This window comes from Achromobacter sp. UMC71 (assembly GCF_014170305.1).
In the GTDB taxonomy this organism is placed as follows: Bacteria; Pseudomonadota; Gammaproteobacteria; order Burkholderiales; family Burkholderiaceae_B; genus Achromobacter.
This window is the reverse complement of the sequence record NZ_LZZT01000044.1, coordinates 1-54326: the sequence shown is the minus strand read 5'-3', so window position 1 is coordinate 54326 and position 54326 is coordinate 1. Positions and strand designations below refer to the sequence as shown.

General features: G+C 68.4%; 57 protein-coding genes (1 of these 57 running past the window's edge). 18 read left to right on the top strand and 39 right to left on the bottom strand.

The features are described from left to right. From A9974_RS20930 to A9974_RS20920, 3 genes are all read left to right on the top strand, one after another. Window positions 1-288: the 3' portion of a sigma-70 family RNA polymerase sigma factor gene (locus tag A9974_RS20930; protein ID WP_183006091.1), read on the top strand. Its footprint begins 234 nt before the window's first position; the window shows 288 of its 522 coding nt (coding positions 235-522); its start codon lies off the left edge, out of view; its stop codon occupies window positions 286-288. Further along, the gene (locus A9974_RS20925; RefSeq protein ID WP_183006090.1) at window positions 285-1238 is read left to right on the top strand and encodes a FecR domain-containing protein; all 954 of its coding nucleotides are present in this window, start codon (window positions 285-287) and stop codon (window positions 1236-1238) included. The genes A9974_RS20930 and A9974_RS20925 overlap by 4 nt, the downstream gene beginning before the upstream one ends. 135 nt (window positions 1239-1373) lie before the next feature. Continuing rightward, window positions 1374-3836: a TonB-dependent receptor gene (locus A9974_RS20920; RefSeq protein WP_183006089.1), complete on the top strand. Its 2463-nt coding sequence runs from the start codon at window positions 1374-1376 to the stop codon at window positions 3834-3836. 31 nt (window positions 3837-3867) lie between these two features. On the opposite strand, the gene A9974_RS20915 is transcribed toward A9974_RS20920, so the two are convergent. The 3 genes from A9974_RS20915 to acnA are packed head-to-tail and all read right to left on the bottom strand — an operon-like array spanning window position 3868 to window position 8534. After that, the gene (locus A9974_RS20915) at window positions 3868-4953 is read right to left on the bottom strand and encodes a lactonase family protein (RefSeq protein WP_370539666.1); all 1086 of its coding nucleotides are present in this window, start codon (window positions 4951-4953) and stop codon (window positions 3868-3870) included. Between the two features lie 19 nt (window positions 4954-4972). Next, the gene (locus A9974_RS20910) at window positions 4973-5869 is read right to left on the bottom strand and encodes a GntR family transcriptional regulator (protein ID WP_183006088.1); all 897 of its coding nucleotides are present in this window, start codon (window positions 5867-5869) and stop codon (window positions 4973-4975) included. A gap of 25 nt (window positions 5870-5894) precedes the next feature. Continuing rightward, a complete protein-coding gene (acnA, locus tag A9974_RS20905) occupies window positions 5895-8534 on the bottom strand; it encodes an aconitate hydratase AcnA (RefSeq protein WP_183006087.1) in 2640 nt (879 codons plus the stop codon). 86 nt (window positions 8535-8620) lie between these two features. On the opposite strand from acnA, the gene A9974_RS20900 reads away from it, so the two are divergent. Next, window positions 8621-9628 carry a tripartite tricarboxylate transporter substrate binding protein gene (locus A9974_RS20900; protein WP_183006086.1) on the top strand — a complete coding sequence of 336 codons (1008 nt, stop codon included), beginning with the start codon at window positions 8621-8623 and terminating at the stop codon, window positions 9626-9628. On the opposite strand, the gene A9974_RS20895 is transcribed toward A9974_RS20900, so the two are convergent. Continuing rightward, window positions 9612-10271, bottom strand: a complete 660-nt coding sequence (locus A9974_RS20895; protein ID WP_183006085.1) for a 2OG-Fe(II) oxygenase — start codon at window positions 10269-10271, stop codon at window positions 9612-9614. The genes A9974_RS20900 and A9974_RS20895 overlap by 17 nt on opposite strands. Then, complete coding sequence (locus A9974_RS20890; protein WP_183006084.1) at window positions 10268-11011, bottom strand: DNA-3-methyladenine glycosylase; 744 nt, start codon at window positions 11009-11011, stop codon at window positions 10268-10270. Before A9974_RS20890 ends, A9974_RS20895 begins: the two co-directional genes overlap by 4 nt. Window positions 11012-11147: 136 nt before the next feature. Between A9974_RS20890 and A9974_RS20885 the strand changes: the two genes are divergently transcribed. Continuing rightward, entirely contained in the window at window positions 11148-11837 is a 690-nt protein-coding gene (locus tag A9974_RS20885; RefSeq protein ID WP_183006083.1) for an HAD family phosphatase, read from the top strand. 88 nt (window positions 11838-11925) lie between these two features. Here A9974_RS20885 and A9974_RS20880 read toward each other — a convergent pair whose 3' ends face one another. After that, a complete protein-coding gene (locus A9974_RS20880; protein ID WP_183006082.1) occupies window positions 11926-12699 on the bottom strand; it encodes an SDR family oxidoreductase in 774 nt (257 codons plus the stop codon). 185 nt (window positions 12700-12884) lie between these two features. On the opposite strand from A9974_RS20880, the gene A9974_RS20875 reads away from it, so the two are divergent. Beyond that, window positions 12885-13421, top strand: coding sequence for an MgtC/SapB family protein (locus A9974_RS20875; RefSeq protein WP_183006081.1), 537 nt, complete (start codon window positions 12885-12887; stop codon window positions 13419-13421). Here A9974_RS20875 and A9974_RS20870 read toward each other — a convergent pair. The 5 genes from A9974_RS20870 to A9974_RS20850 all read right to left on the bottom strand — a co-directional run bounded on the left by A9974_RS20870 (window position 13418) and on the right by A9974_RS20850 (window position 17213). After that, window positions 13418-13786 carry a cupin domain-containing protein gene (locus A9974_RS20870; protein ID WP_183006080.1) on the bottom strand — a complete coding sequence of 123 codons (369 nt, stop codon included), beginning with the start codon at window positions 13784-13786 and terminating at the stop codon, window positions 13418-13420. The two genes, A9974_RS20875 and A9974_RS20870, sit on opposite strands and share 4 nt — an antisense overlap. A gap of 153 nt (window positions 13787-13939) precedes the next feature. Beyond that, entirely contained in the window at window positions 13940-14746 is an 807-nt protein-coding gene (locus A9974_RS20865; RefSeq protein ID WP_183006079.1) for an AraC family transcriptional regulator, read from the bottom strand. A 9-nt stretch (window positions 14747-14755) separates the two neighbouring features. Beyond that, window positions 14756-15139, bottom strand: coding sequence for a VOC family protein (locus A9974_RS20860; protein WP_183006078.1), 384 nt, complete (start codon window positions 15137-15139; stop codon window positions 14756-14758). Between the two features lie 95 nt (window positions 15140-15234). Beyond that, window positions 15235-16227: a formylglycine-generating enzyme family protein gene (locus A9974_RS20855; RefSeq protein ID WP_183006077.1), complete on the bottom strand. Its 993-nt coding sequence runs from the start codon at window positions 16225-16227 to the stop codon at window positions 15235-15237. Between the two features lie 116 nt (window positions 16228-16343). Further along, window positions 16344-17213 carry an AraC family transcriptional regulator gene (locus A9974_RS20850; RefSeq protein WP_183006076.1) on the bottom strand — a complete coding sequence of 290 codons (870 nt, stop codon included), beginning with the start codon at window positions 17211-17213 and terminating at the stop codon, window positions 16344-16346. 125 nt (window positions 17214-17338) lie between these two features. Between A9974_RS20850 and A9974_RS20845 the strand changes: the two genes are divergently transcribed. Then, complete coding sequence (locus tag A9974_RS20845; RefSeq protein WP_183006075.1) at window positions 17339-17881, top strand: carboxymuconolactone decarboxylase family protein; 543 nt, start codon at window positions 17339-17341, stop codon at window positions 17879-17881. A 36-nt stretch (window positions 17882-17917) separates the two neighbouring features. Here A9974_RS20845 and alkB read toward each other — a convergent pair whose 3' ends face one another. From alkB to A9974_RS20830, 3 genes are all read right to left on the bottom strand, one after another. Continuing rightward, window positions 17918-18577, bottom strand: a complete 660-nt coding sequence (alkB, locus tag A9974_RS20840; RefSeq protein WP_183006114.1) for a DNA oxidative demethylase AlkB — start codon at window positions 18575-18577, stop codon at window positions 17918-17920. 1 nt (window position 18578) lies between these two features. Then, on the bottom strand, window positions 18579-19274 hold the full coding sequence (locus tag A9974_RS20835) for a 2OG-Fe(II) oxygenase (protein ID WP_183006074.1): 696 nt from the start codon (window positions 19272-19274) through the stop codon (window positions 18579-18581). A 94-nt stretch (window positions 19275-19368) separates the two neighbouring features. Further along, window positions 19369-20910: a phospholipase D family protein gene (locus tag A9974_RS20830; RefSeq protein WP_183006073.1), complete on the bottom strand. Its 1542-nt coding sequence runs from the start codon at window positions 20908-20910 to the stop codon at window positions 19369-19371. Between the two features lie 91 nt (window positions 20911-21001). Here A9974_RS20830 and A9974_RS20825 point away from each other — a divergent pair, with 91 nt between their 5' ends. After that, window positions 21002-21589, top strand: a complete 588-nt coding sequence (locus A9974_RS20825; protein ID WP_183006072.1) for a helix-turn-helix domain-containing protein — start codon at window positions 21002-21004, stop codon at window positions 21587-21589. 9 nt (window positions 21590-21598) lie between these two features. Then, on the top strand, window positions 21599-22135 hold the full coding sequence (locus tag A9974_RS20820; protein WP_183006071.1) for a GNAT family N-acetyltransferase: 537 nt from the start codon (window positions 21599-21601) through the stop codon (window positions 22133-22135). A 67-nt stretch (window positions 22136-22202) separates the two neighbouring features. Here the strand turns inward: A9974_RS20820 and A9974_RS20815 are convergent, their stop codons facing one another. Further along, the gene (locus tag A9974_RS20815) at window positions 22203-22535 is read right to left on the bottom strand and encodes a hypothetical protein (protein ID WP_183006070.1); all 333 of its coding nucleotides are present in this window, start codon (window positions 22533-22535) and stop codon (window positions 22203-22205) included. Window positions 22536-22725: 190 nt separating this feature from the next. Next, the gene (locus A9974_RS20810; protein ID WP_183006069.1) at window positions 22726-23628 is read right to left on the bottom strand and encodes an alpha/beta fold hydrolase; all 903 of its coding nucleotides are present in this window, start codon (window positions 23626-23628) and stop codon (window positions 22726-22728) included. A gap of 113 nt (window positions 23629-23741) precedes the next feature. On the opposite strand from A9974_RS20810, the gene A9974_RS20805 reads away from it, so the two are divergent. From A9974_RS20805 to A9974_RS20795, 3 genes are all read left to right on the top strand, one after another. Then, complete coding sequence (locus A9974_RS20805; RefSeq protein ID WP_183006068.1) at window positions 23742-24629, top strand: LysR family transcriptional regulator; 888 nt, start codon at window positions 23742-23744, stop codon at window positions 24627-24629. A 145-nt stretch (window positions 24630-24774) separates the two neighbouring features. Beyond that, a complete protein-coding gene (locus A9974_RS20800) occupies window positions 24775-24930 on the top strand; it encodes a hypothetical protein (protein ID WP_183006067.1) in 156 nt (51 codons plus the stop codon). A 215-nt stretch (window positions 24931-25145) separates the two neighbouring features. Then, complete coding sequence (locus tag A9974_RS20795) at window positions 25146-26006, top strand: SDR family oxidoreductase (RefSeq protein ID WP_183006066.1); 861 nt, start codon at window positions 25146-25148, stop codon at window positions 26004-26006. 19 nt (window positions 26007-26025) lie between these two features. Here the strand turns inward: A9974_RS20795 and A9974_RS20790 are convergent, their stop codons facing one another. Together A9974_RS20790 and A9974_RS20785 are read right to left on the bottom strand one after the other, a co-directional pair. Continuing rightward, complete coding sequence (locus A9974_RS20790; protein WP_183006065.1) at window positions 26026-26796, bottom strand: sulfite exporter TauE/SafE family protein; 771 nt, start codon at window positions 26794-26796, stop codon at window positions 26026-26028. Continuing rightward, window positions 26793-27209 carry a sel1 repeat family protein gene (locus A9974_RS20785; RefSeq protein ID WP_255468265.1) on the bottom strand — a complete coding sequence of 139 codons (417 nt, stop codon included), beginning with the start codon at window positions 27207-27209 and terminating at the stop codon, window positions 26793-26795. The genes A9974_RS20790 and A9974_RS20785 overlap by 4 nt, the downstream gene beginning before the upstream one ends. A 123-nt stretch (window positions 27210-27332) precedes the next feature. Between A9974_RS20785 and A9974_RS20780 the strand changes: the two genes are divergently transcribed. After that, a complete protein-coding gene (locus A9974_RS20780; RefSeq protein WP_183006064.1) occupies window positions 27333-28223 on the top strand; it encodes a LysR substrate-binding domain-containing protein in 891 nt (296 codons plus the stop codon). 34 nt (window positions 28224-28257) lie between these two features. Here the strand turns inward: A9974_RS20780 and A9974_RS20775 are convergent, their stop codons facing one another. After that, window positions 28258-29610 carry an MATE family efflux transporter gene (locus A9974_RS20775; protein ID WP_183006112.1) on the bottom strand — a complete coding sequence of 451 codons (1353 nt, stop codon included), beginning with the start codon at window positions 29608-29610 and terminating at the stop codon, window positions 28258-28260. 233 nt (window positions 29611-29843) lie between these two features. Between A9974_RS20775 and A9974_RS20770 the strand changes: the two genes are divergently transcribed. Next, on the top strand, window positions 29844-30320 hold the full coding sequence (locus A9974_RS20770) for a MarR family winged helix-turn-helix transcriptional regulator (protein ID WP_183006063.1): 477 nt from the start codon (window positions 29844-29846) through the stop codon (window positions 30318-30320). Between the two features lie 7 nt (window positions 30321-30327). Here A9974_RS20770 and A9974_RS20765 read toward each other — a convergent pair whose 3' ends face one another. From A9974_RS20765 to A9974_RS20740, 6 genes are all read right to left on the bottom strand, one after another. Beyond that, window positions 30328-31068 carry a B3/4 domain-containing protein gene (locus A9974_RS20765; protein WP_183006062.1) on the bottom strand — a complete coding sequence of 247 codons (741 nt, stop codon included), beginning with the start codon at window positions 31066-31068 and terminating at the stop codon, window positions 30328-30330. Window positions 31069-31071: 3 nt separating this feature from the next. Then, window positions 31072-31962: a DMT family transporter gene (locus A9974_RS20760; protein ID WP_183006061.1), complete on the bottom strand. Its 891-nt coding sequence runs from the start codon at window positions 31960-31962 to the stop codon at window positions 31072-31074. Window positions 31963-32106: 144 nt separating this feature from the next. Next, the gene (locus A9974_RS20755; RefSeq protein ID WP_183006060.1) at window positions 32107-32901 is read right to left on the bottom strand and encodes an AraC family transcriptional regulator; all 795 of its coding nucleotides are present in this window, start codon (window positions 32899-32901) and stop codon (window positions 32107-32109) included. Window positions 32902-33027: 126 nt separating this feature from the next. Beyond that, complete coding sequence (locus A9974_RS20750) at window positions 33028-33525, bottom strand: hypothetical protein (RefSeq protein WP_183006059.1); 498 nt, start codon at window positions 33523-33525, stop codon at window positions 33028-33030. Continuing rightward, window positions 33522-34052, bottom strand: coding sequence for a hypothetical protein (locus A9974_RS20745; RefSeq protein WP_370539665.1), 531 nt, complete (start codon window positions 34050-34052; stop codon window positions 33522-33524). Before A9974_RS20745 ends, A9974_RS20750 begins: the two co-directional genes overlap by 4 nt. 131 nt (window positions 34053-34183) lie before the next feature. After that, window positions 34184-35146 carry a LysR substrate-binding domain-containing protein gene (locus A9974_RS20740; RefSeq protein ID WP_183006058.1) on the bottom strand — a complete coding sequence of 321 codons (963 nt, stop codon included), beginning with the start codon at window positions 35144-35146 and terminating at the stop codon, window positions 34184-34186. Window positions 35147-35252: 106 nt separating this feature from the next. On the opposite strand from A9974_RS20740, the gene A9974_RS20735 reads away from it, so the two are divergent. After that, window positions 35253-37547 (top strand): NADP-dependent malic enzyme, encoded by a 2295-nt coding sequence (locus A9974_RS20735; RefSeq protein ID WP_183006057.1) that lies wholly within the window; start codon window positions 35253-35255, stop codon window positions 37545-37547. Window positions 37548-37683: 136 nt separating this feature from the next. Here A9974_RS20735 and A9974_RS20730 read toward each other — a convergent pair whose 3' ends face one another. The 3 genes from A9974_RS20730 to A9974_RS20720 all read right to left on the bottom strand — a co-directional run bounded on the left by A9974_RS20730 (window position 37684) and on the right by A9974_RS20720 (window position 39313). Beyond that, on the bottom strand, window positions 37684-38061 hold the full coding sequence (locus A9974_RS20730; protein WP_183006056.1) for a hypothetical protein: 378 nt from the start codon (window positions 38059-38061) through the stop codon (window positions 37684-37686). Window positions 38062-38305: 244 nt separating this feature from the next. Next, entirely contained in the window at window positions 38306-38665 is a 360-nt protein-coding gene (locus A9974_RS20725; RefSeq protein WP_183006055.1) for a DUF4148 domain-containing protein, read from the bottom strand. A gap of 294 nt (window positions 38666-38959) precedes the next feature. Further along, window positions 38960-39313: a DUF4148 domain-containing protein gene (locus A9974_RS20720; protein WP_183006054.1), complete on the bottom strand. Its 354-nt coding sequence runs from the start codon at window positions 39311-39313 to the stop codon at window positions 38960-38962. Window positions 39314-39528: 215 nt separating this feature from the next. On the opposite strand from A9974_RS20720, the gene A9974_RS20715 reads away from it, so the two are divergent. Continuing rightward, entirely contained in the window at window positions 39529-40347 is an 819-nt protein-coding gene (locus A9974_RS20715) for a class I SAM-dependent methyltransferase (RefSeq protein ID WP_183006053.1), read from the top strand. A gap of 61 nt (window positions 40348-40408) precedes the next feature. Here A9974_RS20715 and A9974_RS20710 read toward each other — a convergent pair whose 3' ends face one another. Further along, a complete protein-coding gene (locus A9974_RS20710) occupies window positions 40409-40624 on the bottom strand; it encodes a SlyX family protein (protein WP_183006052.1) in 216 nt (71 codons plus the stop codon). Between the two features lie 78 nt (window positions 40625-40702). Here A9974_RS20710 and A9974_RS20705 point away from each other — a divergent pair, with 78 nt between their 5' ends. Beyond that, window positions 40703-42787, top strand: coding sequence for a TonB-dependent receptor (locus A9974_RS20705; RefSeq protein ID WP_183006110.1), 2085 nt, complete (start codon window positions 40703-40705; stop codon window positions 42785-42787). A gap of 10 nt (window positions 42788-42797) precedes the next feature. Here A9974_RS20705 and A9974_RS20700 read toward each other — a convergent pair whose 3' ends face one another. Then, the gene (locus A9974_RS20700; RefSeq protein ID WP_183006051.1) at window positions 42798-43412 is read right to left on the bottom strand and encodes a nitrogen fixation protein NifQ; all 615 of its coding nucleotides are present in this window, start codon (window positions 43410-43412) and stop codon (window positions 42798-42800) included. A gap of 186 nt (window positions 43413-43598) precedes the next feature. On the opposite strand from A9974_RS20700, the gene A9974_RS20695 reads away from it, so the two are divergent. Continuing rightward, window positions 43599-46109, top strand: coding sequence for an ankyrin repeat domain-containing protein (locus A9974_RS20695; protein WP_255468262.1), 2511 nt, complete (start codon window positions 43599-43601; stop codon window positions 46107-46109). A 153-nt stretch (window positions 46110-46262) separates the two neighbouring features. Here A9974_RS20695 and cyoD read toward each other — a convergent pair whose 3' ends face one another. The 9 genes from cyoD to A9974_RS20650 all read right to left on the bottom strand — a co-directional run bounded on the left by cyoD (window position 46263) and on the right by A9974_RS20650 (window position 54182). Further along, window positions 46263-46613 (bottom strand): cytochrome o ubiquinol oxidase subunit IV, encoded by a 351-nt coding sequence (gene cyoD / locus A9974_RS20690; RefSeq protein WP_183006050.1) that lies wholly within the window; start codon window positions 46611-46613, stop codon window positions 46263-46265. Then, window positions 46613-47227, bottom strand: coding sequence for a cytochrome o ubiquinol oxidase subunit III (gene cyoC, locus A9974_RS20685; RefSeq protein WP_183006049.1), 615 nt, complete (start codon window positions 47225-47227; stop codon window positions 46613-46615). Before cyoC ends, cyoD begins: the two co-directional genes overlap by 1 nt. A gap of 3 nt (window positions 47228-47230) precedes the next feature. Continuing rightward, complete coding sequence (cyoB, locus tag A9974_RS20680; RefSeq protein ID WP_183006048.1) at window positions 47231-49207, bottom strand: cytochrome o ubiquinol oxidase subunit I; 1977 nt, start codon at window positions 49205-49207, stop codon at window positions 47231-47233. Window positions 49208-49209: 2 nt separating this feature from the next. Continuing rightward, window positions 49210-50118, bottom strand: a complete 909-nt coding sequence (cyoA, locus tag A9974_RS20675; protein WP_183006047.1) for a ubiquinol oxidase subunit II — start codon at window positions 50116-50118, stop codon at window positions 49210-49212. A gap of 258 nt (window positions 50119-50376) precedes the next feature. Beyond that, window positions 50377-50931, bottom strand: a complete 555-nt coding sequence (locus A9974_RS20670) for a response regulator transcription factor (protein WP_369797704.1) — start codon at window positions 50929-50931, stop codon at window positions 50377-50379. A gap of 1 nt (window position 50932) precedes the next feature. Next, window positions 50933-52135, bottom strand: coding sequence for a HAMP domain-containing histidine kinase (locus A9974_RS20665; RefSeq protein ID WP_183006046.1), 1203 nt, complete (start codon window positions 52133-52135; stop codon window positions 50933-50935). A 269-nt stretch (window positions 52136-52404) separates the two neighbouring features. Then, on the bottom strand, window positions 52405-52788 hold the full coding sequence (locus tag A9974_RS20660; RefSeq protein ID WP_183006045.1) for a DUF4148 domain-containing protein: 384 nt from the start codon (window positions 52786-52788) through the stop codon (window positions 52405-52407). A 249-nt stretch (window positions 52789-53037) separates the two neighbouring features. Next, window positions 53038-53532, bottom strand: a complete 495-nt coding sequence (locus A9974_RS20655) for a copper chaperone PCu(A)C (protein ID WP_183006044.1) — start codon at window positions 53530-53532, stop codon at window positions 53038-53040. 29 nt (window positions 53533-53561) lie between these two features. Then, complete coding sequence (locus A9974_RS20650; RefSeq protein WP_183006043.1) at window positions 53562-54182, bottom strand: SCO family protein; 621 nt, start codon at window positions 54180-54182, stop codon at window positions 53562-53564. Window positions 54183-54326: the final 144 nt, after the last annotated feature.

The window sequence follows — 54326 nt, the reverse complement described above, 5'->3', positions numbered from 1 at the left end:
CGCCGCGCGCTGGAGGACGCCTATCAGGCCGCCGCCGCGCGGTTGCCCGAGCGCGAGACGCCATCGCCGGAAGTGCGCGCGCTGATCCTGGAAACCCTGTACGCCATCGATGCCACCTTGCGCACGCTCCCCGCCAAGACGCGCGCGATCTTCCTGGCCTCGCAGTTCGATGGCCTGGGCTATGCGGAAATCGCGCAGGCGCAGCGTGTGTCGCTGGCCACGGTCAAGCGGCACATGCAAAAGGCGCTGACCGCCTGCCTGGTCGCCTACCACGCGAGCGCGGCGTGACGGCCGTGCCGGACCGCGCCATCCTGGAAGAGGCCGCCGGCTGGCTGGTGCGGTTCCAATCCGAAACCCTGTCGGCGTCGGATCATGCGGCCTTTGAACGCTGGCGCGGCCGCAGCGCGGCGCATGCCGCGGCCTGGGCCCGCGCGCAGGACATGCTGCGCAGTTTCGGGCAAGTGCCGCCCGCCGTGGGCGCGCAGGCGCTGCGCGGCATGGACCAACCTGGCCGGCGCCAGGTCTTGCGCACGATGGCGGGGCTGGTGGCGCTGGGCCCGGCCGCGTGGCTGGCCTGGCGTGAATTGCCGTGGCGCGAATGGGCCGCGGACGCGCGCACGGCCACGGGTGAGCAGCGCCGCATGCAGTTGGCCGATGGCACGCAACTGCTGTTGAACACTGCGACGGCGGTGGACATCCAGTACACCGCGGTTCAGCGCGTTATCTGGCTGCGTGCGGGCGAGATCCTGTTGACCACTGGCAAGGACCCGTCGCCCCTTCATCGGCCCTTCATCGTGCGCACGGCGCAGGGCACGGTGCAGGCGTTGGGTACGCGTTTCCTGGTGCGCGACGAGGGCGCCAGCGTACGCGTGGCGGTGTTCGACGGCGCGGTGGATATCGCGCCCGCCGGGGGCGGCGCGCACCGCGTGCTGCACGTCCATGAGCAGGCGGTGTTCGACGCCGGACAGATCGGGCCGGTCGCCAACGCGGACCCGGCGCTGGGGTCCTGGGAGCATGGCATGCTGGCCGCGGCCAACTGGCGGTTGGCCGATCTGGTAGACGAACTGGGCCGCTACCGGCGCGGGATCCTGCGCTGCGATCCCACCGTCGCGGATTTGCGCGTGTCCGGGGCGTTTCCGCTGCGCGACACCGATGCAAGCCTGCGTCTGCTGGAAAAGACGCTGTCCGTGCGGGTCAGCCGGGTCACGCCGTATTGGGTCAGCGTCACGGCGCGCTGAGCGTCCGGGGCGCGCCCATCTGGCCGTTACAAATTAATCGCCGTTCTCCTGACACTTTTTCTGCCTTCGTCCGGTGTACCGGGTGAATGATCGCGGCGTGTCCGCGATGCCCAGCCCCTAACGAAGGATCGTCACATGGTTTCGCCAAGCTTGCCCGCCTTGCCCGTTCGCCGCGCCCTGGCGGCGTCCTTGCCCGTGGGGGGCGCGGTCAGGGCCGTCAGCCTGGGGGTTGCGCTGCTGTTCGCGACGTCGCTTGCGCCGTCCGTCAAGGCGGCGGAAACGGCCAGCGCCACGGCCGGCAAGGTCTACGCCATCGGCGCGGGTCCGTTGGGTGACGTGCTGGCCCAGTTTGCCGCCGCGGCCGGCGTGCCGCTGTCGTTCGATCCGGCCCTGCTAGCCGGGCAGCGCAGCGGCGGCCTGAATGGCGTCTATACCGTGCGCGACGGCTTTGCGCGGCTGCTCGCCGGGTCCGGCTACGCCTTGGCCGAGCAGGGCGGCGGCGCCTACTCGCTGCGCAAGCTGCCGGCGGCCGAGGGCGGCGTGACGACATTGCCGGCGGTGACTGTGGCGGCCGCAGGCGTCAGCCCGTCGGCCTTGCCCGTCGAGTATGCCGGCGGCCAGGTGGCGCGGGGCGGCCGGCTCGGCCTGCTGGGCAACCAAGACGTGATGGACTCGCCCTTCAGCGTGACCCACTACACCTCGGACCTGCTCGCCAACCGCCAGGCGGTAACGCTGGCCGACGCCCTGAACGTGGATTCCTCGGTGCGCTTTACCGGCCAGATCGGCGGCGTGACGGATTCGTTCTACATCCGCGGCTTTCCCATCGGCGAAGGCAACCTGGGCGAGATTGCGTTCGACGGGGTCTATGGCGTGGCGCCCAATTACCACGTGTTCACCGACTACATCGAGCGGGTCGAAGTGTTGAAAGGGCCGGCGGCGCTGCTGTACGGCATGTCGCCCAACAGCGGCGTGGGCGGTGTGATCAACATGGTGCCCAAGCGCGCGCTGGCCGAGGACCTGACGCGCCTGTCGGCGGATTACATGGGCTCATCCCAGTTCGGCGGCCGGGTGGACCTGAGCCGGCGCTTCGGCAACGACGGCGAATGGGGCTTGCGGGTCAACGCCATGCACCGGCAGGGCGATACGCCTCTGGACAACCTGCATTCGCGCACCGACATCGGCGCGCTGTCGCTGGACTACCAGGGCACCCGCTTGCGCGCCTCGCTGGACGTGCTGATGCAGAACGAAAAGGTCGACGCGCCGACGCGGCCGTTCCTGGTGGCTTCGGGCCTGCAAGTGCCCACTGCGCCGGATGGCCGCCGCAATGCGACCCAGCCTTGGGGCTGGTGGAAATCCGACGGCCAGTCGGCGCTGCTGCGCGTGGAATACGACGTCAGCGACCGCCTGACCGTGTTTGCCGATGCGGGCGGCTCGGACACCTACATCACCCGCCTGTCGGACCAGACGCCCACCATCGTCAACGCCGCGGGCGATACGCTGGTGACGCCGAACAACTCGAAATTCCAGATCGACCGCAGCACCTACAACGCGGGTCTGCGCGCCAAGCTGGATACCGGCCCGGTGCGCCACGCCATCAGTTTCATGGGCAGCCTGTACAGCGACCGCAACCTGCAAGCCAGCGTGATGGGCAAGCCGCTGTCGTCCAATATCTACCACCCGGTGACCCGCCCCGAGCAGTTCATCCCCGCGCCGGCCAACCTGCCCAAGGTGTCGTCGTCGGACCTGACCGGCTTTGCGCTGGCCGACACGATGAGCATCCTGGACGAGCGCGCGCAATTGACGCTGGGGGTGCGCCAGCAGCGCATCGAGTCGCGCAACTTCAACGCCACGACCGGCGCGCGCACGCTCAGCTACGACGAAAGCGCCACCACGCCGCTGGCCGGTCTGGTGGTCAAGCCCTGGAGCAACGTGTCGCTGTATGCCAACTACATCGAAGGCCTGAGCAAGGGCGACGTGGCGCCGGCCACCGCGTCCAACGCGGGGCAGGTGTTCAAGCCCTACCGGGCCAAGCAGAAGGAAGTCGGCATCAAGGTGGACCTGGACAGCGCGATGCTGACCCTGAGCGCCTTCGAGATCACCAAGCCCAGCGGCCAGTTGACCGGCAACGTCTACGGCGCCGACAGCGAGCAGCGCAACCGCGGCCTGGAACTGAACCTGTCTGGCGAACCCCTGCGCGGCTTGCGCCTGTTGGGCGGAGTGACCTTGCTGGACGCCGAACTGACGCGCACCAACAACCCCGCCACGGTGGGTAACCGGCCCGTCGGCGTGCCGCGCGTGATGGCCAACCTGAGCGCCGAATGGGATACGCCCTGGGTCACGGGCCTGACGGTGACCGGCAGCGTCATCCACACGGGCAAGGAATACGTGAACCAGGCCAACACACAGTCGGTGCCCGCGTGGACCACCTTCGACCTGGGCGCGCGCTATGTCACGCGGGTCCAGGGCAAGGACGTGACCCTGCGCGCCAACGTGGTCAACCTGTTCAACCGCGGCTACTGGTCCGGCGTGGCCTCCTACGGCACGATTTCGCAAGGCGTGCCGCGGACCTTGATGCTGTCGGCGTCGATGGATTTCTGACGTCCCTGCCTGTGTTCGTGCGGGCGCGGGGTCAGGCCAATCTTGGCGCGAACACCATGCACACGGGGCTGCCGATTTTCTGCGTGCCCCCGTCGTGCGCCAGCGTGCCGTCTTCGGGATGCACACGGAAGCGCTCCAGCGTGTCGCTGTCTTCGTTCAGCACGAACAGGAAACGGCCGTCCGGCGCCAGTGTGAAAAAACGCGGCGTCCGGCCATGGGTGGGGGCGTGCTGCACGGCGGCAAGCCTGCCCATGCGCGGGTCGATTTGGAACACGGCGATGCTGTCGTCGCCGCGGTTCGAGGCATACAGGTGGCGGCCGTTGGCATCGATGGCGATGCCCGCGGCGCGGCTGTTGCCGGTATAGGTATCGGGCAGCGACGGCAGCACCTGGAAAGGGCGCAACGCGCCGGCGTCCACGGCATAGGCCGTCACGGTGTTGTCCAGCTCGTTGATGACGTAAGCCCAGCGGCCGGCCGGATGAAACACCGCATGGCGCGGGCCGGCGCCTTCGCGCGCATCGGCGATGCTGGCCGGCGCGTCGTCTACACGGCCGTCCTGCAAAGCATGCAGGAACACGCGGTCCAGGCCCTTGTCCGGCACGATGACGTAGCGGCCGGACGGATCCACCAGGTTGTAGTGCGGCTTGGCATGCGGCTGTTCCTTGCGGTGCGGACCGGGCTCGCCCGCCATGGGTATCTGTTGCGCCACCGGTTCCAGGCTGCCGTCGGCAGCCACGGGCAGCACCGCCAGCGTGCCGCTCAGGTGGTTGGACACCATCAGGTAGCGGCCCGACGGCGCCAGCGCCAGATGCACGGGGTTCTGGCCTTCGCAGGATTGGCAGAGCCAGGGCTCCAGGCGGCCGCTGCGCGGATCGCGCCGCAACGTGCTGACTTCGCGGCGGTCGCCGTGCACGGCGTACAGCACGGGCAGGGACGGGTGCGGCAGCAGGTACGAGGGGTTGACCAGTCCGCCGACGACTTGCGTGGGCGTCAGCGCGCCGGTGCCGGGGGCATAGTCAAAGACGCTGATGCCGTCGCCGCGGGCGTTGCGTTCGCGGGTGGTGCGCGAACCGATATAGACGTGCATGGCCAAGGTCTGTTCCTGAAAGACAAGCAAGGGCCATGCGCCGCAGGCCCTAGGACGTGAGAATGCCGCTGATGCGGGCCAGGTTGTCGAGCGTGCTGCGCAGGTGGCTGGCCAGGGCTTGGGCAGCGTCCTCGTTGCGCTCGTGTTCGAGCAGGTCAAGGATTTCCAGGTGCTGGTCGCAGTGCTGCTTGTAGCGGCTGCGGTCTTGCATCGAGCGGTACGACAGCAGCCGGCGCACACGGTTGACGCGTTTGATGGTGTCGATGAAAAACGGATTGCCCGAGGCCTCGACCAGCGATTCATGGAAACGTACGCCGCGGTCGTGCAACTGGTCGGCGGTGTCGGTGGCAATGCCGCCGTTCAGCAGGTGGTGTTCGGCGGCGCGGCAGCGTTCCAGCACGGCCTTGTCGATGCGAAAGCCCGGCTCCAGCAGGGCGGCGGGCTCCAGCGCCAGGCGCAGGCGGTACGACTGCAGCAGGCTGTCCGGCGTGGTCATCATGGTCGAGAATTCCCAGCCATAGCCGGGGCGCCGCTGCGCCCAGCCTTCCTGCGCCACGCGCGCCAGCAACGCCTGGGTCTGTGCATGGGTCAGCGCGTAGCGGCCGCGCAGCAGCGCTTCGCTGCATTGCATCGGCAGTTCGCCGCGCAGCAGCTCGTCGGCCAGCCGGAAATAGCTCTGCGTGACGATGTCGTCGGCGGCGGGCGGCGCCAGGTCGGTCGGGGCCTGGTCCAGCGCGTCGTAGGCGTGCTGCAGGAAGTAGCCGCGGTTGGGCTTGCGCGCCACGATGCCATGCTGTTCCAGGATGCCCAGCGCGTCGTTGACCGGCGAGCGCGACAGGCGCAGGCGATCGGCCAGCTTCTGCGCCGTCAGGTGGGCGCCGCAGGGCAGGCGGTCTTGGCGGATCAGCTCCAGGATCTTGCTAACGGTGTTGGTCTGCGCGCTCATGGGATAGGCCCGGGTTGCGTGGGCCTCAGTCGCGAGAGCCCGGTTCGGCCGGCGCCTGTCCGTGGGCGCCGAGGGTATCCGCTAGGATAGCGGGAATCACCCCGCCCATACGCAAGAGGCGCAGTTCCAGCTGGGTTTCCACGGCGGCCGTTGCCTGCAGCGCTTCCTCGCTGCCACCGGCGCGCAGCACGCGCACCGGCACGGCCTTGCGTGGCGTCAGGGTGTCCGCCGCGCAATCGATCTCGAGCCGGTCGCCAGGCTGGATCGCCAGGCTGTGCGGCGTGATGCCCGCGGGCAGGCGCAGCGGCAGGATGCCCATGCCGATCAGGTTCGACCGGTGGATGCGCTCAAAGCTCACCGCCAGTACCGCGCGGATGCCCAGCAATCGCTGGCCCTTGGCGGCCCAGTCGCGGGACGAACCGGTGCCGAAGCGTTCGCCGGCCAGCAGCACGACCGCGTCGCCGTCGCGGCGGTAGCGCGCGGCGGCCTCCCAGATCGGTTCAATGCGGCCGCTGGGCACGTGCAGCGTGTGGCCCACGGGCGCGGCGGGGCTGAGCAGATTGACCAGGCTCTTGGCGTAGAACGCGGCCCGCATCATCACTTCCCAATTACCGCGGCGCGAGGCGAAGACGTTCAGGTCGTTGCGGTCGTCGCCTTGCGCGACCAGGAAGTCGGCGATCAGGCTGCCCGGTGGAATGGCGCTGGCGGGTGACAGGTGATCGGTGGTGACGTCGTCGCCCAGCACCAGCAGCGGATAGGCGGCGTAGCGGCCCAACTGGCTGGCCGGGCCGGCCGCGGCGAAGGGCGGGCGCCGCAACGCGGTCGACGCGGGGTCCCAGGGAAAGCGCGGCGTGTCCGGCGATTGCAGCGCCTGCCAGGCCGGGTTGGCGCTGGCGATCTGGAAGGCCTGGCGGAAATCCGCGGCGCGCAGGCCCTGCGCCAGCGCGGCGTCGATCTCGGCATCGCCGGGCCACAGGTCGCGCAAGTGCACGGCGCGGCCGTCCGGCGTTGTCTGCACGGGTTCGCGCGACAGGTCGCGTTCGGCGTCCCCCGCCAGCGCGAAGGCGATGACCAGCGGCGGCGACATCAGAAAACCCAGGTCCAGGTCGGGGTGGATGCGGCCGGTGAAATTGCGGTTGCCGGACAGCACCGCCACCGGGTGGACGGCGCCCGTGGCCATGGCCTGCTGCACCATTGCAGGCAGCGGCCCCGAGTTGCCGATACAGGTGGTGCAGCCGTAGCCCACGATGTCGAAGCCCACCGCGGCCAGGTCGTCCAGCAGGCCGGCGCGCGCCAGGTAATCGGCGGCGGCGGGCGAGCCCGGGCCCAGGGATGTCTTGACCCAGGCGGGCACCGTCAGCCCCGCGCGGCGGGCCTTGCGCGCCAGCAGGCCGGCGGCGATCAGCAGGCGCGGGTCCGACGTGTTGGTGCAACTGGTGATGGCGGCAATGGCGATGGCGTGGCGCGGCAGCGCCGATGCGGCCTTGGGCGTGAAGGCCAGGCGCGCCAGGATCTCGCGGGTCTGGCTGTACGGATGCAGGTCCTGCGGCCGCTTGGGGCCGGCCACGTGCATCTGCACGCGGTCCAGCGCGATCTCGATGACGCGGGTGTAGCGCGGGCTGGCCGCCGGATCCAGGGCGATGCCGGCGCTGGCGGCATAGGCGCCGACGCGGGCGATATGGGCCTCGTCGCGGCCGGTCTGGCGCAGGTAGTCCAGCGTGGCGCCGTCGATCGGAAAATAGCCGGTGGTGGCGCCGTACTCGGGCGCCATGTTGGCGACCACGCAACGGCTGCCGGCCGACAGCGTGGCCACGCCGGGGCCGAAGAACTCGACGAACTCGCCCGACACCTGGATGGCGCGCAGGCGCTGGGTCACGGTCAGCGCCAGGTCCGTGGCGGTGACGCCGGACGCCAGCGCGCCCGTCAGGCGCACGCCGATCACGTCGGGAATGCGCAGCAGGGTGGGCATGCCGAACATCACCGTCTGCGCCTCCAGGCCGCCGACGCCCCAGCCCAGCACGCCGATGCCGTTGATCATGGGCGTGTGGCTGTCGGTGCCGATCATCATGTCCGGGTGCAGCGTACCCGCTTCATGGCACACCACCGTGGCCAGTTGCTCCAGGTTGATGGTGTGCATGATGCCGGTGCCCGGCGGGTGGATGCGCACGTTCGACAGTGCTTTGGAGGCCCAGCGCAGGAAGCGGTAGCGCTCGGCGTTGCGGCGCAATTCCAGCGCCAGGTTCTGCGCCGCCGCGCCGGGTTGCGCGTAGGCCTGCACCGCCAGCGAATGGTCCACCGACACGTCCACCGGCAGCACCGGGTTCAGGGCGCGCGGGTCGACGCCGGCTTCGTCCAGCGCATCGCGCATGGCGGCGATGTCCACCAGCGCAGGCGTGCTGGTGGTGTCGTGCATCAGCACGCGGCCGGGCTGGAACGCGATCTCGGCTTCGCTGGTGCCGTGCGTCAGCCACGCCAGCAGGGCGGCCACGGCCTCGTCGCGCTCGGCGCCCTGCATGTTGCGCAGCGCGTTTTCCAGCAGCAGCCGCAGCACCACCGGCAGGCGGTAGTAGTCTGGACCGACTGTCGCTGCCATGTCGATGTGGGTGTAGGCGACGCCGTCCAGCGTGAAGCCGCTGCGGCGGGGCGAGGGATTGGTGTTTTCCATAGCTGCCAGTTTTGCATATTGCATCTATAAAATGCAATTAAGGAATAACCCGGCCGCCATCGAGCAGGCCATCCAGGAGACAGATCATGACCCACATCCGCACGCTTGCCGCCAGCGCGGCCCTGACCCTGGCCGCGGCGTCGCCGCTGCATGCCGCCGAGCCGGGGGCGGCCGGCGCGTCGGCCTTGGCGGCCGGGCGGCCGATCACCCTGATCGTGCCCTTTGCCGCCGGCGGCGGGGTGGACGGTATGGGCCGTCTGCTGGCTGAACGCCTGCGCGCCGAGCTGCCGCAGGGCGTGGTGGTGGAAAACAAGCCGGGCGCCAGCGGCATGCTGGGCGCGCAGACGGTGGTGCGTTCCGCGCCCGACGGCACCACGCTGCTGCTGGGATCTGCTGGCGAGACCGCCATCAACCCGCTGGTGTTCAAGGGCAAGATGCAGTACCAGCCCGAGCGCGACCTGGCGCCGATCGCGCTGGTGGCACGGGTGCCCAACGTGCTGGTCGCCAACCCGAAGCTGCCCGTGGCCAACGTGCAGGAACTGGTGGCCTACGGCCGCGCCAACCCCGACCGCCTGACCTACGCCACCAGCGGCGTGGGCAATCCGCAGCACTTGAACGGCGAACTGCTGCAATCCCTGGCCGGCATCAAGATGGTCCACGTGCCGTACAAGGGCGCCTCGGCGCAACTGGTCGACGTGGCCGCGGGCAGCGTCGACCTGACGTTCGTGAGCCTGGCCGGCGCGCTGCCGTTCATCAAGAGCGGCAAGGTCAAGCCCTTGGCCGTCACGTCGGCCACCCGCGCCTCGTTCGCGCCCGACATTCCGGCGGTGGCCGAGTACGCGCCGCTGAAGGACTACGCGCTGGAAAACTGGTTCGGCATCTTCGTGCCGGCGGCGACCCCCGCGCCGGTGCGGCAGCAATTGGCCGCGGCCATCGACCGCTGCCTGCGCGACGAAAAGCTGGTCGCCAGCCTGCGTGGACTGGGCGGCGAGGTGCAGCCCATGACGCCGGACGCCTTTCGCGCCTTCATCCAGGCGCAGACCGCCGTGTTCGCCAAGGTGGTGGCGGACGGACACATCACCGCGGAGAATTGAGCGGCAGCTCCAGCCCCAGGCGCACGCCGCCGCGCACGCGGCTGATGGCGTGACGCAAGGTAGCCCGGTAGTCGCCCTGCGCGCCGCGGATGGGCCGGTGCGCGGCCGCGATCAGCGCCGCGTCGCCCAGGCCCAGCGGCAGCACCAGGGGCCGTGACTGCTGGCGCGGGCGTTGCTCGGTCATGACGAATTCGCCGCCGGAAAAATCCTGGCCAGGGTCGGACAGCAGCGCGACCAGCCGCAGCGGAAACGCCGCGTCATCGATCTTGTGCGTCAAGGGATGCGCCTCGTCTTCGCGCAGTCGGTGCAGCAGGGGCGAGTCTGCCAGCGCCAGCGGCAGGCTGGCCGCAACGCGGCCCAGGCGCTGCGACCACGATTGTGCCAACGGCGCCAGCCGCGCGTGCAGCGCCGGCGCCAGGCCATCCAGCGTGCAGGGCAATGCGCCATTCAGATAGCGGCGTTCGCCCTGGTGGGCAAGCGCTTGCGCCTGGCTTGCGGCGGCAGGCGCGTCGAAGGCCGCCGTCAATGCGTGCACCTGCGCCGCGCTGAACAGGGCGGGCAGCGGCGCCCAGCCTTCGGCATCCAGCTGCTGCGCGATCCAGGCCCAGTCGTAGCGCTCCAATGCGCGCGCGGCGGCCGTCATGGCGCGGCCGGGGCCGGCATGGCGGGCATGCGCCACAGATACCAGGTCGCGATGGTGCGGTAGGGGCTGTAGGCTTGGCCGATGGCGCGCATCTGGGCGGGTGACGGCGCCTTGTCCAGGCCCTTCAGCCGGCGGTAGCCTTCGCGCACGCCGTAGTCATCCACCGGCAGGATGTCCACGCGCTCCAGCGTGTAGATCAGCAGCATCTCGACGGTCCAGCGGCCCACGCCGCGCAGCGCCACCAGGCGTTCGATCAGCGCCTCGTCCGTCATTGCCAGCGCTTCGTCGCGGCCGGGGATGACGCCGTCCAGCGCCGCCTGCGCGATGCCGCGGATGGTGGCCAGCTTGGACGCGGAAAAACCGCAGTCGCGCTGGGCCTGCGGGTCGGTGGCGAGCAGCGCGCGCGGCGCCGGGAACACCTGGTTGGGATACAGCGCCAGGAAGCGGCCCAGGATGGCGTCGCCGGCGCGGGCGTGCAGTTGCTGGTAGGCGATGGCGCGCACCAGCGCTTCGTAGGGATCGCGGGCCGGCCGCGATTCGTGGCGGCAGGGGCCGATGGCGGCGACGTGGCGGGCCCAGTCTGCATCCAGCGCGGCCAGGTGCCTGGCCGCGCGTCTGTACAGGGGCGCCGCGACGGCGGGATTCAAGCCGGAGGAGACGGGCGCGGGCGCTGGCCGGGCGGCGGTCTTGCCGGGCTTGGATGCGGCGGCGGGCGCGGAAGTCGATTTGGGTGGCGTCATGGAAGCCGATGCGGCTGAGGGGACCTACAGCATAGCGGCCCGCGCCGCGATCGGCACTCCGAAGCTTGCCATCGCGGGCCGCTGTTGCGGTGCAGTATGCTTGAGGGCTTCCTGGACCCTTTCCCTGCTGCCCGCAATGACTGATTTTCCCTTTGACGCCGTGCTGTTCGATTGCGACGGCGTGCTGGTCGACTCCGAACCCATTACCGCCCGCGTCCTGACCGAGATGCTCAATGAGCTGGGCTGGGCGATCACGTTTGAAGAGGCCACGCGCATCTTCACCGGCAAGGCCGTGCGGGACGAACTGCCCCTGATCCAGTCCAAGACCGGCGTGGCGCTGTCGCCCGACTGGTTCGCGCAATTCCGCGAGCGCCGCAACGCCGCGCTGGATCGCGAGCTGCTGGAAATCCCCGGCGCGCCGGACGCCGTGCGCGCCTTGCACCAGGCGCTGGATGGCCGCATCGCCGTCGCCTCGGGCGCGGACCGCCGCAAGGTGGAATTGCAGCTGGCCAAGATCGGCCTCGCCGAGTGCTTTGGCGAGCGGGTCTTCAGTGGCCACGAAATGCCGCGCAGCAAGCCGCATCCGGACGTGTATCTGGCCGCGGCCAGCGCGCTGGGGGTGGATCCCAAGCGCTGCGCGGTGGTCGAGGATACGGTCACCGGCGCGACCGCCGGCGTGGCGGCGGGCGCCACCGTGTTCGGCTACAGCCCGGATGCCAACGGCCACAGCAGCCCCGAGGCGCTGCGCAACGTGGGCGTGGCGCATGTGTTCACCGACATGAAGCAGCTGCCGGCCCTGCTGGCCGGCTGGGCCGCGGCGCGCTGACGCGCTGACGCGCCGCGCGTCCCGTGGCGGGGCAACCGGCAGGCGCCGGCCCGCCGCGGGCGTGTTTCATCAAGCGCTGACGCCCGCCTCAGCGTGCGTATTGCTCGCCGCCGTCCAGGTCGATGACGGTGCCGCTCAGATAGCCCGCTCGCGGCGAGGCGCCAAACACCACCATGTCTGCGACTTCCTCGGCCTCCATCAGCCGGCCGAAGGGCAGGTCGATCAGGGTTTCCTGCCAGCGCGATTCGTCGCCCCAGCGTGCCTGTGCGCGCTGTTTGGCCAGGGTCAGCACGCGGTCGGTGCGGGTGCGCGACGGGTTCACGCCGAATACGCGCACGCCATGGCGCGGCGCATCGCCGCCCAAGGCGCGGGTGAAGGCGATCAATGACGCATTGGCCGCCGCGCCGCAGATGTAGTCGGCGCGCGGCGCCGAGCCGGCCATGCCGATGATGTTGGCGATGACGCCCGTGCCGGCTGCGCGCATCAACGGATAGTAGTGGCGGGCCAGGGCGATGTAGCCATGCACCTTCAGTTCCCAGCCCGCGCGCCAGCGCTCGTCCTGCACCTGGTCCAATGCGCCGCCCGGCACGGCGCCGGCATTGTTGACGAGGATATCGATCGCGCCAGTCTGCTCCGCCACGCGCACCGCCGCGCCCGGCTGGGCCAGGTCCAGCGCCAGCGTGCGCGCGGGCCGGCCGCTCTGCGCTTGAACGGCCTCGGCCGCCGCCTGCAGCGCCGCGTCGTTGCGCGCCACCAGGATCGGTTCGGCGCCTTCCCGCGCGAAGGCCATGGCGCAGGCCAGCCCGATGCCCTTGGACGCGCCCGTGATCAGCACGCGCTTGCCGTCTAGCTGCAAATCCATCCGAAGCTCCTCGCTGTCGCGTCCGCGGCAATGCGTATCGGGACGCTGTTGAATATCGGCCCGGAGAACCCGGCGCCGTGAACCGCTGTTGTAAACCAGATGCCCGTGGCGGGCCAGCGGCGCTGGCAGGTCCCGGGCCAGGTCTGCTGCTATGCTGCCAGTTACCCTTATCCCGGGAGACGGTGATGTCGGAAGTCTGGCTGGAAATCTGGACCACGTTGCGCAGCGAATTCGCCGACATTCCCGACATCGGCGAAGCGACCCGCATCGTGCTGCGCCTGGGCATGGCCGTCATCCTGGGCGGGCTGCTGGGTTACGAGCGCGAACGCAGCGGCAAGGCGGCGGGCTTGCGCACGCACATGCTGGTGGCGCTGGGCGCGGCGATCTTCGTGCTGGTGCCGCTGCAGAACGGTATGCAGGTCGGCGACCTGAGCCGGGTGCTGCAGGGCGTGATCGCCGGCATCGGCTTCCTGGGCGCGGGCGCCATCATCAAGCTCAGCAACGAACGGGAAATCCGCGGGCTGACCACGTCGGCCAGCATCTGGATGACGGCCGCCATCGGCGTGGCCGCGGGCATGGGTCGCGAGGCCACTGCCGTGGCCAGCACGTTGATGGCGTTGTTCGTGCTGGCGGTGCTGCGCCGGGTCGAGGCCCGCATCGGCGACAAGAGCGGTAAGCGCCTGATCGAACACGACCAGGCCCGTGCGTCCGCCAAGCACTAGATCCAGACGTCGTTGGGGGCGCTGCGTTCGCCGCCCTGGTCGCCCGTGTTGAGGACGCCGCGCGGCTCGATCAGCATGGCATGCACCTCTTGCGCGGCACAGGGCTTGTGTTCCACCCCCTTGGGAATGACGGCCATTTCGCCCTGCCCCAGGTCGATGTGGCCGTCACGCAGTTCGATGCGCAATTGGCCAGCCAGCACGATGAAGGTTTCGTCGGTGTCGGCATGGCTATGCCACACGAATTCACCGTGCAGCTTGACCAGCTTGAACTGGTAGTCGTTCATCTCGGCGATGACCTTGGGCGTCCAGTGTTCGTGGATCAGCGACAGCTTCCGGGCCAGATTGAGGGCGGGGATGGCGGGCATGGGAATTCTCGGCAGAAAAGGAACCCGTGCAGCTTAGGCGCGGGCGCGGGCCGCCGTCTTGTACGTTTGTGCGGATACGGTCGGAGGCGCGGACATCGCGCGGACGCCGTTGCTGTCTCGCTTCGGATGCGGGCGCGCTGTGCCGTCTGGGGGTCAGCGGCGCAACGTGCCGCGCCAGCGCGCGGGCGTCATGCCGAAGGCTTGTGCATGACGGCGCGTCATGTGGCTCTGGTCGGTGAAGCCGGCATCCGCGGCTGCGTCCGCCAGCGAGCGTCCGGCGGCGATCAGGCGGCGCGCCAGGTCCAGGCGGCGCAGCAGGGCATAACGGTAGGGGCTGGTGCCATACAGAGCGCGGAAGTCGCGCGACAGGCTCCAGCGGTCGATGCCGGCGGCCCGCTCCAGGTCGTCCAGCGTGATCGCCTGACCCTGCGTGTCGTGGATGTACTGGCGGGCGCGTTCGCCCGCCGCGTAATCGGGGCGGCGCCGCTCCGGGCGCTGACCGGCGACGGCGCACAGCGCCTGCGCCAGGTCGTACAGCGCGTCCTGCTCGGCCAGCGCCGGCAGGGGCTCGTCGCCTTGCAGCAACGCGGCGCTGGCGGCGCGCAGGCGCGGGTCGTCCGAGATGCCGTCGCGGATGAACGGCAGGGGCCGCCCGCCCAGGATGTCCTGGATCAGCGCCGGCTGCACATAGATCATGCGGTAATGGAAACCCGCCTCGGTGCCGGCCTGGCCGTCATGCGCCTCGTCCGGGTGCAGCACCAGCGTGCCGCCCGGCAGGCTGTGCCGCAGACCGCGGCGGTACTGGAAGCTTTGCACGCCCGCCAGGGTACAGCCGATAGCGTAGGTATCGTGGCGGTGCAGGTCGTAGCCGCGGCCCCCGAAATAGGCTTCGATGCGCTCGACCCTGTCGGCAGGGGCGTGGCGCACGATCCAATCTTGCGAGGCGGCAGGGCTGGGCATGGCGCAGGCTTACTTCAGTTGCACCAGCACGAACTCGTTGCCGTATAGGTCGATGAAGTGCGCGTAGACGGCGCTGCTGTCGTGCACGGGTTCGCGGGTGAAGCGCACGCCGCGCGCGGCAAAGCGGGCGTGGTCGCGGACCACGTCGTCGGTGTAGAACACGCCCACCGGCTGGCCGCCGGTCTGGTCGCCGACGCGGTCGCGCTGTGCCTGGGTCTGGGCCTGCAGCAGCCAGACGCCCACCGACGGTTGCTCCGGCAGCCGCAGATGCACGAAGCGTTGCTGGCCCACAGCCATGTCGACGAACACCTCCATGCCCAGCTTGTCCTGGTAGAAGGAAATGGCGGTGTCGTAATCGTTGACGAGCAGGACGAGACGGCCCAGCGAATGCATGTCAGGACTCTTTTTGTAGTGGTGTGTGCGCCTATGCTAACCGCTATATGCCGGGGGTTGTTGTCATGGTCCGCGGGGCAACGGCCGGGCAGGCGTCAGTTGGCTTCGCGCAACAAGCGGAATCCGACCAGCGGGTAGCGCGTTTCCGGCGTATTCCAGTTGCGATAGGCCGAGCGCACGTACAGCGCCCAGGTGTGCCAGGAGCCGCCGCGGCGCACGCGCACGTTGCCGCTGGCCGGGCCCTGGGGGTCATCTTGGGGCGAGTGCGCGTAATAGTCTTCGCCATACCAATCGGCCACCCATTCCCAGGCGTTGCCATGCATGTCGTACAGGCCGAAGGCGTTGGGCGCATGGCTGGCGACCGGCGCGGTGAACGTGTGGCCGTCGCTGCGCGGCGCGGCAAAGGCCTGCCACTTGGGCCACAGGGGCGCGGCGTCCGCGTCGAAAGTGTTGGCCACGGCGGGCAGGGCGGCCGGGTCGTCGCCGTTCTGGTAGCGGCTGCGGCCGCCGGCCCGGGCCGCGTATTCCCATTCGGCTTCGGTGGGCAGGCGGTAGACGCTTCCTTCTTTCTGGCTAAGCCAGCGCGCAAGAGCGGTGGCGTCGTTCCAGCTGACATTGACCACGGGGTGCTCATCCGTTTGGGCAAAGCCGGGGTTGCGCCACGAGTAGCGTTGGTCGCGCCCCTCGAAGGCGTCGCCGCGCTCGCTCTTGTCGGGATCGTAAGCCGCGTTGTAGCCGTAGCCGCCGGTGCCGTCGGCCTCGGACTCCGGCACATAACCGGACGCTTCGATGAAGCGCCGGAACTGGCCCACCGTGACTTCGGTGCGCTCCAGGTAGAACGGACGTGTGATACGCACGGTGTGGACCGGGGCCTCGTCGAACAGCTGCGTGAAGCGTTCTTTTGGATACTGCGGATAGTCTCGCGCCAGGGCTTCGGACGTTTCGTCGCTGCCCATCTGGAACACGCCGGCCGGCACCTGCACGAAGGTCATGCCCAGCGAGTTCTCGAGCAAGGCGGGGGGCTCGGCGGACCAGGCGGGCGCGGCGGTCAGCGTACAGAGTAATGCCAGGGTGATGGGCAGGCGCATGAGGGGCCAGGTGGGCAGGGAAAGGCCAGATAGTAGGCCCGCCGCCGTGGCGCCGCCAGCCCTGGCGAACCCTCACTCGGTGACTACGCAGGGCGCCGCGGCAACCCAGGCCGGCCTCAACACTCGGACGCCTCGGCCGGGTTGTCCAGCCACGCGCGCGGCGACGCGCCCAGCTTGCGGCTGAAGGCCCGCGACAGGGCCGAGGCATTGGCGTAGCCCAATTCCGCGGCGATGGCCTTGACCGGACGGCCTTCGCGCAGCCGGGCCTGGGCCAGCGCCAGGCGCCAGTCCGCCAGGTAGTCGGCGGGCGGCTGGCCCACCGCGGCCTTGAAAGCGACGGCAAAAGCGCTGCGCGACATGCCGGCCTCGCTGGCCAGTTCCGCCAGGCTCCACGGCGAACCGGGCGCCTGGTGCATGGCAACTAATGCGCGCGCCAGCCGCGGGTCGGCCAGGCCCGCCATCAGGCCGGCCTGGATGCCGGCTTCGGCCGGGTGGTCGATCAGCCAGCGCAGCAGCTGGATCAGCACGACTTCAAATAGTTTGTCGGCCAGCAGCCGCTGACCGCAGCGCACCGACTCGGTCTCCGCGAACAGCAGCGCCAGCGCCTGCTCCAGTCCCTGGACGCGGGCCAGCGGCAGTGCGATCAGCGGGGGCAGGGCGCGTACCAGCGGATTGCGCGCGCCGCCGTCGAAATCCAGCGTTGCGCAGGTGAAGTCGGAGCCATCTTGCGGCGGGTTATGGAAATCGTGCCGCACCGGCCGCGGGTAGAACAGCAAGGTGGGCTCGGCCAGCGCCAGCCGCCGCGGCAGGCCGCTGCCGGGCAGATGCCGCACTTCCATCTGGCCGCGCCGCAGCACGTGCAGGAAACCGCGGCCCGTCTCGGGCGCGAAGCGGGTCAGTCCGCACATCGGGCCGGTGTGGAACAGCCGGGCGCGGGCGCGGAACTGTTCCAGCAGGGCGGACAGGCGATCGACGGACGAGGACATGGCGGGCCAGGACGAATGGGTATGTTTTCTGGACGTAAGGTATCCAATACTACTTCGGATCCCGGAATACTGGTTTTCCGGCAGCAGCCATTCCGGCCTAGCCTCTTAACGCAAAGGAAACCCTCATGTCCCGTATTCCCCTTGTCGATACCTCGTCCGCCCCGGCCGCCAGCCAGGACCTGCTGCGCCAGATCCATGGCGCGTTCGGCGCCACGCCCAACATGTTCCGCGCGGTGGCCAATTCGCCCGCGGCGTTGCGCAGCATGTGGTCCGCGTTCGGCGCCCTGGGCGGCGGCACGCTGCCGGCGCAACTGGGCGAAAAGGTCGCCGTGGCGATCGCCGACAGCAACCATTGCGAATACTGCCTGGCGGCTCATACCGCGCTGGGCCGGAAGGCCGGCGCCACCGCCGAACAGATGAGCGCCGCGCAGGCCGGCCGCGCCGATGATCCGCAGACCGCGGCGGCGCTGGATTTCGCGCTGAAAGTGGTGCGCGGCCGCGGCCAGCTGCGCGATGCGGATATCGCCGCGCTGCGCCAGGCGGGCTTCGACGACGGGCAGATCGTGGAGCTGCTGGCGCACGTGGCGCTGAATCTGTTCACCAACTACGTCAACGTGGCGTTCGAGGTGCCGGTGGACTTTCCGAAGGTGGCGCTGCGCGCGGCCTGACGCCGGCGGCAGGGGCGTGTGGTTCCGGCGTGTGCCTCATCCCGCCCGGCGGAGGGTAATGTTGATCCGCCGGCTCCCCAGCAGCGGATGGGGCCGGTCCTTCAGCGGCAGCACGCCGTGGAATCGCAGCCGGTCCACGCCGCCCCATACGACCACGTCGCCGTGGAACAGCGGCACGCGTTGCGTCTTGTCCGCGCGCTCATGGCCGCCGAACAGGAACACCGCGGGCATGCCCAGCGACACCGAGACGATAGGCGAGCCGTAGTCGCGCTCGTCTTTGTCCTGGTGCAACGACAGGCGCGAGCCCGGCTCGTAGCGATTGACCAGGCAGGCGTCTGGCGCAAAGCCGGGAAAACCGGCCTCGGCGGCGCCGCGCCGCGCCAGGTCGTCGAACACGGCGGGCATGTCCGGCCAGGGTAAGCCGGACAAGGGGTCGTTGCGGTTGTAGCGGTAGCCTTGCGCGTCGGTCGTCCAGCCAAGGCGGCCGCAGTTGGTCAGCGCCACCGACATGGTGTAGCCGCCCGGCGTGACCATGTTGCGAAACGGCGCCTGCGCGGCCACGATTTGCACGCCGGCCAGCAAGGCTGCCGCGTCCGGCAGGGCGTACCCGCGCAGCACTACCGACTGCGCGCCCAATGATTCGCGGCCAGCCTGCGGCGTGTCGTCGCCGCCGAACAGATCCAGGGTCGGTCCCATGTCAGGTCGCGTCATGGAAGATCACTCCCAGCGTATGGCGCCGGCCATCCCGCAGCGCGCTGACGCCGTGGCGCATGGCGACCCGGCGCCAGCCGCGCGCGCCGGCCACGGGGCGCTGGTTGACGGTGAAGACCAGCGCGTCGCCTTGCCGCAGCGGCAGCACTTCGGCGCGTTGGCCGTGGCTGTCGGTTTCGGTCATGACGAATTCGCCGCCCGTGAAATCTTCGCCGGGCCGCGACAGCAGCACCGCCACCTGCAGCGGAAAGACATGTTCGCCGTACAGGTCCTGGTGCAGGCAGTTGTAGTCGCCCGGACCATATTGCAGGATCAGCGGCGTGGGCCGGCGCTGGCCGGCCTGGTGGCAGCGCGCCAGGAACGCCGCGTGGTCATCGGGGTATTGCACCGCGATGCCCATCTGCTGGTTCCAGCGGTTGGCAATCGGCGCCAGCCGCGGATATAGCGCCGTGCGCAGGTTGTGCAGCAGCCGCGGCAGCGGATAGGCGAAATACTTGTATTCGCCGCGGCCGAAGCCATGGCGGCTCATGACGATGCGGCTGCGGTAGCGGCCGTCGTCGTCGTAGGCGGCGGCCAGCGCCTGGCATTGTGCGGGCGTCAGCAGGCCGGCGGCCACGGCATGGCCGCGCGCATCCAGGTCGGCGGCGATACGGGTCCAGTCCAGGGTGTCCAGCTTGCTCATGGCGCTACCGCGAAAAAAAGGAATGGCATCCAGTCTACGTCCAGCGGCCGGACGCGAAACTCCGTAACTTGCGCAGGCCCCGCGCCGGCTTCGGTTACAGCAGCGATTCGATCGGCAACAGCGACACGAACCACACCGAAAAGCGCTTCCAGGCGGTGGTGCCCGGCTCGGTATCGTGGCGAATGGTCTTGCCGTCGCGTTGTTCCAGCCAGTACAGCGCGCCGTTGTCGTCCAGGCACACGCGGTAGGCGGTGCGCGCGATGTCGTTGTCGAAGGCCTCGGCGATGCGGCGCGCCAGCGTCGGGCTGTCGATCACGAAGCCCAACTCGGTGTTCAGCCGCGCAGAGCGCGGATCGAAATTGAACGAGCCGACGAACACGCTACGTCCGTCCACCGCAAAGGTCTTGGCGTGCAGGCTGGAGCCCGAGCTGCCGAAAGGCCCCAGGCTCTTGTTGCGCTCGGCGCCGGCCTGGCGCTTCATTTCGAACAGCTCGACGCCGCCGGCCAGCAGGTCGCGGCGCCGCGAGGCGTAGCCGGAATGCACCACGGCCACGTCGGTGGCTTCCAGCGCATTGGTCAGCACGCGCACCTTGACGCCGCTTTGCGCCAGTTTCACGAAGGCATCGGTGCCGCTGGCCGTGGGCACGAAATAGGGCGAGACCAGTTCCAGGTCCACCTGGGGCGTGCCGACGATGTCGTGCAGCTGATGCGGCAGCATGGCCTCGGGCGGCGCCGTGCCCAGGGTCTTGCGCGGGTCGTCGCTGACCATGCGGGTGCTGGCCCATTCCAGCGCCAATTCGCCGCGCAGCAGTTGCTGGATGAAGGGCAACTGGCGCATGGCCTCGGCGTAGGCGGCGGCCTCGGGCGATTGCTCGACGGTGCGGGCCGACTGCGCCAGCGCGGCCAGTTCGCTGGCGGCGGCGGGTTTCAACAACCGGTCCACCGGATAGGCCGACTCGCTGGCCCAGTACCGGTCGAAGTCGGTCGACACGTCATTGACGGCGGCGCCGATGGCCAGCACGTCCAGGTCGGTGAACAGCACGCCGTTGGCGGCGCCGAAGTATTCATCGCCGATGTTGCGGCCGCCGACGATGGTGGCCTGGTTGTCGGCGGTGAAGGACTTGTTGTGCATGCGCCGGTTCAGGCGGCGAAAGTCGGTCAGGTAGCCGATGAATTTGGGCCAGCGCACCACGAACGGGTTGTACAGCCGCACCTCGATGTTGGGATGGGCGTCCAGCGCCGCCAGCACCTTATCCAAGCCGGCGGTGCCGTTGTCGTCCAGCAGCAGCCGTACCCGCACGCCGCGGTCGGCGGCTTCGTGCAGGGCTTCGAGCAGCATGGTGCCGGTCATGTCGTCGTGCCAGATGTAGTACTGCACGTCCAGGCTGCGCTGGGCCGCGCGCGCCAGCATCATCCGCGCGGCAAAGGCGTCATAGGCATCAGCCAGCGGGTGGATGCCTGATTTGCCGGGGTGCTGCGCGGCAAGCGGCTCGATGGCGCGGCCCAGCGGCGTGTCGCGCGCGGCATCCGGCGTCAGTGCTTGCGAGGCGTTGCGATGGTCCAGGGGCGGCAGGCTGCAGCCCGTCAGGATGCCTAGGCAGAGGACGGTCAGGGAGACGAATCGGGCTGTGTGCATACGCCGTATTGTGCCGAATTGCCGCCGGTCCGGGCGGGCGGAAAGCAGAGGGGGCTTGACGAATTTCCGTATTTGGGAGAAATTCCCATATATGGAAAATTCATCACCCCCCGTCACCCACTCTCCCGACGCCGGCCTGGACCAGCGCCTGGCCGGCCGCTTGAAGGCGCTGCGCCTGTCGCGCGGCTGGTCGCTGGACGAGCTGGCCGGCCGCGCCGGCCTCAGCCGCGCCACGCTGTCGCGGCTGGAGAACGCCGAAGTCAGCCCCACCGCCAATGCGCTGGGCAAGCTGTGCGGCGCCTATGGCCTGACGATGTCGCGCCTGATGCGCATGGTCGAAGACGATTTCACGCCGCTTTTGCCTGCCGCCGCGCAGGCGCTGTGGGTCGACGACAGCACCGGTTTCAAGCGCCGTTCCGTGTCGCCGCCGTCGCAGAAGCTGGCCGGCGAAGTGCTGGCCTGCGAGCTGGCCGCGGACTCGCACATCCGCTATGACCAGTCGCCGCGCGCCGGGCTGGAGCATCACCTGGTGATGCTGGAAGGCGAGCTGTCCATCACCGTCGACGGCCTGTCCTATGCCCTGGCCCCCGGCGACTGCCTGCGTTACCAGCTTTCCGGCGCCAGCGCCTTCGATACCCCGCCGCATCGCGGCGCCCGCTACCTGTTGTTCATCGTCTGAGAGCCCCACATGTCCGTTGCCACGCTTGAATACACCCGACCTTCCGCCACCCAGGCGCGCGACCTCCTGCCCGGCCTGGCCGCGCTGCTGCACGCTTGCGTGCAGGACGGCGCCAGCGTCAGTTTCGTATTGCCCTATTCGCTGGACGACGCCCAGGCCTTCTGGCGCGACAAGGTGCTGCCGTCGCTGACGGCCGGCAAGGCGTCATTGCTGGTGGCCATCCAGGACGGCCAGGTGGCCGGTTCGGTGCAGCTCGATTGCGACACGCCACCCAACCAGCCGCACCGCGCCGAGATCCGCAAGCTGCTGGTGCACCCGGACTTCCGGCGGCGCGGTATCGCGCGGCGCCTGATGCAGGACGCGGAAAGGCTGGCGGTGGAATGTGGCCGCAGCCTGCTCACGCTGGACACCCGCACGGGCGATAGCGCCGAGCCCCTGTACGGCTCGCTGGGCTATGTGACGGTGGGGGTGATACCGGGATTCAGCCGCGATGCGCGCAATCCGTCCAAGGTGGACGGCACGACCATCATGTACAAGAACGTTTAGCGGGGGGGCTGCGCGGCGGCAGGCCCCGGCGCCAGGGGCGGCCTGCCGCCGCCCGGCGCTGCGGGCGTCAGGCCAGCGGCTTGATGCCGACGCTGTAGGGCGGCGCGTTGCCGCGCGCGGCGGCCTTGATCTTCAGCATCGAGCCGCCCGGCGTGAATTCGAATTCCTGGAAGGGCACTTCAAACCACTGGTGAAAACTGGTGCGCGAGAATTCGGGCACCCAGACCTTGGGGCGCTTGGCGTCGCAATGGAATTCCACCAGCGTGCAATCAATGCCCAACGGGCGGGTGTTGCCGATGCGGTAGCTGACGCGCAGGTCGGCGCCTTGGGTGGTGCCGGGGCGCCAGGTCAGACCGACCGATTCCATGAAGTGTTCAATCGCCTCAATGCCGCGATACATAGCTGACTCCGAATGCTGTCGGGCAGAGGCGCCCGAGAAAAAACCGCCGGCAATGCGGCGGGAAACATCCGGGATTATCCGTCATTCGCTGCTTTCCTGCCGGGCGGGCCCGGCGCGGGGCGGTTTGGGCGGGCCGGAGCAGCGGGTTGGAACAGCGGGTTGGAACAGCGGGTTGGAACAGCGGATTGGATCAACGAGCCGCGGGCCAGGCCGCGCAGAACTTCAGGATGGCGTCGGCCACCGCCTGCGGCGCCTCGCGCTGGGGGAAATGGCCCACACCATCCAGCACGCGGCGCTCGTAGCCCGCGCTGAAATAGTGCGCCCGTCCCTCGGACGTGGCCGGCAGGTTGCAGGTGTCGGCGCCGCCGTGCAGCACCAGGGTGGGCACCGCCAGCACCGGCGCGGGCGACAGCCGTGCGGCGTCGTCCGCGTAGGCCGGGTCGCCGGGCTCGAAGTCCCAGCGATGGCGGTACGAATGCAGCACCACGTCGGCCCAGTCCGGGTTGTCGAAGGCGCGCGCGGCCTCGGCGAATTCTGCATCGGTGTACCAGCCGGGCGGCGACCAGGTGTCCCACATGTAGCGGGTGAACGCCAGGGCGTCTTCGCGCACGGCGGCGGCGCCGCGCGGCGTGGCCATGAACCAGTGGTACCAGTAATTGCGCACCTGCGGCAGCGGCAGGGTCTGCGACGGATCGTTGGTGCCGTAGCCCACGGAGAGCAGCGCCAGCTGCGAGGCCACGCCGGGCTGCAGGCCGCAGGCGTTGGACGCGGCGCGCGCGCCCCAGTCGTGGCCGACCAGCAGCGGCCGGTCCAGCCCCAGCGCGGCAATGAAGTCCAGCAGGTCGCGGCCCAGCGCGGCCAGTTCGCCGCTGCGCGGCGTGCCGGCATCCCGAAAACGCGTGGGGCCGAAGCCGCGCAGCGCCGGGCACAGCACGCGGTAGCCGTCGTCCGCCAGGCGCTGCGCCACCGTGCGCCAGCATTCCGGGCTGTCAGGCCAGCCATGCAGCAGCACGGCGGCGCGCGTGCCGGCGGGATTCCATTCCAGGTAGGCGATGTCCAGTCGCGGGGTGCGGATCGTGGCGTAGGGATTCATGGGGCTTGCTTCATTTGCGGGATCGGGACTGTCACGATAGCGGCGCGCATGGTCATGATTGGTGAATAATCGGCGACTATTATCAACAAATCATGTATTGCGGAAATTCACCCATGGACACCCTTGCCGAACCCACCGGCGCCGTGCTGGACCTGACGCTGCTGCGCACCTTCCTGGAAGTCGTGGACAACGGCGGCTTCGCCTTGGCGGCCGACGCCCTGGCGTTGACGCCGTCGGCGGTCAGCGGCCACATCAAGCGCCTGGAAATGGTGGCCGGTTCCGTCCTGCTGGAACGCACCACGCGCAGCTTCGAACTTACCGCCGCGGGTGAAACGCTCTATGCCTATGCCCGCAATATCGTCGACCTGGAGCGCGAGGCGCGTGCCCGGCTGAGCGGCGCGCGCCTGAAGGGACGGCTGCGCATCGGGTCGTCGGAAGACTTCGCCGGCGCCTGGCTGGCCGAGGTGCTGCAGGCCTTTCACCGCGGCCATCCCGAAGCGTCGATCGAACTGAAGGTGGGCGTCACGGCGGACCTGTTGCGCCAGCAAACGCGCGGCAAGCTGGACGTGGTATTCGGCAAGCAATGCGCGCGGATGCAGGACGACGGCGAACTGCTGTGGGAAGAAGAACTGGTTTGGGCCTGGGGCGAAGACAAGCCCTGGAAGCCTGGTCCGCAGGTGCCGCTGGCGGTGTTTCCGGAACCCTGCGTATATCGCGAGGCAGCCATCGGCGCGCTGGGCCGCGCGCGGCGTGCGTGGCTGCCCGCCTTTGAAAGCGCCAGCATGGCGGGCTGCCTGGCGGCAGCGCAAGCAGGGTTCGCGGTGGCGCCGGTGGCGCGCAGCCAGCTTCGGCCGGGCCTGCGCGCGCTGACGCGCGAGGACGGCATGCCGGCGCTGCCCAATGCCCGCTTCTTCGCATTCTTGCGATCCGCTGAACCGGCGGTGCAGGCGCTGGTCGCGGCGGTGCGCCAGACGGGGCAGCGCCGCCGGTTTGCGCGCTGATGCCGCGGGCTTGCGTTGTTTCAATCGCCGCGATTGAGACAAGCAAATGGACGCGCCGCGTTGCCGTCAGCAAGATGAGGCCTATGTCTTCTATAAGACCGGCGCAGCCGCCGCCGGTTCTGGCATATGAATCAAAGGAATCAACATGGCGAATTTCCTGCTTGCATTGGTCACCGCTGAACTCTCCCTTTTTGGCGTAGACGCCGCCGCCGCGTCCGCGCCCGCCGCCGTGGCCGAGGCCCCGCCCGCCGATACCGCGCCGCGTTTCGACAGCGAGCACTATCGCAGCGCGCTGGGCTGAACCTTGCGCCGGCGCGCCGCCGCGTCAGGCCGTCGCGGGGCGATTCTGGCAAGCCTGTAGAAATAGGCAGGTTTCACGCAAGAACGAGCCTGTACGCTTCACCGCGCGATTCTTAATATCCCTTTCACGCTCAGGGTCGATGGATTCCGCGTGAGTCCGTAGACCCAGGCGGGCTGCCGGCGTGTTGCCGGCAGCCGCAAGTAGAGGGAGATCGCATGAACACCGAAAAAATCTGGTTTGTGACGGGCGCATCCAGCGGCCTGGGCCTGGCGCTGGTCGGGATGCTGCTCGATCAGGGGCACAAGGTGGCGGCCACTTCCCACGACGTCGACGCCTTGCTGGACGCGGTGGGGGCCAAGCTCGACGGCCGCTTCCTGCCGCTGGCGGTGGACCTGGCCGATGAACGCAGCGTGCGCCGCGCGGTCGATTCGGTCATCGCCGGTTTCGGCCGCATCGACGTGGTGGTCAACCATGCCGGCTATGGCCTGGCAGGGGCACTGGAAACTTTGTCCGATGCGGAACTGCGCGGCAATTTCGATATCAACGTCTTTAGCGTGCTGAACGTGGTGCGCGCGGTGATGCCGCGCCTGCGGGCGCAACGCGCGGGCCACGTGTTCAACATTTCTTCGATCCTGGGCTTTGACGGCGGCTGCGCCGGCTGGGGCGCCTACAGCGCCACCAAATTCGCGGTCAGCGGCCTGAGCGAGGCGCTGGCGGCCGAGATGGCACCGCACGGCGTGCGCGTGTCGCTGGTCTATCCCGGCGCGCTGCGGGCAGACGCAGGCCAGGCGCAGGCGGGCCATCCCGGGGCGGGCCATCCCGGGGCGGGCGCGGCGCCATCCGCGCTGGGCGATCCGGCCAAGGCAGCGCGTGCCTTGATCCAGGCCGCCGAGGCGCAGTACGCGCCTTTGCATCTGTTCCTGGGCCGCGATGCCTTCGACCAGGCGCGCGGCAAGATCCAGTCGGTGCAGCAGGAGTTGGCGCGGTGGCGCGAGATGTCGGTGTCCATCGGTATTGCCGATGAACGGCGCCTGGTCGATGGACGCCTTGCCGACGAGCGGCGCCTGGCCGCCTGAGGCCTGACGCTGCGGGCGCCTATCCGGCCAGGCCTTCCACCACCTGGTAGGCGCCCAGCAGCGCCAGGCTGATCATGAAGCACAGTTTGAAGGTGCGCGCCGACAGCCGGTCGCGCAGCCATTGGCCCAACGCCATGCCGGCCAGCGCGGGCAGCAGCATCAGCGCCGATGCGCCGGCCGCGCCCGGCGTGTAGCTGCCGGTCAGCCACAGTCCCGCCGCCAGGGCCACGGTGGACACTGAAAACGAAATGCCCATCGCCTGGATCAAGCCGTCCTTGCCCAGGTTCAGCGCCTGCAGGTAGGGCACGGCGGGAATCACGAACACGCCGGTCGCCGCGGTGATGACGCCGGTGATTGCGCCCACCGCCGCGCCCAGCACGCCTTCGTGCCGCGCCGGCACCACGGGCGGCGCGCCGAACAGGCCCCAGGCCGCATACGCCACCAGCGCAAACCCCAGGCATACGCTGGCCCAATGGCCCGCAGGCGCGCCCAGCCACAGCGAGCCGGCAATCGTGCCGACGCAGACGCCGACCTGCATGGCGCCGATGCGGCGCAGCACCCGCATGAAGGTCGGCCATGGCCGCGCCTGCCACAGGTTGGTGATCAGGGACGGCACAATCAACAGCGCCGCGGCCTGCGCCGGCGCCATCACCAGCGCCAGCATGGCCATGGAAATGGTGGGCAGGCCCAGCCCCACCACGCCTTTCACCACGCCGGCAAGGACAAACACGGCCACGGTCGCGGCCAGCAGCGCCGGCGTGCCGCCGGCCAGCCAATCGGTAGGACTCATGCGGCCTCGCAATGCGCGGTCATGGCGTCGCGCGGACGGCCAAACAGGGCGTAGGCGACATCATTGGCGCTGCCGGGGTCTTGTCGCGCGGCGCGCAGCAGCCACTGGCGTCCTTCGCACAGATCGGCCGGTTGCGCCGCGCCGTACAGCGCCGGACCGCCAAGCAACGCGATGCCCAGCATGCGCTGGGCGGGCGCGTGGCCGTCGCGCGCCGCGGCGCGCAGCCAGGTCAGCATGGCGGGGTAGTCGCCCTGGGTCTGGGCTTCCAGCGCCAGCGCGTATTTCTGTACCGCGGAGGTGTAGGCCGGCAGGCTGGCGGGGCCTTCGGCCCGGCCTGAGGAATGCAGTGCCAGGGCCACCAGCAGTACCATCGGCCAGAGCGCCAGCCGTTGTTGCGCGATTGAGTTTTTCATGGGAAATCCCCTTCATCGGTGATGAATGGAGGAATTCTGCGCCTGGCCTGCGGGAAATCCGCATTGGGATCTTGCGTAGCTGGCCTATGGCACAACCTGAGCCTGCCGTGCTACGCTTTTTTCATGCGCTTCGACCTGACCGACCTTCGCCTGTTCCTGAACGTGCAGGAAACCGGCTCCATCACCGCGGGCGCCGCGCGATCGCACATGACACTGGCGTCCGCCAGCGAACGCATCCGCGGCATGGAAGACACGCTGGGCGTGCCGCTGCTGCTGCGCGAACATCGCGGCGTGCAGGCCACGCCCGCCGGCCACACGCTGGTTCACCACGCGCGGCTGGTGCTGGCGCAGATGGACCGCATGCGCGGCGAATTGGACCACTACGGGCAGGGCCTCAAGGGACATGTGCGGGTGCTGTGCAACACCACCGCGCTCAGCGAATACCTGCCGCAGGTGCTGGGCGAATTCCTGAAAGACCACCCGCGCGTGTCGGTCGACCTGGAAGAGCGCACCAGCTTTGAAATCGCCGATGCCCTGCGCGCCGGCACCTGCGACATCGGCGTGCTGGCCGATTCCACCGATCTGCACGGCTTGCAGGTGCTGCGCTTTCGCCATGATCCGCTGGCGCTGGTGGTGCCGGCCGATCATCCGCTGGCCGGGCGCGACACGGTCACGCTGGCCGATGCGGCGGACGAGGAATTCGTCGGCCTGGTCGAGGGCAGTGCGCTGCAGGAACACATCACGCACCAGGCGCGCCGTAGCGGCAAGGTGCTGGCCTACCGCGTGCGCCTGCGCAGCTTCGACGCGGTCTGCCGGATGGTGGGGCAGGGCGTGGGCATCGCGATCATGCCGCGGGTGGCGGCCGTGCGTTATGGCCGCGCGGCCGGCGTACGGCGCGTGGCACTGGTGGACGAGTGGGCCGTGCGCGACCTGGTGCTGTGCGTGCGCGGTGTGCTGCCGGCCTATGCGCAGCAGTTGGTGGCGTACGCGCTGCGCGACGCGCCCAAGGCCTGACGCGCCGGGGGGTGACGATGCGCGAGTCCGCGCGTCAGCGTCGCGCCAGCCCCGGCTTGCGCAGGTGCCCGGGTTCGAACCACGAGCCCGATGCCACCGCTACCAGGATGATCAGCCCGTACACGCACATGGCCAGCGCGGCGATCGCGAAGAACACGGTCAGCGATCCCGTGAAATGCAGGGCCGCGCCGCCCAGGCCCGCGCCGATCAGCAGGCGCAGGAAGCCTGCCCACAGCGGCCATTTCAGGCGCCCGGCGCCTTGCGACGCAAAGTACATGGAAAAGCCCAGCGCAAAGAAGCCGTACAGCGGACCGACGATGCGCAGGTAGGCCGCGCCGGCTTCCAGCATGTGGTCCTGCGCGCCGAACAGCCGCAGCCAGGCGTCGGGAAAGAACGCCGCCGCCAGGCCGATGATCTCGGCCAGCACGAAAGCCATCGCGCCGCCAGTCAGCGCGATGCGCAGCGCCCGTTCGGGCTGGCCGGCGCCGATGTTGGACCCCACCATCGCGACCATCGGCGCGCCCAGGCCGAACGCCAGCGGAATCATCAGGTATTCCAGCCGCACCGCGATGCCATAGCCGGCCACCGCCGCCGTGCCGGCGTAGGCGCCGACCAGTGCGGCCGTCAGCGCCACCAGTCCGTTGGTCAACAGCGGATTGAGCGTGGCCAGCGCGCCGACGCTGAGAATGCTGCGCATCAGGCTCAGGTGCAGGCGGCTGCGCGTCAGCCGCGCCGCGTTGCGGCCGCTCAGGCAGTAGCCGCCCAGCAGCAGCGTGCCCACCGCGTAGTAGGTGACCAGCGCCCAGCCGCCGCCCGCCACGCCCAGCGCGGGGAAGGGGCCCCAGCCGAAGATCAGGCACGGCGACAGCGGCACCAGCAGCAGCGCGCCGCCGCAGATGACCGCGCCCGGCACCAGCATGTTGCCGGTGCCGCGAATGACGCTGGCGAAGGCGTTCATCAGCCACATCAGTACGATGCCGCCGAAGATGACGTTGGAATAGGCCAGCGCCGCGTCCAGCGCCGCGCCCTCGGCGCCCAGCGCCCGGTACAGTTGCGGGCCGAACGCCAGCAGCAGCACGCAGAACACCGCGCCCAGCGCGGCGTTCAGCACCACCGCGTGCAATACCAGCTGGTCGGCTTCCTGCTGCCGGCCGGCGCCCAGCGTGCGCGCCACCGCGGCCGAGATGCCGCCGCCCATCGCACCCTGCGACATGTTCTGCATCAACATCAGCACCGGCACCACCAGCGCCACGCCGGCCAGCACCGGCGTGCCCAGCCGGGCGAGGAACCAGGTTTCGATCAGCCCGGTGGCCGACTGCGCCAGCATCATCAGGATGTTGGGCCACGCCAGCCGGGCCAGCGTGGGGGCGATCGGCGCGTGCAGCATTGCCTGCAGGCGCGCGTTGACGGGGCGGGGGGACGGCGCGGCTGCGGTGGCGGTCATGGTGACGGGAGGGCGGTAGAGGAGCGTGCGGAAAATTTACGTGCATATGCCAATATCTGTCAAGAATCGGCTAGACTCCAATCTCGCGCCGCAGTAGCGTAATGGGCTTGGCCGCCTCGGCCGCCGCCGTGACCGCAGGCGATCCTTTCCCCCACATCCAGCCGTCCGAATCCACCATGTCTGACGTCGATCCCACCGTTTCCGCCATCCCCCAGGACCCGCTGATCTGCAATGGCGCCGCCCTGCGCAAGGCTACCCGCCGCGTCTCGCAGTTGTACGACACCGTGCTGGCGCCGTGCGGCCTGAAGGTCTCGCAACATTCGATCCTGGTGCACATTGCGCGCGCCGGCACGCCATCCATGACCGACCTGGCGCGCGCCATGGTGCTGGACCGCTCGGCGCTGGCGCACAACCTCAAGCCGCTCGAGCGCGACGGCTACGTCAGCATGGCGCGCGACGAGCGCGACGGCCGCAGCCGCCGCGTGGCGCTTACCGATGCCGGACGCGCCAAGCTGGCCGAGTCCAAGCGCCTGTGGAAAGACGCGCAGCAGCGCTTCGAAGCCGCCTACGGCGCCGAGCGCGCCGCGGCGCTGCGCCATTCGCTGGCCGATATCTTCTCCGACGAATTCGCGCTGGCGTTCAGCCGCGGCTAGCGCCGCGTCACGCTTGCACGGGCACGGCCATCGCCGCGCCCGCAGTCCCTTCCCGCTGCACCTCGAAAGCCGGTGCCTGTGCCGTCAACAGCGCATGCCGCTGCGGCGGTTGCCAGACCCTGGCCAGGACCTCGCGCAGCTCGTCGACCAGACGCGCGACATCACCGGCCGCGCCCGCATGCAGCGCCTCGGCCACGATCAGCACTTCCCGCGTGTCGTCCCGCACCGCGGACAAGCCGCTTTGCCGGTTGGTCCAGCGCCGCGCGTGGGCGCGGCCTTCGGGGTCGGCGTAAGTCACCTCGCCGGGTTCGGGATATTCCGTGTCGCCGCTGAACGTCAGGTAGGTTTCGGTGCCGTCGGCGGGGCGCACTTCCAGCGCCGATCCGACATGCCGCAGGTCCAGCACCGCGATGGGAATGGCGTAGGCCATCGACACGGCATTGCACAGGTCGATCAGCGGATGCAGCGGCGGCGGCGCGCCGTCCTTGCGCAGGCGGCGCAGCAGCGCTTCCGAGGCGCAGCGGTATTGCGTGGGCTTGACGCCCATGCCGGCAAAGGCGCGCCGCCAGGCCTGGATCTCGGGCAGCTCCGATTCGCTGCCTTGTGCCAGCCGCGCGCGGCCGCGTTCGATGAACGGCTCCGCATGGGCGGCGACCGCGGCTTGCGCATGCACGCCGCGCAGGTGCAACGCGCCGGCGGACAGTTGCGGGTAATCGCGCCAGATGGCGCTCGCATGACGGAACAGCATGGCTTACCTCGTGACGGCGGCGGGCTTGCGCGCCCAACCCAGGATGAAGACAGCGCCCAGCACGCAGGCCATGCCCGATAGCTGGCCGGCCGACAGGCGTTCGCCCAGCAGCGCGGCCGCCAGCAGCACGGCCGACACCGGCGCGACAGCGGTGAACAATGCGGCGTCCGACCCGGCGACACGCGCGGCCCCTGCGTACCACAGCAGGAAGCCGCCCACGGTCGGCACCAGCGCGTAATAGGCTACCGCGATCAGCGCATGGGCGGAAACCGCCAGCGTCCAGGGCGCTTCGGCCAGGCTGGCCGGCGCGCAGACCGCCAGGCCGATCGCGGACATGATCGCCGATAGCGCCAGCGGCGGTACCGGCGTGCGCAGGCGCTTGTGCAACAGGATGAACAGGCCCTCGCACAGCACGGCGCCCAGCACCAGCAGGTTGCCGGCTAGCGACCCGCCGCCATCCGCCGCGCCGCTGCGCGTCATCAGCCAGACGCCAGCCGCGGCGGCGCCGATGGCCAGCAGCGTGGCCCGGCTCGGCCGTTCGCCCAGCACGGCGATGGCGATGCCGGCCGAGACCAGCGGCAGCGTGCCCAGGATCACGCCGCCATCCACGGCGGAGGTGCGCTGCAGGCCGGCGATGAGCAGGGTGGTGTAGCCCACGCTGCCGGCAATGGCCTGTGCCGTCAGCAGCAGCCAATCGTGCCTGCCCAGGCGCGGCAGGCGCGCGCCCGTCAGGCGCCACAGCAGCGCAAAGCAGGGCAGCGCCAGGGCGAAGCGCAATGCCGTGGCGGTAAAGGGCGGCAGGCCCGTGGCGATGACCTTGCTGGCCACCACCGTGCTGCCTACCAGCGCCATGGCGCAGGCCAGGTAGCAGTAGCCTTGCAGGGTTCTGTTCATGCAACACGCTCAAGAGCCGGGAAAGGACGCAGCTTAGGCCGCGCGGCGCGGGCGGTCTTGAACGAAATTGCAGCGTGGAGCCGGATGCTGGGCGGGCGCAATCCGATGCGGCATGCGCGCCGGCCAGGGACCGCGTTTTGCGCTTTAACCGGCGAGCGCCTGCGCGTAGCGTCCCGGCGAGATGCCGTAGGCCCGGGAGAACAGCCGGGTCATGTGGCTCTGGTCGGCAAAACCCGCGGCGGCGGCCGCGTCGGCCAGCGCCGTGCCCTGGCGCAGCAGGCCGCGTGCCAGCAGCAGGCGGCGCTGCAACTGGTAGGCGTGCGGCGTCATGCCGGTGGCGCGGCTGAAGGCGCGCAGCACCTGGAACCGGCTCAGGCCGCAGGCGCGGGCCAGGTCGGCCAGCGACAGGGGCGCGGCGGGGGCGTCGTCAATCAGCTCGACCGCCGAGCGGATGGCGGCTGGCGCGCCGGCCTCGGGTGCAAGGGCGGCGGCCACGCCGGCGCGCGCCAGGATGCCCAGCAGCAGGGCGTCGCACGCCAGCGGCGCGGCCTGCGAGGTGGCCAGCGCATAAAGCGCCAGCACGTCCGCGGCCAGCGCCGGCGCATCCATCACAGGATGTTCGAATTCAAACCCGCCGTGCAGCGGCAGGCTGTCCGCTGCGTCCGCCACCACCGCGGGGTCCAGGTACAGCATCTGCCAGGCGCGTTCGCCGCCTATCGGGGCGCCGTCGTGGATTTCGCCGGGATTGACGGTGATGATCTGGCCGGGGCCCGCCTGCACCTGGCCGCGGCCGCTGTGCGAGACCTGCGCGCCCTGGCGCATGACACCGATGCCGAACTGGTCATGCGTGTGCCGCGCGAAGGCGCGGCCGCTGCGCGCGGCCACGGCGTGTACGCCGGCCAGGGCGCTGCGGGGCATGACGAATTGGGCAAGGGCCATGAGATATCCGCAAGGCAAAACAGGCAGTATCGCCGCGGCAGGCAGCGCGAATCAAGCGGGTCAGGCAAGGCGGGGCGGCGAAGGGGGCCGCGGCCGTGGACAAGATCCCGTCCGGCTTCGCTGCGCCTATTGCAATCCGTTCCAGCGCGTCACTGCCGGCTCGGCCGCCGCCCATTTCCATTGCCCGTCTTGCTGCAGGCAGATCTGGCTGATGTAGGCCTCGGTGGGCGCCTTGTCGACGGTCACGGTGAACAGTACTTCGCGGCAGCGCGCCAACGGCGTGTCAATTTCGCGCACGACCTGGATGCTGCCTTGTTCATTGCCGACCGGTAGCCAACGGCGGATCTGCCATTGGCGCACCTGGCCTGGCGTCAACTGTCCGGCCGCATTGGCCATGACGTTTTGCTGGTCATTCTTCCATTCGCGCAGCACGTATTTGACGGTGGCGTCCACCGCCGCCTGCACGCTGATGCCGATGGCATAGCCTGCCACGGGATTGGCGGTGGCCGCTCCGCTGGCCGTGCCGACGATGGCGCCGGTGGCGCTGCCGATGGATGAACTCTGGCAGCCCGCCAAGCCCAGCGCGGCGCCCAGCGCCAGTAACCCGATTGCGGCGGACCTCACTGCAACGATCCCCAGCGGGCCGTGGCCGGTTCGGCGTTGGCCCAACGCCATTGTTCGCCGTCTTGGCAGACGGTGGTGATGTAGAACTCGCGTTGCGGCGTGTCGGCGGGCCTGTCGATTGAAAACACGACCTCTTTGCAGCGCAGGTCCTGGTCGCCGATCAAACGGCTGATCGTGACCTGGCCTTGGGCGTCGCCTTCGATCGGCAATTGGTGTTTGACCCGCCAATCCGCTACCTCGCCGACCGCCAGCGGCGCCGCCGCCCGCGCGATGGCGTCTTGCTCTTCGCCGCGGGTCTTGCGCTGGGCATAGGCCAGGGCGGCCTTCGCGCCTGCCTGTACGCCCAAGCCGATACCGGTGGCGACGGTGGCGTTGTCGGTGAGCTTGTTGGCGATGGCGGCGCCCGCGATGCCCGCTCCCGCGCTGGTGCCTTCGGAGAGGAGCGAGTTGCAGCCTGATAGCGCGCTGGCGCACACGACGGATAGCGCCACGCGCTGCACGATCAAACGTTGACGGGTAAACGACACTGCATGACTCCTGGAACGCTATGCGCGGGCAGTATAGGAGTGCGGCAGCGGGGTGTTGGCAGGTCTTTACAGTTCTTGATGAATGGCTGGCAACGGATACCAAATAGGTTGCGACGCGTGTTTGGATGTTTCTATTGGCGTCCGCCGCGGCTGAAGACCTCGCGCAGCGCGGCGGCGAACAACGCATCCACGTTGCGGCGCAGCCCGTCGGCGCGGGTGAACAGGGAAATTGGCGGCAAGGTCCAGTCGAAAGAATACGGCACGATGGCCGCGCCGGCGATACGCACCAGCTCGTCGGCGATGTCGGCCGGCAGGATGGACACGGCCCGGTCGCTGGCCACGATCATTTCGCCGATCAGCTTGGACGAATCGCTTTGCACCGACGGGGTCGGGGGCGTCAGCCCGGCGCGCAGGAAAATATCGGCGACCTGTTCGCGGATCGGGCTGTCGGGTGTGCCCAGGATCCAGTCCAGGTCGGCCAGCATGTTCCATTCCAGCCGGGTGCGGCCCAGCCGGGCGGCCAGGCGGCGGCTGGCGATCAGGCGCGGCGGCTGGTGGTACAGCACCTCGAAATCGATCTGGCCCAGGTCCACCGACGGCGTGGCCCAGCCCACCACCACGTCCAGCGTGTGGTCGCGCAACTGGCGCAGCAGCGCCGGGCCCTGGCCTTCGTGGATGGTCGCGGTGATGCCGCGCCCCTGCGGCACGGTGCGGGCGATGGCGGCCGACAGCATCTGCCCCGACACGAACGGAATCACGCCGATGTGCAGGTGGGCCGCGTGGCCGGCAGCCACGGCTTCCATTTCCTGCACCAGGTGGCCCAGGTCGTGGACCAGGGCGCGGGCCCGGGCCAGCACCACCGCGCCCAGCGGCGTGGGCGTCATGCCGCGCACCGAGCGCTCGAACAGCGGCACGTCGAACATGCTTTCCAGTTCGGCCAGCGCATTGGTCACGGCGGGCTGGCTGGTCGCCATGTGTTCGGCCACCCGGGTCAGGGACCCATGCTGCTCGATCTGCAGCAGCAGCATCAGGTGGCGCATCTTCAGCCGCGAGGTCAATTTCCGGATAACCTCGTCCGGGGAAAACGGCGTCATAGACAAGCCATAATTAAAAGGTGATGTGACAATATTAAATCTGAATGATCACCTTATGCCTTCGGCCCTAGAATTTTCCCTATTCAAGACTAGGAGGCGCCGCCCCATGAATTCGCAATCCGACCGCCAGGCCGCTCTGGACTATCACGAGTTTCCCACCCCGGGGAAAATCTCTGTCGTGGCGTCCAAGCCGCTGACCAACCAGCGTGACCTGGCCCTGGCGTACTCGCCCGGGGTGGCGGCGGCCTGCGAGGAAATCGTGGCGGATCCGGCCAATGTGTTCCGCTACACCGGCCGTGGCAATCTGGTGGGCGTGATCACCAACGGCACCGCGGTGCTGGGCCTGGGCAATATCGGCGCGCTGGCCTCCAAGCCGGTGATGGAAGGCAAGGCCGTCCTGTTCAAAAAATTCGCCGGCCTGGACGTGTTCGACATCGAGATCAACGAAACCGACCCGGACAAGCTGGTCGAGATCATCGCCGGCCTGGAAGCCACCTTCGGCGGCATCAACCTCGAAGACATCAAGGCGCCGGAATGCTTCACGGTCGAGCGCAAGCTGCGCGAACGCATGAAGATTCCCGTCTTCCATGACGATCAGCACGGCACCGCCATTACCGTGTCGGCCGCGTTCATCAACGGCCTGAAGGTCGTGGGCAAGCAGATCGACAAGGTCAAGGTCGTGACCTCTGGCGCCGGTGCGGCGGCCCTGGCCTGCCTGGACCTGATGGTGGACCTGGGCTTGCCGCTGGAAAACATCTGGGTGACCGACATCGAGGGCGTGGTCTTTGAGGGCCGCACCACGTTGATGGACCCGGACAAGGCGCGCTTCGCGCAAAAGACCGATGCCCGCAAGCTGGCCGAAGTGATCGAGGGCGCCGACGTGTTCCTGGGCCTGTCGGCCGGCGGCGTGCTCAAGCCGGAAATGGTCGCCACCATGGGCCCGCGTCCGCTGATCCTGGCGCTGGCCAACCCCACCCCGGAAATCCTGCCGGAAGTGGCGCACGGCGTGCGCGACGACGTGGTGATGGCCACCGGCCGTTCGGACTATCCGAACCAGGTCAACAACGTCCTGTGCTTCCCGTACATCTTCCGCGGCGCGCTGGATGTGGGCGCCACCACCATCACGCGCGAAATGGAAATGGCCGCCGTTCACGCCATTGCCCAACTCGCCGAAGAAGAGCAGAACGAAGTCGTGGCGGCCGCCTATGGCACCTATGACATCTCGTTCGGCCCTGAATACCTGATTCCCAAGCCGTTCGATCCGCGCCTGATCGTGCGCATCGCGCCGGCGGTGGCCAAGGCCGCCATGGACGGCGGCGTGGCCACGCGTCCGCTGGCCGACCTGGAAGCCTACGAAGAACAGCTGCAGCAGTTCGTGTACCACTCGGGCGCCTTCATGAAGCCGCTGTTCTCGGCGGCCAAGCGCATCGTGCGCGGCGGCGGCAAGTCGCGCATCGTCTTTACCGAAGGCGAAGACGAGCGCGTGCTGCGCGCCGTGCAGGTGATCGTCGACGAAGGCCTGGCCCGTCCGATCCTGGTCGGCCGCCCCGCCGTATTGCTCTCGCGCATCGAGAAGTTCGGCCTGCGCCTGCGCCTGGGCGAAGACGTCGAAGTCACCAACCCCGAATACGACGAACGCTTCCACCAGTACTGGACGACCTACTGGGAACTGATGTGCCGCCGCGGCATCACCAAGGAAATGGCGCGCGTGGAAATGCGCCGCCGCCTGACGCTGATCGGCGCGATGATGGTGCACCTGGGCGACGCCGACGGCATGGTCTGCGGCACGGTCGGCGCGTACCACGACCACCTGCGTTTCGTGGACGAAGTGATCGGCCGCCGGCCCGGCGCCAACGTCTACGCCGCCATGAACATCCTGCTGCTCAACGAGCGCACGGTGGTGCTGGTGGACACGCATGTGAATGATGAACCGACGGCCGAGCAGATCGCCGAGTTCACGATTGCCGCGGCCCGCGAAATGAGCCGCATGTTCCTGGCCCCCAAGGTGGCGCTGCTGTCGCGGTCGAACTTCGGTTCGGGCAGCTCGGCGTCGGGTGCCAAGATGCGCCGCGCGCTGGAGCTGGTGCGCGAAGCCGCGCCGGAACTGGAAATCGACGGCGAAATGCACGGCGACTGCGCGCTGGACGAGGCGCTGCGCCTGCGCATCCTGCCCTCGTCCACGCTCAAGGGCGAAGCCAATCTGCTGGTGTGCCCGAACGTGGACGCCGGCAACATCGCCTACAACCTGCTCAAGACGGCCGCCGGCGGCAATGTCGCGGTGGGTCCGATCCTGCTGGGCGCCAACGCGCCGGTGCACATTTTGACCTCCAGCTCGACCGTGCGCCGCATCATCAACATGACGGCCATGACGGTGCTGGACGCCAACCGCGTCGAAGGCTGATTCAGTGTGCGCCTTGTCCCTTGGGGCAGGGCGCTGGCAGCAAAGGACGCAAGTCCGCCCGCTTGAATGCAAACGCCCGCTACATCCTGGGATGAAGCGGGCGTTTTCTTTGCGCGGCCGCTCGGGCCGCCGGGCATCAGTTGGAGCTGGCCTTCCAGGTGCCGTCGGGCTGCTTGCAGAACCAGAACTTCCAGGTCTCGGTGGTCTTGGCACGCGCGAAATCGCCTTCCAGCAGGCGGCAGGTGCGGTCGCCGGACAGCGTGCTGGTCTGCAGCGGCGTGATCTTGGCGGTGATGGGGGCCTGCTTGCCTTTGGGCGTGCTGGACCATTGGGTGGTCTGGCCGTCGGGCGCGTTGTTCAGCGTGTCGGCCACGGCCTTGTGGAACACGGGTTGGTCGGCCTTGGGGATTTCGGTGATCAGGGCATGGTTCAACATGACGGCGGGGGCTGCCAGGGCAGCGCCGGAGGCGCCGCAGGCAAGCAGGCCGATAGCGATCAGGCGGGTGGTTTTCAAAGCGGACTCCCTCGTTGTTATTGATAGGTAGGCTGCGCGGGCAGCCGATCAGCTCCGATGGTACGCGAAGCCGCGGGCTCTTGTCTTGATCCATGCCAGCCGGACACAAGGCACGCCGGGCCAAAAAAAGCCGCCTGGAGAGGCGGCCAAGGTACAACAAGGGGAGGGGTAAATCGATACGCGGGCGGTCAAGCCCGGCGAGGCAACGGCGGCCGCCTCCGGGCAGCCGCGACGTGGACGCCGCTTAGTTGCTGCGGTGGTACGCGCCCGAGAACGGCAGGTCGTTGGGCTCTACGTTCGACACTTGGCCTGCCGCGCGGGCGGCGGCCAGTTCGGCTTGTACTTGCTCGCGGGTCACGCCAGACTGAGGGGCGCCATACACGCCTTGGAACGGCATGTCGTTGGGTTCGACGTTCGAGACCTGGCCGGCGGCCTTGGCGGCAGCCAGTTCGGCTTGCACCTGGGCGCGGGTCGGCCCTTCGTACGGGGTGCCGTAAACGCCTTGGAACGGCACGTTGTTCGGTTCGATGTTCTGCGAGGCGTAGGCGCCGGCGCTCAGGGCGGCCAAGGACATCAATAGGGCGGTAGCAAAGGTCTTTTTCATGGTGAATCTCCGATTTCTAGAGCCGGGGAGCGAATCAGGCGGCCTATCCGTCGTGCTTCGTTGTTGTTTCCCGATGACTGTATGGTGCGCCGAATCAATCTAAGGATAAACCCTTATATTGGTAAATGATTTTTCCATAAATGGGAAAATTATGGTCATTTACGAATTTTGTATCCATTAAAGTTGGCAATAGCCCCCCGGGATGGCCTGCGGCGAGCGCAAAAAAAGCCGCCTGATCAGGCGGCCAACGTCTTTCAAGGGTAGGGGCGGGGGCCCTTGTGCGCGGGCGCTTTGCTAGCGTTTGGCGGCTCCCTTGAAGGGCGTGTCGTCCGGTTCGGCCTCGGAAACTTTGCCCGCGGCTTTGGCGGCCGCCAGGTCCTTTTCGACTTGTGCGCGGGTCGGTTCGGCCTTTGTGGAACCGCCCGATGCCTGGAACGGGGTATCGTCGGGCTCGACATTGGATACCTGGCCGGCGGCCTTGGCGGCGGCCAGCTCGGCCTCCACTTGGGCGCGGGTCGGGCCGTTATCCGGGGTGCCCGCCACGCCCTGGAACGGAACATCGTCAGGTTCGACGTTCTGCGCCGCATAAGCGCTGGCGCTCAGGGCAGCCAAGGCCAGTATCAATGTGGTGGCAAAAGTTTTGTTCATGGTGTCTCTCCGGTTCAAATTCCAGGGAGCGAATCCGGTGGCCTATCCGCCGATTGCCTAATGCCGCTTCCCGAGGGATGGATACTGCGCCAGATCGAGATGGGGATAAACCCTTGTTTCTATAAAGATTTTCCCACCGGCAAGGGTAATAAATCAGATAGTTCCAATTGCCATCCGCCATTATTCGAAATTCTCCTATTCTCATCGGGAGCCGTATGGAAAAGCTGGACCTCACCGGGGCGAAGGCGACGCTGCTGATTACCCTGTACGCCAAAGCCCAGGAAAGCCGCCTGCCTGATTCCCTGTTGCGCGACCGTTACGCTGCCGACGCGGTATCGCGCATCGATCACGACTTTGCCGCCTTGGGCCTGCGGCACGACGAAATGATCGGCCTGGCCATGCGGGCCCATGCGCTGGACGCCTGGACCCGGGAATTCCTCGACGCGCATCGTGTGGCCACGGTGCTGCACCTGGGATGCGGGCTGGATACGCGCGTGTTCCGGGTGGACCCGCCGCCGGAGGTGGCCTGGTTCGAGGTGGACTATCCCGAGGTGATTGCCCTGCGCCGCAAGCTGTACCCGGAGCGGCCGGGTTGCCACTTGATCGGGACGTCCGTGACCGAGCTGGGCTGGCTCGCGCAGGTGCCCGCCGGGCGGCCGACGCTGGTCGTGGCCGAAGGCCTGTTCCTGTATCTGCCCGAGGCCGCGCTATTGCCCTTGCTGCGCACCGTGACGACGCAGTTTCCGGCGGGCGAGGTGATTTTCGATGCCTATAGCCGCCTGGGCCTGGCGCTGGTGGCGCGCAACCGCATGATCCGGGCGACTGGCGCGGTCACGCAATGGAGCCTGAACAATCCGCAGGATCTGGAGGCGCTGGTGCCCGGACTGAGGCTGCGCAGCGAGCAGATGGTGCAAGACGGCCGCAGTCCGGCGCAGTTGGCGCGGTACACGCTCGCCTCGCGGGTGATGATGGGGGTGATGCGCCGGGTTGCGCCATTGCGCCGCGCGGGGCGGCTGCTGCGTTACCGGTATTAGGCGCGCGCCGCCTGTTGCGGGCGGCGTGTGTCATCTGCGCCGCTTTGAGGCAGCGCCGCCATCAGTAATGCGGCGGCAGCTCGTCGCGCAGGCTGCGCAACGGCGCCGCGCCTTCGGGCGCCTGCTGGCGCAGGTCGGCCACCTCGCGCTGCAGCCGGTCGATCTGCTGCTGTTGGCGCACGATGATCTGGTTCAACTGTTCGAGCAGGTCGTCGGCGAAGCTGGCCTTGACCTCCAGGTCCAGCAGCCGGCGTTCGATGTCTTGCGAATTTTCCATGCGAGTATTAGAACCCATTCTCCGCGTCCGCCCCAGAAGGAGCCTTGAGTGACCGCTTACCCCCGCCGCCCCGGCCCCATGGCCCGTCCGATTCTGCATGGCCTGCTGGGCATGGCGCCGGCGATGGCGGCCATGGCGCAGTCGCCGGTGCCCGAGACGGCCCCGGTGGTGGTGACCGGCACGCGGCTGGGGGTGTCCGTGCTGGACACGCCGGGGTCGGTGGACGTGGCCGACGGCGGCGCGATGCGCCGCGGCCAGGCCGGCATCAACCTGTCCGAAGGCCTGGCCGGGGTGCCAGGGCTGCAGATCCAGAACCGCCAGAACTATGCGCAGGACCTGCAGATTTCCAGCCGCGGCTTCGGCGCGCGTTCCTCCTTCGGGGTGCGCGGCGTGCGCCTGTATGTGGACGGCATTCCGGCCACGATGCCCGACGGGCAGGGCCAGACCTCGAACATCGACATCGGCTCGCTGGACCGGGTAGAAGTGCTGCGCGGGCCGTTTTCGGCGCTGTACGGCAATTCGTCGGGCGGCGTGATCCTGGCCTATACCGAGGACGGCGCCGCGCCGCCATCGGTGTCGGCATCGGCCTGGGGCGGCAGCTTCGGCACCTGGCGCTACGGCGCCAAGGCGTCGGGCGCCGACGGGGCGGTGGACTACGTGCTGGACCTGTCGCGCATGACCACCGACGGCTATCGCGACCGCAGCGCGGCGCGCAAGAACCTGGGCAACGCCAAGCTCGGCATGCAGCTCGACAACGCCAGCCGCCTGACGATCGTGGCCAATAGCGTGGACCTGACGGCGCAAGATCCGTTGGGGCTGACTTACGCGCAGTTCCAGGACGCTCCGCGCAGCGCCGATCTGGCGTCGCAGTACGACACCCGCAAGACGGTGCGGCAGAGCCAGGGCGGGCTGGTCTACGAGCGCCACGTCGACGGCGCCCATACGCTGCGCGTGATGCTGTATTACGGCCAGCGCGACACCACCCAGTTCCAGGCGATTCCGCCGGCGGCGCAGACCGCGCCGACGCAGGCGGGCGGGGTCATCGACCTGACGCGCCGCTACGGCGGGGCGGATGTGCGCTGGACCGCCGAGCTGGCCATGGCCGGACGGCCGCTGACGCTGGTGGGCGGCTTCGCCTACGACACGATGCGCGAGACCCGCCGCGGCTACCAGAACTTCACCGGTACGGGCGCCAGCCAGCAACTGGGCGTGCAGGGCGCGCTGCGGCGCGACGAGACCAATACCGTCTACAACGCCGATCCCTACGTGCAGGCCTCATGGCGCGTGGCGCCGCGGTGGACGCTGGACGCGGGCCTGCGCTACAGCACGGTGGATTTCGATTCGCGCGATCACTACATCGTGCCCGGCAACGGCGACGACAGCGGCAGCGCGCGTTACCGCCGCGCCCTGCCGGTGGCGGCCATCGGCTACGAACCCGCCGCCGACACGCGCGTGTATGCGTCGTATGGACGCGGCTTCGAGACGCCCACGCTCAATGAAATTTCATACCGCCCCGGCGGCTTGCCGGGGCTGAACTTCGGGCTGGCGCCGGCGCTCAGCACGAATCTCGAAGCCGGTCTGAAGACGCGGCTGGGCGGCGGCCTGCTGACGGCCGCGGTGTTCCACGTGTCGACCGACGATGAGATCGTCTCGGCCGGCAGCAGCGGCGGGCGCGCCACCTTTCGCAACGCGGGCCGCACCCGCCGCGATGGCGTGGAACTGGGCTGGAATACGCGCTTTGCCGGGCAATGGCGTGCGCAGTTCGCCTACACCTGGCTGGATGCGCGCTATCGCGACGATGCCGGCGGCGCCATCCTTGCGGGCAACCGCATTCCGGGCATCGCGCGCCATTCGGCGTTCGCCTCGCTGGGCTGGGCGCCGCCGCAAGGCTGGCAGGCCGCCATCGAGGGCCGCTACCTCAGCCAGCTGTATGCGGACGACGCCAACGAGGCGGCGGCCCCCAGCTACGCGGTGGCCGCGATTTCCGCGGGCTACATCAAGCAGGTCGGCGCCTGGGAATTGAGCGCCTATGCGCGGGTCGACAACCTGTTCGACCGCCGCTACGCCGGCTCGGTCATCGTCAACGAGAGCAACGGCCGCTATTACGAACCGGCGCCGGGGCGCAGCGTGGGGATGGGGCTCGGCGCCACGTACCGGTATTGACGCGCCCGGCTCAATCCGCGCCGGCTTGGCCGTAGCAGAAATCGTGGTCTTCGCAGGCCGCGCAGCCAGGCGCGGCGGCGGCGGGCAGGCCGGCGTGTTCACAGGCGGCGTAGGCCAGGAATTGCTTCCAGCGCAGGTTGCGGGTGTTGCGCGCCACCAGCTCGGGGTAGTGGCGGGTCAACAGCGCGGTGACGTCTTCGCGGCCGCTCAGGCCCAGGTCGCGCCACAGATGGTCGGGCCGCAGGCAGGCGTGCGCCAGCACGCTGGTGACCAGCGGCATGCTGGCGCAGCCGGGCGCGCCGTAGGCATCGAGCAGTACGCGCAGCAGCAAGGTGAAACCCGGCTGCGGATCGTCCAGGCCTTGCGCGGCGTACGCGGCAAGCTGCGCCGGCAGCTTGGCCAGCGCCGGGTCGCGGCTGTCTTGCGCGCCGGGAAACAGCTGCGTCAACGCCTCGTCCAGTTCGCCGGGCGCCAGGCCGCAGCGGGCCAGGTCGCGCAGCGCCAGGCTCTTGCCGATGACCGTCGCGAAAAATACGGCGTCGGGCTGGCCGGGCGCGGCGTGGCGCAGCAGCGCACAGGCCATGGTGGCGGTGTCTTGGGGGGAATTGGCGACGACGGCGTTCATGGCTGCGATAAACCGTTAAGGCGTTAATGAATACGATATAAGCTGCAATATATAACGAATGGCCGGCGGCTTTGCCTTGCCGGTGGTCAAGCGGCATCGGGACTGACCCGGCGCTGCTTCGAAGGCGGCGGTATCATCGGCCCGACTTCCATTTCCAGGTCCACCCGGATGTTTCAACCTGCCCCCATGCTTTCCCGCCATCTTTCCCGCGCATTGCTGGCGCTGGCCATGGCGGCCGCGTTGCCGTTGATGGCGCCGCCGGCCGCGGCCTACGACATCGGCGCCGTGATCGACGCCGTGCGCCTGTCCCGCTACCCCCTGCGCGAACCGGAGCGCCGGGTGTGGGGCGCCGAGAACGCCAAGGACGCGCTGCTGGTCGGTCAGATGGACAACCGGCTGTATCTATACCGCTATCTGCGCCCGGCCCAGGCCGGCGGGCAGCCGGAACTGGCGTTCCGGTCGCGGCCGCTGGCGATCGACCCGGCGCAATGGAACGTGTCGCGGCAGGAAAACGTCAGCGCGTCGGCGCCGCGCGACGGGCAGGCGTTCTATTGGGTGGCCTACACGTACAGCGATGCCGACGATACCCAGGCCAACGGTTTCCTGGTGGATGCGTCCGGCGCCGTGGTGACGGTGCGCGCCGACGCCGCCCGCGTGGTGGCGACGGCGGACCGGCCCTGGGACGATGCCCGGCGCGAGCAGGCGCTGGCCACGCTCAAGCCGGCCTTGGTCACGTATCCCAGCCGCCTGAAGGCGCTTCCGGCCGATGTCCGCTTCGAATACCGCGCGCCGGTCGACGCCACCGCCACCTTCCGCGCGCTGCACCAGGCGGCGTTCGCCATTGCTCGCGGCAAACCCGAATTCAACCGGGCGGTCACGGCGTTGCGCCGCTTCGTGCTGGAACAGGACTATCGCGACATCGACCCGGACGGCAAGGACCCTGAGTTGGTGGCCGCGCTGAACGACTATGGTTTCTGGCTGGCCGAGGCAGGCAACCCGGCCGAGGCCGACGCGGTGCTGGGCGAAGTGCTGCGGCGCGACCCGGCGCGCACGCCTGCCTATTTGAACCGGGCCGATGCGCGCCTGAAGCTGCGCGACCAGCGGCGGGACCAACGCGCTTATTTCGACGTGCTGGCGCAGGAAGACTACCGGCAGTATTGCGCGCGCCGCCTGGCGGCGAACGAGCCGATACCGGCCAAGATCGCCGACCGCATCGGCGTGGCGCTGGGCAGCAAGACGCTGGATGCGGCCGCCTGCCGCCCGCGCCTGGCGATTTTCCAGGCGATCCGGGCGCGTGACCTGGACGCCGTGCGCGCGGAACTGGCGCGCGGGCAAGATCCCAACGGCGTCAACGAAAACGGCGTATCGGCGCTGAACGCGGCGGCGTCGGCCAAGCAGATCGAGATGGTGCGCGCGCTGCTGGCGGCGGGCGCCGACGTCAACGGACCGACCCGTGGCGCGCCGCTCCTGTCCAGCGCTTTGCCGGACGGGCGCGATACCCGTCCGCTGGCCGAGCGCTACGCCCTGGCCGACCTGCTGGTGGCGGCCGGCGTGTCGATCGAGGCGCCCGATTCCAGCGGCACGCCGTTGCTGCTGCGCCGCGTGTGGTATTCCGGCGAAGACAAGGACACGCTGGACTACCTGCTGGCCAAGGGCGCGAATCCGAATGGCCGCGACAAGAGCGGCCGCTCGGTGCTGCATGGGGCCATGAGCAGCCCGTCCAAATTCTGGTTCGCCGAGAAACTGCTGGCCAAGGGCGCGGACATCAACGCCGCCTATATCCGCATGTACTACGGCAACCAGGCGATGTGGGAGACTCCGCTGCTGGAGGCGCTGCGCGAAGCGCCGGTCGAAGACCTCAAGCCGCAGTCCGCCTATGCGCCGTCGGAACGGGTGGCGTTCGCGCTGGTGCATGGCGCGGATCCGGCGGCGGGCGGCTATGGGCCCAAGGACGGCCCGGTGCGCGCCGGCCTGGACGAGACGCTCAGCCTGGCGGCGCGGCAGTTGTCGCCCGAGCTGGTGGACCAGGTGGCACAGGCCGCCGCCGGCAAGCCCCACGCGCCCATGACGACGGCGCCGCTGACCAGCCTGCTGCGCCAGTGGAACGAGGTTGAACTGCGCGCCGACGCGAAGCAGAACAGCGCCGAATGGGACGGCCAGCGCGCCCGGCTGCGCGCCACCGCCGAGCGCCTGCTGGCGGCGGGTGTGCCCCTGGCCTATGCCGGTAACCCTGCGGGGACGGTCGGCAACCAGATCGCGCCGCTATCGCTGCCGTGGCTGCCCGATGACCTGTACCTGGCCTGGCTGAAGGCGGGCGCGGATCCGTCGGACCGCAGCGATGGCGGGATCCGCCTGCGCGGCGTAACGGACGCCGCGGCGCTACCTTTGGTGATCATGCTGCAGCAGGGCAACGACGCGAAGGCGCGCATGCTGCTCGAGCACGATGCGCCGCTGTACGCCACGCCGGCGCGCTGCGGCATGGCGGTGGCGGACATACTGGCCTGGCAGGCCAGCGACGGCGGCCCCTTGTCGCCGTCCGGCGCGCGGGCGGTCAAGCGCGTGCTGGACGGCGCCGCCAATGCGCCGGCCTGCGACCTGGAGCAAGGCGCGCGGGTGCAGCCGTACGTCGGCATGACCGCCCGGCAACTGGCGGACAGGCTGGGCATCACGCTGGCGGTGAAGACGCAGGGAGGTTGACGCCAAGCCGATGCGGGATGCGGGCGGTACTCCGGTTCCAGGATGACCCCGAGGCCGCAAAACCATCCGCCAGGAAAGCAGGCGCCCTACGCGGCGCCCCAAAAAAAACAGGCGCCGCAAGGCGCCTGTTTTGTCGTCAGCGAGTGACGGGTCTTACATGGCGTGGCCCATGTTGACGTTCATGTTGTACAGCACCCAGGCCGAACCGCCGACGATGATCGCGATGATCAGCACGGTGAAGACGAACGTGAGCAGGTTGTCGCGGGCCGATTTCGACGCGCCCATGTGCAGGAAGTACACCAGCTGCACCAGCAGCTGGAGCACGCACAGCGCCACCACGCCGATGATGGTGATGGTGTGGGACAGGGCGCCGCTCATCACCAGGCCAAACGAGCCGAAGGTGAGCAGGAGCGAAAGGATGAAACCGATGATGTAGGACTTCAGGCTGCCGTGGTCGGCGGCGTGATCGTCATGGCCGTGTGCGGCCGCAGCGGAGTGCGACATCAGAGGGCTCCCAGAAGATAGACGAAGGTGAAGACGCAGATCCAGACGATGTCCAGGAAGTGCCAGAACAGGCTCAGGCACGCCAGGCGACGCTTGTTGATCGAGTCCAGGCCATGACGGCGGATCATGTCGATCAGGACGACGATCCAGATCAGGCCGAACGTGACGTGCAGGCCGTGGGTGCCGATCAGCGTGAAGAACGCCGACAGGTAGGCGCTGCGGCCGGGGCCCGCGCCTTCGGTGATCAGGTGATGGAATTCATAGACTTCCATCGCGATGAAGCCCGCGCCGAACAGGAACGTGACCATCAACCAGCCGATTGCGCGGCGCTTGTTGTTGGCGTGCACGTTCAGGTTGGCCATGCCGAAGGTGAAGCTGGAAAAGAGCAGCAACAGGGTTTCGACCAGCACGAACTTCAGGTCGAACAGTTCCTTGCCCGTCGGGCCGCCCGCGGTGGCGTTGGACAACACCGCGAACGTGGCGAACAGCACCGAAAAGATCAGCAAGTCGCTCATGAGGTAGACCCAGAAACCGAAAACGGTCTTGGATCCATCGTCATGGTGCGCGTGATCGTCGTGACCCGCGTGGGGGTGAGTGGCTACGGCTTGAATCATGGCTCAGGCGGCCTTCTGCATTTTTTCAAAGTGGGCGTTCTCGATCCGCTCGACTTCAGCGGCCGGGACCCAGTAATCGACGTCGCGGTCGTAGGCGCGGACGATGAACGAACCGATCATGCCGACGAAACCAACGATGGCGAGCCACCAGATGTGCCAGATCAAGGCAAAGCACATCACCAGGCCGAACGCGCCGATGTAGACGCCGGCGCCCGTGTTCTTGGGCATGTGGATGTCTTCGTACTTGGCCGGGCGCTTGTAGGCCTTGCCGCTCTGCTTGTCTTCCCAGAACTGGTCCAGTTCATCGACATGAGGAACGTGGGCGAAGTTGTAGAAAGGAGCAGGCGAGGAAATCGACCATTCCAGGGTGCGGCCATCCCAGGGATCGCCGGTGGCGTCCTGGTTCTGCTTGCGCTGGCGAACCGAGACGAACACTTGCTGCAGCAGGAACCAGATGCCCAGCATGATCAGCGCGGCGCCAGCCAGCGCGACCAGCAGGTAGGGCTGCCATTCGGGGTTGTCGTAGTGGTTCAGGCGACGCGTCATGCCCTTGAAGCCCAGGATGTACAGGGGCATGAAGGCCATGAAGAAACCGACGAACCAGCAGTAGAACGAGTAGCGGCCCAGGCGTTCGTTCAGCGTGAAGCCGAACGCCTTGGGGAACCAGTAGGTCATGCCGGCGATGCAACCGAACACCACGCCACCGATGATGGTGTTGTGGAAGTGGGCGATCAGGAACAGGCTGTTGTGCAGCACGAACGACACGCCGGGGATGGCCAGCATCACGCCGGTCATGCCGCCGATGACGAACACGATCATGAAGCCCAGCGTCCACAGCACCGGGGTGGTGATGCGCAGACGGCCGCGGTAGATGGTGAACAGCCAGTTGAAGATCTTGGCCCCGGTCGGGATCGAGATGATCATTGTGGCGATGCCGAAGAACGCGTTGACGTTGGCCCCCGCGCCCATGGTGAAGAAGTGGTGCAGCCAGACCAGGAACGACAGCACGCCGATGGCGGCCGTGGCGTAGACCATGGACTTGTAGCCGAACAGGGTCTTGCGGGCGAACGTGGCAACCACTTCGGAATACACGCCGAAGGCAGGCAGCACCAGGATGTAGACCTCGGGGTGGCCCCAGATCCAGATCAGGTTCACGTACATCATGACGTTGCCGCCCATGTCGTTCGTGAAGAAGTGCGTACCCAGGTAGCGGTCGGCCGTCAGCAGCGCCAGGGTGGCGGCCAGCACGGGGAAGGCGGCCACGATCAGCACGTTGGTGACCAGCGAGGTCCAGGTGAAGATCGGCATCTTCATCAGGCTCATGCCCGGCGCGCGCATGCGCAGGATGGTCACGATGAAGTTGATGCCGCTAAGTGTTGTACCCAGCCCTGATATCTGCAGCGCCCAGATGTAGTAATCCACCCCGACGCTTGGGCTGTAGTCCAGTCCGGACAGCGGCGGATAGGCGAGCCAGCCGGTCGCGGCGAATTCGCCCACGAACAGCGAGATCATCATCAGCGCGACGCCGGCGCCGAACAGCCAGAAGCTCAGCGAGTTCAGGAACGGGTAGGCCACGTCGCGGGCGCCGATCTGCAGCGGCACCACAATGTTCATCAGCCCGGTGATGAAGGGCATCGCCATGAAGAAAATCATGATGACGCCGTGGGCGGTGAAGATCTGGTCGTAATGGTGCGGCGGCAGGAAACCGGCGGAGTCGACCGAGGCGACGGCCAACTGGGTACGCATCATGATGGCGTCGGCAAAGCCGCGCAGCAGCATGATCAGCGCGACGATGATGTACATCACGCCGATGCGCTTGTGGTCGACGGAGGTGAGCCATTCCGTCCAGAGGTACTTCCACTTGCCGAAGTAGGTGACGGCGCCGAAGACCGCTAGGCCTCCCAGGCACACGGCGGCCAGCGTAACCATGACGATAGGTTCATGGTACGGAATGGCCTCGAGGGTGAGTTTCCCGAGCATTGTTAGTTGATTCCTGCGATCAGATTATTCGACGTGGGGGTGCACGTGGCGGAGTCCACGCCGGCCATCTTGGACATGGTGCTGCCCAGGATGAAATCGAACATGGACGGCGGCACCGAGGCGTACTTGGCGACCGGGTTGCGCTCGCTGCGCTTGGTCAGCTCTTGGTAGACCTCGGGGGTCAGCGCCGTCGGCGAAGCCTTCGCTTCCTTGACCCAGTTGTCGAACCCTTCCTGCGTCGTGGCGATGGCCTTGAAGCGCATGCCGGAGAAACCGGCGCCGCTGTAGTTGGCCGAGATGCCCGCATAGGTGCCGGGTTCACGCGCGTTCAGGTGCAGCTTGGTTTCCATGCCCGCCATCGAATAGATCTGGCTGCCGAGCTGGGGAATGAAGAACGAGTTCATGACCGACGCCGAGGTGATCCGGAAATTGACCGGCACGTCCACGGGGAACGCGATCTCGTTGACGGTGGCGATGTCGTAGTCGGGGTAGATGAACAGCCACTTCCAATCCAGCGAAACCACCTCGATGGTCACCGGCTTGTGTTCGGACACGAGCGGCTTGTAGGGATCCAGCGCGTGCGTGGAGCGCCAGGTGATCACGGCAAGAATCGCCACGATGATACAAGGCACGGTCCAGACCACGACTTCGATCGCCGTGGAGTGAGCCCACTTGGGCTGGTAGTCAGCTTTGGTGTTGGAGGCGCGGTACTTCCAGGCGAAAGCCACGATCATGAAGAGGACCGGAATCACGACCAGGAGCATCAGCCCCGTGGCAGTGAACAGCAGGGTCCGTTCCTGCATGCCGATATCTCCCTTGGGGGAGAGGATTTCCATGTTGCAGCCGCCAAGCAGCATGACCGCGCCGACGCCGAAAATGCGCGTAAGGGTCGCAAGGAGGGGGTGTTTCACGTACAGCCTTGGATGGAGGGTGGGAAATGCTGCGAAGCAGCAGACTGGAATGCTGCTAGGCAGCAACGTCCATCCTATCGGCTTGATCTGGGTCAAGGCTGCGACGAATGGTCGCATTGCCTGGCCAGCTTTTGCCCTCAATACCCTGGGTTAGGGGTTTTCCCTGGCGGGAGAAGGGCTTGCGGGGCGGGTGGGGGTGCGACGATATGTCGCACCTGCACATTGAGAGATTGTTGCGATGTGTCGTATCCGCGCCAATCAGTCCACCAGGACCTCGCGTTCCGGCCCTGGTTTTTTGGCCAGCTTGCGCTGCAGGGACCGCCGATGCATGCCCAACAGGCGGGCCGCGGCCGACACGTTGCCGCCGGTTTCGTGCAGCGCCTGGTGGATGTGCTCCCATTCTAGGCGGTGCAATGGCGTCATGGTGCTTTCGATCGTAACCGTATCTGCCTTCACCAGACCCAGGGTGCGCAGAATCATCGGCGCCGTGGCGGGCTTGGGCAGGTAGTCGTCCGCGCCGCGCTTGATGGCCTCGACCGCGGTGGCCACGCTGGCGTAGCCGGTGACCAGCAGGATGCGCATGTCGGCGCGCAGAGCCCGAAGGGGACGGATCAGGGTCAGGCCCGAATCCTCGCCCAGGCGCAGGTCCACCAGCGCGAAGGCGGGGCGGATCTCTTCGGCCACGCGCAGCGCTTCGGCGATGCCGGTGGCGGTTCGGGTTTCCAGGCCGCGGCGCGACAGGCTGCGCTGCAGGGTGCGCACGTACAGCTCGTCGTCGTCGATCAAGAGGCCAAGATCGGTCGGATTCAACATTTCAGGTCCCGGGGTTGCCGAGCGGTAAATAAAAGCGGATGCGGGTGCCGCCGCCATCGGCGGCCGTCATGGTCATTTCGCCGCCTAGCTGCTCGACGGTGGCGTGCGACAGGGCCAGGCCCACGCCCAGCCCTCCCGGCTTGCCGCTGTTGAACAGGCTGGTGGCCGGCAGCAGCGTCTGGTCGGGATCGAAGCCGCGACCGTAGTCGCGCACTTCGCCGCGCAGGGCGCCGTAGCCGTATTCCAGATGCAGGTCCACACGCGGTTCGTCGGCGGCTTCGCCGGCGTCGGCCGCGTTGTTCAGCAAGGCCTGCAACAGGTGGGCGATGGCCGGATCCACCCGCAGGCTGGCCGGCAGCACGCCCGAGCGCTGCAGGTTGATGGTCGGCCGGATCAGGCGCCACTGCCCCACCACGCGCACCAGGTCCACCGCGGTTGGGACCGCCAGATTGCGGATGCGTTCCCGGCACAGGGCCAATAGCTGGCCCAGGGTGGCGACGTCTTCCTTCAGGTCGGGGTCCTTGACCTCGGCGGAGATCTCGTCGGCCAGCAGGGTCATGGTCGCCAGCGGGGTGTTCAGTTCGTGCGCCATCGCCGCGGCGTGGGTGGCCAGCGCCACGATGCCTTCGTTGCGGGTGAAGCGCTCGCGCAGGCGTGCCAGTTCGCGTTCGCGGGCCCGCAGGTCGGCGGCCAGGCGGGTCGAGAACACCAGCACGACCACCACGGAAATCAGGAAGTTGGCCGACAGGCCCCACAGCAGCAGGGTGTGGGTATTGACGTCGCCGCGCAGCGGCTGGCCGAAGATGGCGGCGGCGGCATAGCCGGAAATGCCGGCCAGCGCGGCGGCCAGCGCCCAGTTGCGCGGCAGGGCCAGCGCCGCCAGGGCGGTCAGGATCAGGAACATCATGCCGAACGGATTGCTCAGGCCGCCGCTCCAGCCCACCATCCAGGCCAGCGCGGCCATGTCCACCAGCAGGTGGGCGAAGGCGGTGGCATGGGACAGGTCGCGGCTGTGCCGCAGGCGCAGGCTGGCGTAGACGTTGAAGCCGATCAGCACGCCCACGCCGATCCACAGCGGTTCCAGCGGCAGGGCCAGGCCCAGCACGCTGCTGGCGACCAGGATGGTGGCGGCTTGGCCCGCGATGGCGAGCCAGCGCAGGCTGCAGAGGGTACGCAGGAATGAAAAGGCGGAACTACCGGGCATATCCAGACACAGGGTTGCCGGCACAACCGCCGGCGGCACAGGCGCCCGGCGGCGCGGAACGCTGTCATCCAGCGCGCGGCGCAGGGGGCGCCGGCTGCCGTCAGGCCCCGCGAGGGCGCTGGCGGCGGATGTGCTGGCATTGTATGTGGAATCAGGGCGCACCGCAGGCGGCGGGTCTTGTAATGTGTCCCTGATATCAACCCCGCCAGCGGCTGGCAGGCGAGCCTTGAGGCTGCGCGCCGCTGTGCCGGGGTCTGGCGCCGGGGGGGCTACTGGAGGGCGGACGTGCCGCTATGCGCCATCGGGGTGGGCGGGTAGCTTTCCTGGTCGGAGGCCATCTGCCCCTGCATTTCGGCGGTCTGCAGTTCCTGTTCGACCTGGGCGCGGCTTTCTGTGGCGCCGTTGGTGGCGATAGCGGGCGGGTAGTCCTCTTCACCGAAGGTGTATTGGCCATTGGTCTTGGACTGGGCCAGTTCGCTGCTGACCTGGGCCGAGGTTTCGGCCTTGGGGGCCGGGTAGCTCACGCGCCAGTCGCCGTACAGATCGCGCTTGTAGGTCCCGGTGGGGGCGGTGGACTGGACTTGCTGGGCTTGCGCGGCGCCGAAGGCGGTCAGGCCGGCGCAAAGCAACAAAGTAGCTGTCAGGGTCTTCATGAAACGCTCCTAGCAATCAAAGCAAACGGCCTTGGAAGGGGCCGAGCCGTCGTCCCGGTGCGGTCTTGGGACGATTTCCTGTGATGCTGGCGATACCTGCCGGGAGGGGCGGGCGGCGCACCCCCGGGTTTTTAAATTCGACCGGAGGCGCGCCGTTACGTTGCAGAAAACGCGAGTTGTGGTGCAAACAACTATTTCAAGCTTGAAATACAGATGTCAATTCGCTTGCAGTGGCAAAGTCCCTGTTTTTCAGTGGCCGTGCCCGGCGGCGGCCGGCGCCGAGGCTGCCGACAGCGGGCGCGCCACGGCGGTCACCGGAATACGCCGTTCCTTGCCGCCGGCGTCCTGCACCACCAGCGTCAGCGCGACGGGATCGCCCGCCGAAATCTGCTTGGACAGGTCGATCAGCATGACGTGGTAGCCGCCCGGCTTCAGGTCCACCGGCTGGCCGGCGGGCAGGTCGATGGCGGGCACCTGGCGCATTTTCATGACGTCGTTCTGCATCGCCATTTCGTGCACCTCGGTGTGTTTGGCCGCGTCGGATTCCACCGCCACCAGGCGGGCGGGCGCGGCCGAGGTCAGCCGCATGAAGACGCCGGTGGCGTGCTGACTGGGCACCGTGGCGCGCACCCAGGCGTCTTCCACCTTGAGCGCGGCGTCCTGCGCCAGGGCGGGGGCAGCGGTCAGCGTCAGGGCGCCCAGGGCGAAGGCGGCGGCCAGGGACGGGAAAGTGATCTTTTTCATTGGAAATTCCTTGTTCGTGGCGAGGCGGGTCAGAGCACGGTGCGCAGGTCTTGCACGCACTGTTCGGCGGTTTGCTGGTGGCGCAGGGCCAATCGCAGCTTGCCCTGGGCGTCGATGATGTAGGTCAGCGCCGTGTGGTCCATGGTGTAGGAAGAGCCGGTGGGGACCTTCTGGTAGAACACCTTGAATGACTGGGCCGCGGCGCGGGTCTGTTCGGCGTCGCCGCGCAGGCCGACGAAGGCGGGGTCGAAGGCCTGGGTGTAGGCGCGCAGGATCTCCGGCGTGTCGCGTTCCGGGTCCACGGTGATGAACAGGATGCGCAGTTTGGCCGCAGCGTCGGCGCCCAGGAGACTTTTGATTTCCAACGCCCGGGTCAAGGCGGTCGGGCAGATGTCCGGGCATTGGGTGAAGCCGAAGAACAGCATCACGGTCTGGCCGCGGTAGTCGGCCAGCTGGCGTTGCCGGCCCTCGGTGTCCTGCAGCTGGAAGTCGCCCGTGGGCATGCTGGACAGGTCCATGCCGTTGAGCGGGGGCGTGTCGGGACCGCAGGCGGCCAGCGGCAGCAGGGCCAGGGTCGATAGCAGCAGGCGCCGGCGGCGGCCGGGCGCGGACAAAGCGCCCACGGGCGGGCGCGCAAGAGCGGAATGCATGAAAACCTCGTCGGTTGACGGTTCGCGAAAGGCGCGGCGAAGGCCGCGCGCAGGAGCGGACGCCGAAGGTGCCGCGTATTTCTGGTCGGGTCGTAAAGGATGAGGACATGGGCGTTCGGGCTGGCTGGGCGGGCCGCGCGGGGC

Excerpts from the sequence above, each read along its gene's own strand:
- A9974_RS20800 (WP_183006067.1), top strand. The coding sequence starts at position 24,775 with ATGGCGAATTTCCTGCTTGCATTGGTCACCGCTGAACTCTCCCTTTTT.
- cyoC (WP_183006049.1), bottom strand. The coding sequence starts at position 47,227 with ATGATTCAAGCCGTAGCCACTCACCCCCACGCGGGTCACGACGATCAC.
- A9974_RS20910 (WP_183006088.1), bottom strand. The coding sequence starts at position 5,869 with ATGAGCGCGCAGACCAACACCGTTAGCAAGATCCTGGAGCTGATCCGC.
- A9974_RS20845 (WP_183006075.1), top strand. The coding sequence starts at position 17,339 with ATGTCCCGTATTCCCCTTGTCGATACCTCGTCCGCCCCGGCCGCCAGC.
- A9974_RS20890 (WP_183006084.1), bottom strand. The coding sequence starts at position 11,011 with ATGACGCCACCCAAATCGACTTCCGCGCCCGCCGCCGCATCCAAGCCC.
- A9974_RS20740 (WP_183006058.1), bottom strand. The coding sequence starts at position 35,146 with ATGACGCCGTTTTCCCCGGACGAGGTTATCCGGAAATTGACCTCGCGG.
- A9974_RS20650 (WP_183006043.1), bottom strand. The coding sequence starts at position 54,182 with ATGCATTCCGCTCTTGCGCGCCCGCCCGTGGGCGCTTTGTCCGCGCCC.
- A9974_RS20785 (WP_255468265.1), bottom strand. The coding sequence starts at position 27,209 with ATGAAAAACTCAATCGCGCAACAACGGCTGGCGCTCTGGCCGATGGTA.
- A9974_RS20775 (WP_183006112.1), bottom strand. The coding sequence starts at position 29,610 with ATGCTGCACGCGCCGATCGCCCCCACGCTGGCCCGGCTGGCGTGGCCC.
- A9974_RS20885 (WP_183006083.1), top strand. The coding sequence starts at position 11,148 with ATGACTGATTTTCCCTTTGACGCCGTGCTGTTCGATTGCGACGGCGTG.
- A9974_RS20755 (WP_183006060.1), bottom strand. The coding sequence starts at position 32,901 with ATGGCCCTTGCCCAATTCGTCATGCCCCGCAGCGCCCTGGCCGGCGTA.
- A9974_RS20760 (WP_183006061.1), bottom strand. The coding sequence starts at position 31,962 with ATGAACAGAACCCTGCAAGGCTACTGCTACCTGGCCTGCGCCATGGCG.
- A9974_RS20895 (WP_183006085.1), bottom strand. The coding sequence starts at position 10,271 with ATGACGGCCGCCGCGCGCGCATTGGAGCGCTACGACTGGGCCTGGATC.
- A9974_RS20670 (WP_369797704.1), bottom strand. The coding sequence starts at position 50,931 with ATGTTGAATCCGACCGATCTTGGCCTCTTGATCGACGACGACGAGCTG.
- A9974_RS20655 (WP_183006044.1), bottom strand. The coding sequence starts at position 53,532 with ATGAAAAAGATCACTTTCCCGTCCCTGGCCGCCGCCTTCGCCCTGGGC.
- A9974_RS20865 (WP_183006079.1), bottom strand. The coding sequence starts at position 14,746 with ATGCCCAGCCCTGCCGCCTCGCAAGATTGGATCGTGCGCCACGCCCCT.
- A9974_RS20660 (WP_183006045.1), bottom strand. The coding sequence starts at position 52,788 with ATGAAGACCCTGACAGCTACTTTGTTGCTTTGCGCCGGCCTGACCGCC.
- A9974_RS20810 (WP_183006069.1), bottom strand. The coding sequence starts at position 23,628 with ATGAATCCCTACGCCACGATCCGCACCCCGCGACTGGACATCGCCTAC.
- A9974_RS20720 (WP_183006054.1), bottom strand. The coding sequence starts at position 39,313 with ATGAACAAAACTTTTGCCACCACATTGATACTGGCCTTGGCTGCCCTG.
- A9974_RS20705 (WP_183006110.1), top strand. The coding sequence starts at position 40,703 with ATGGCCCGTCCGATTCTGCATGGCCTGCTGGGCATGGCGCCGGCGATG.
- acnA (WP_183006087.1), bottom strand. The coding sequence starts at position 8,534 with ATGGAAAACACCAATCCCTCGCCCCGCCGCAGCGGCTTCACGCTGGAC.
- alkB (WP_183006114.1), bottom strand. The coding sequence starts at position 18,577 with ATGGGACCGACCCTGGATCTGTTCGGCGGCGACGACACGCCGCAGGCT.
- A9974_RS20805 (WP_183006068.1), top strand. The coding sequence starts at position 23,742 with ATGGACACCCTTGCCGAACCCACCGGCGCCGTGCTGGACCTGACGCTG.
- A9974_RS20835 (WP_183006074.1), bottom strand. The coding sequence starts at position 19,274 with ATGAGCAAGCTGGACACCCTGGACTGGACCCGTATCGCCGCCGACCTG.
- A9974_RS20825 (WP_183006072.1), top strand. The coding sequence starts at position 21,002 with ATGGAAAATTCATCACCCCCCGTCACCCACTCTCCCGACGCCGGCCTG.
- A9974_RS20830 (WP_183006073.1), bottom strand. The coding sequence starts at position 20,910 with ATGCACACAGCCCGATTCGTCTCCCTGACCGTCCTCTGCCTAGGCATC.
- A9974_RS20765 (WP_183006062.1), bottom strand. The coding sequence starts at position 31,068 with ATGCTGTTCCGTCATGCGAGCGCCATCTGGCGCGATTACCCGCAACTG.
- A9974_RS20725 (WP_183006055.1), bottom strand. The coding sequence starts at position 38,665 with ATGAAAAAGACCTTTGCTACCGCCCTATTGATGTCCTTGGCCGCCCTG.
- cyoD (WP_183006050.1), bottom strand. The coding sequence starts at position 46,613 with ATGTCGCACTCCGCTGCGGCCGCACACGGCCATGACGATCACGCCGCC.
- cyoB (WP_183006048.1), bottom strand. The coding sequence starts at position 49,207 with ATGCTCGGGAAACTCACCCTCGAGGCCATTCCGTACCATGAACCTATC.
- A9974_RS20900 (WP_183006086.1), top strand. The coding sequence starts at position 8,621 with ATGACCCACATCCGCACGCTTGCCGCCAGCGCGGCCCTGACCCTGGCC.
- A9974_RS20815 (WP_183006070.1), bottom strand. The coding sequence starts at position 22,535 with ATGTATCGCGGCATTGAGGCGATTGAACACTTCATGGAATCGGTCGGT.
- A9974_RS20820 (WP_183006071.1), top strand. The coding sequence starts at position 21,599 with ATGTCCGTTGCCACGCTTGAATACACCCGACCTTCCGCCACCCAGGCG.
- A9974_RS20735 (WP_183006057.1), top strand. The coding sequence starts at position 35,253 with ATGAATTCGCAATCCGACCGCCAGGCCGCTCTGGACTATCACGAGTTT.
- A9974_RS20795 (WP_183006066.1), top strand. The coding sequence starts at position 25,146 with ATGAACACCGAAAAAATCTGGTTTGTGACGGGCGCATCCAGCGGCCTG.
- A9974_RS20770 (WP_183006063.1), top strand. The coding sequence starts at position 29,844 with ATGTCTGACGTCGATCCCACCGTTTCCGCCATCCCCCAGGACCCGCTG.
- A9974_RS20870 (WP_183006080.1), bottom strand. The coding sequence starts at position 13,786 with ATGCCCGCCATCCCCGCCCTCAATCTGGCCCGGAAGCTGTCGCTGATC.
- A9974_RS20875 (WP_183006081.1), top strand. The coding sequence starts at position 12,885 with ATGTCGGAAGTCTGGCTGGAAATCTGGACCACGTTGCGCAGCGAATTC.
- A9974_RS20700 (WP_183006051.1), bottom strand. The coding sequence starts at position 43,412 with ATGAACGCCGTCGTCGCCAATTCCCCCCAAGACACCGCCACCATGGCC.
- A9974_RS20920 (WP_183006089.1), top strand. The coding sequence starts at position 1,374 with ATGGTTTCGCCAAGCTTGCCCGCCTTGCCCGTTCGCCGCGCCCTGGCG.
- A9974_RS20790 (WP_183006065.1), bottom strand. The coding sequence starts at position 26,796 with ATGAGTCCTACCGATTGGCTGGCCGGCGGCACGCCGGCGCTGCTGGCC.
- A9974_RS20695 (WP_255468262.1), top strand. The coding sequence starts at position 43,599 with ATGCTTTCCCGCCATCTTTCCCGCGCATTGCTGGCGCTGGCCATGGCG.
- A9974_RS20850 (WP_183006076.1), bottom strand. The coding sequence starts at position 17,213 with ATGTCCTCGTCCGTCGATCGCCTGTCCGCCCTGCTGGAACAGTTCCGC.
- A9974_RS20860 (WP_183006078.1), bottom strand. The coding sequence starts at position 15,139 with ATGCATTCGCTGGGCCGTCTCGTCCTGCTCGTCAACGATTACGACACC.
- A9974_RS20880 (WP_183006082.1), bottom strand. The coding sequence starts at position 12,699 with ATGGATTTGCAGCTAGACGGCAAGCGCGTGCTGATCACGGGCGCGTCC.
- A9974_RS20715 (WP_183006053.1), top strand. The coding sequence starts at position 39,529 with ATGGAAAAGCTGGACCTCACCGGGGCGAAGGCGACGCTGCTGATTACC.
- A9974_RS20710 (WP_183006052.1), bottom strand. The coding sequence starts at position 40,624 with ATGGAAAATTCGCAAGACATCGAACGCCGGCTGCTGGACCTGGAGGTC.
- A9974_RS20665 (WP_183006046.1), bottom strand. The coding sequence starts at position 52,135 with ATGCCCGGTAGTTCCGCCTTTTCATTCCTGCGTACCCTCTGCAGCCTG.
- A9974_RS20780 (WP_183006064.1), top strand. The coding sequence starts at position 27,333 with ATGCGCTTCGACCTGACCGACCTTCGCCTGTTCCTGAACGTGCAGGAA.
- A9974_RS20855 (WP_183006077.1), bottom strand. The coding sequence starts at position 16,227 with ATGCGCCTGCCCATCACCCTGGCATTACTCTGTACGCTGACCGCCGCG.